52 protein-coding genes and 1 pseudogene (1 of these 53 running past the window's edge) are annotated in these 57,671 nt (G+C 65.7%); 16 read left to right on the forward strand and 37 right to left on the reverse strand.

What is annotated here, in order from left to right; all coding sequences use genetic code 11:
* Nucleotides 1-4 precede the first annotated feature (4 nt).
* From WDA27_07105 to WDA27_07135, 7 genes are all read right to left on the reverse strand, one after another.
* A complete protein-coding gene (locus tag WDA27_07105; GenBank protein MFA5890703.1) occupies nt 5-2,590 on the reverse strand; it encodes a DUF6531 domain-containing protein in 2,586 nt (861 codons plus the stop codon).
* Between the two features lie 386 nt (nt 2,591-2,976).
* Nucleotides 2,977-3,927 carry a hypothetical protein gene (locus WDA27_07110; GenBank protein MFA5890704.1) on the reverse strand — a complete coding sequence of 317 codons (951 nt, stop codon included), beginning with the start codon at nt 3,925-3,927 and terminating at the stop codon, nt 2,977-2,979.
* Complete coding sequence (locus WDA27_07115; protein MFA5890705.1) at nt 3,924-4,739, reverse strand: alpha/beta hydrolase; 816 nt, start codon at nt 4,737-4,739, stop codon at nt 3,924-3,926. The genes WDA27_07110 and WDA27_07115 overlap by 4 nt, the downstream gene beginning before the upstream one ends.
* A 2-nt stretch (nt 4,740-4,741) precedes the next feature.
* A complete protein-coding gene (locus WDA27_07120) occupies nt 4,742-5,752 on the reverse strand; it encodes a 3-oxoacyl-ACP synthase (GenBank protein MFA5890706.1) in 1,011 nt (336 codons plus the stop codon).
* A complete protein-coding gene (locus tag WDA27_07125; protein MFA5890707.1) occupies nt 5,752-7,272 on the reverse strand; it encodes a long-chain fatty acid--CoA ligase in 1,521 nt (506 codons plus the stop codon). Before WDA27_07125 ends, WDA27_07120 begins: the two co-directional genes overlap by 1 nt.
* On the reverse strand, nt 7,269-8,297 hold the full coding sequence (locus WDA27_07130; protein ID MFA5890708.1) for an alpha/beta fold hydrolase: 1,029 nt from the start codon (nt 8,295-8,297) through the stop codon (nt 7,269-7,271). Before WDA27_07130 ends, WDA27_07125 begins: the two co-directional genes overlap by 4 nt.
* Nucleotides 8,298-8,305: 8 nt before the next feature.
* Nucleotides 8,306-9,718 carry an ABC transporter substrate-binding protein gene (locus tag WDA27_07135; protein MFA5890709.1) on the reverse strand — a complete coding sequence of 471 codons (1,413 nt, stop codon included), beginning with the start codon at nt 9,716-9,718 and terminating at the stop codon, nt 8,306-8,308.
* A gap of 115 nt (nt 9,719-9,833) precedes the next feature.
* Between WDA27_07135 and WDA27_07140 the strand changes: the two genes are divergently transcribed.
* Genes WDA27_07140 through WDA27_07155 form a run of 4 tightly spaced genes read left to right on the forward strand, consistent with a single transcriptional unit; the run spans nt 9,834 to nt 13,967 of the window.
* Nucleotides 9,834-10,514 (forward strand): TetR/AcrR family transcriptional regulator, encoded by a 681-nt coding sequence (locus WDA27_07140; GenBank protein MFA5890710.1) that lies wholly within the window; start codon nt 9,834-9,836, stop codon nt 10,512-10,514.
* Nucleotides 10,511-11,374, forward strand: coding sequence for a branched-chain amino acid ABC transporter permease (locus tag WDA27_07145; GenBank protein ID MFA5890711.1), 864 nt, complete (start codon nt 10,511-10,513; stop codon nt 11,372-11,374). The genes WDA27_07140 and WDA27_07145 overlap by 4 nt, the downstream gene beginning before the upstream one ends.
* Nucleotides 11,371-13,191 carry a branched-chain amino acid ABC transporter ATP-binding protein/permease gene (locus WDA27_07150; protein ID MFA5890712.1) on the forward strand — a complete coding sequence of 607 codons (1,821 nt, stop codon included), beginning with the start codon at nt 11,371-11,373 and terminating at the stop codon, nt 13,189-13,191. The genes WDA27_07145 and WDA27_07150 overlap by 4 nt, the downstream gene beginning before the upstream one ends.
* Nucleotides 13,188-13,967, forward strand: coding sequence for an ABC transporter ATP-binding protein (locus WDA27_07155; protein ID MFA5890713.1), 780 nt, complete (start codon nt 13,188-13,190; stop codon nt 13,965-13,967). Before WDA27_07150 ends, WDA27_07155 begins: the two co-directional genes overlap by 4 nt.
* A gap of 42 nt (nt 13,968-14,009) precedes the next feature.
* On the opposite strand, the gene WDA27_07160 is transcribed toward WDA27_07155, so the two are convergent.
* The 7 genes and pseudogenes from WDA27_07160 to purN form a co-directional block, all read right to left on the reverse strand.
* Nucleotides 14,010-14,603 (reverse strand): BsuPI-related putative proteinase inhibitor, encoded by a 594-nt coding sequence (locus WDA27_07160; GenBank protein MFA5890714.1) that lies wholly within the window; start codon nt 14,601-14,603, stop codon nt 14,010-14,012.
* A gap of 242 nt (nt 14,604-14,845) precedes the next feature.
* A complete protein-coding gene (locus WDA27_07165) occupies nt 14,846-16,099 on the reverse strand; it encodes a hypothetical protein (GenBank protein ID MFA5890715.1) in 1,254 nt (417 codons plus the stop codon).
* Between the two features lie 184 nt (nt 16,100-16,283).
* A pseudogene (locus WDA27_07170) lies at nt 16,284-16,415 on the reverse strand (bifunctional 5,10-methylene-tetrahydrofolate dehydrogenase/5,10-methylene-tetrahydrofolate cyclohydrolase).
* Nucleotides 16,409-16,645 (reverse strand): hypothetical protein, encoded by a 237-nt coding sequence (locus WDA27_07175; protein MFA5890716.1) that lies wholly within the window; start codon nt 16,643-16,645, stop codon nt 16,409-16,411. Before WDA27_07175 ends, WDA27_07170 begins: the two are co-directional and overlap by 7 nt.
* A 472-nt stretch (nt 16,646-17,117) precedes the next feature.
* Nucleotides 17,118-17,969 (reverse strand): bifunctional 5,10-methylenetetrahydrofolate dehydrogenase/5,10-methenyltetrahydrofolate cyclohydrolase, encoded by an 852-nt coding sequence (locus WDA27_07180; GenBank protein MFA5890717.1) that lies wholly within the window; start codon nt 17,967-17,969, stop codon nt 17,118-17,120.
* Nucleotides 17,969-19,510, reverse strand: coding sequence for a bifunctional phosphoribosylaminoimidazolecarboxamide formyltransferase/IMP cyclohydrolase (gene purH / locus WDA27_07185; GenBank protein MFA5890718.1), 1,542 nt, complete (start codon nt 19,508-19,510; stop codon nt 17,969-17,971). Before purH ends, WDA27_07180 begins: the two co-directional genes overlap by 1 nt.
* Before the next feature lie 31 nt (nt 19,511-19,541).
* Nucleotides 19,542-20,141 (reverse strand): phosphoribosylglycinamide formyltransferase, encoded by a 600-nt coding sequence (gene purN, locus WDA27_07190; GenBank protein MFA5890719.1) that lies wholly within the window; start codon nt 20,139-20,141, stop codon nt 19,542-19,544.
* 58 nt (nt 20,142-20,199) lie between these two features.
* Here purN and WDA27_07195 point away from each other — a divergent pair, with 58 nt between their 5' ends.
* Nucleotides 20,200-20,610: a hypothetical protein gene (locus WDA27_07195; GenBank protein ID MFA5890720.1), complete on the forward strand. Its 411-nt coding sequence runs from the start codon at nt 20,200-20,202 to the stop codon at nt 20,608-20,610.
* Nucleotide 20,611: 1 nt separating this feature from the next.
* Here WDA27_07195 and WDA27_07200 read toward each other — a convergent pair whose 3' ends face one another.
* Together WDA27_07200 and WDA27_07205 are read right to left on the reverse strand one after the other, a co-directional pair.
* The gene (locus WDA27_07200; protein MFA5890721.1) at nt 20,612-20,839 is read right to left on the reverse strand and encodes a CopG family transcriptional regulator; all 228 of its coding nucleotides are present in this window, start codon (nt 20,837-20,839) and stop codon (nt 20,612-20,614) included.
* Nucleotides 20,814-21,104 (reverse strand): BrnT family toxin, encoded by a 291-nt coding sequence (locus WDA27_07205; protein ID MFA5890722.1) that lies wholly within the window; start codon nt 21,102-21,104, stop codon nt 20,814-20,816. Before WDA27_07205 ends, WDA27_07200 begins: the two co-directional genes overlap by 26 nt.
* A gap of 163 nt (nt 21,105-21,267) precedes the next feature.
* Between WDA27_07205 and WDA27_07210 the strand changes: the two genes are divergently transcribed.
* Nucleotides 21,268-22,449: an ATP-binding protein gene (locus tag WDA27_07210; protein MFA5890723.1), complete on the forward strand. Its 1,182-nt coding sequence runs from the start codon at nt 21,268-21,270 to the stop codon at nt 22,447-22,449.
* A gap of 31 nt (nt 22,450-22,480) precedes the next feature.
* Here WDA27_07210 and WDA27_07215 read toward each other — a convergent pair whose 3' ends face one another.
* The 3 genes from WDA27_07215 to WDA27_07225 all read right to left on the reverse strand — a co-directional run bounded on the left by WDA27_07215 (nt 22,481) and on the right by WDA27_07225 (nt 25,993).
* Nucleotides 22,481-23,578 (reverse strand): carboxypeptidase-like regulatory domain-containing protein, encoded by a 1,098-nt coding sequence (locus WDA27_07215; protein MFA5890724.1) that lies wholly within the window; start codon nt 23,576-23,578, stop codon nt 22,481-22,483.
* Between the two features lie 350 nt (nt 23,579-23,928).
* Nucleotides 23,929-24,579, reverse strand: a complete 651-nt coding sequence (locus tag WDA27_07220) for a hypothetical protein (GenBank protein ID MFA5890725.1) — start codon at nt 24,577-24,579, stop codon at nt 23,929-23,931.
* 190 nt (nt 24,580-24,769) lie between these two features.
* Nucleotides 24,770-25,993, reverse strand: a complete 1,224-nt coding sequence (locus WDA27_07225) for a hypothetical protein (protein ID MFA5890726.1) — start codon at nt 25,991-25,993, stop codon at nt 24,770-24,772.
* 174 nt (nt 25,994-26,167) lie between these two features.
* On the opposite strand from WDA27_07225, the gene WDA27_07230 reads away from it, so the two are divergent.
* The 5 genes from WDA27_07230 to WDA27_07250 all read left to right on the forward strand — a co-directional run bounded on the left by WDA27_07230 (nt 26,168) and on the right by WDA27_07250 (nt 32,559).
* Nucleotides 26,168-26,956 (forward strand): ABC transporter ATP-binding protein, encoded by a 789-nt coding sequence (locus tag WDA27_07230; GenBank protein ID MFA5890727.1) that lies wholly within the window; start codon nt 26,168-26,170, stop codon nt 26,954-26,956.
* The gene (locus WDA27_07235; GenBank protein MFA5890728.1) at nt 26,953-27,711 is read left to right on the forward strand and encodes an ABC transporter permease; all 759 of its coding nucleotides are present in this window, start codon (nt 26,953-26,955) and stop codon (nt 27,709-27,711) included. The genes WDA27_07230 and WDA27_07235 overlap by 4 nt, the downstream gene beginning before the upstream one ends.
* Nucleotides 27,711-28,541, forward strand: coding sequence for an ABC transporter permease (locus WDA27_07240; GenBank protein ID MFA5890729.1), 831 nt, complete (start codon nt 27,711-27,713; stop codon nt 28,539-28,541). Before WDA27_07235 ends, WDA27_07240 begins: the two co-directional genes overlap by 1 nt.
* Before the next feature lie 117 nt (nt 28,542-28,658).
* A complete protein-coding gene (locus WDA27_07245; protein MFA5890730.1) occupies nt 28,659-29,912 on the forward strand; it encodes a GAF domain-containing sensor histidine kinase in 1,254 nt (417 codons plus the stop codon).
* A gap of 175 nt (nt 29,913-30,087) precedes the next feature.
* Entirely contained in the window at nt 30,088-32,559 is a 2,472-nt protein-coding gene (locus tag WDA27_07250) for a S8 family serine peptidase (protein ID MFA5890731.1), read from the forward strand.
* 50 nt (nt 32,560-32,609) lie between these two features.
* Here the strand turns inward: WDA27_07250 and WDA27_07255 are convergent, their stop codons facing one another.
* The gene (locus tag WDA27_07255) at nt 32,610-35,183 is read right to left on the reverse strand and encodes an EAL domain-containing protein (protein ID MFA5890732.1); all 2,574 of its coding nucleotides are present in this window, start codon (nt 35,181-35,183) and stop codon (nt 32,610-32,612) included.
* Nucleotides 35,184-35,186: 3 nt separating this feature from the next.
* The gene (locus WDA27_07260) at nt 35,187-36,935 is read right to left on the reverse strand and encodes a S8 family serine peptidase (GenBank protein MFA5890733.1); all 1,749 of its coding nucleotides are present in this window, start codon (nt 36,933-36,935) and stop codon (nt 35,187-35,189) included.
* A gap of 230 nt (nt 36,936-37,165) precedes the next feature.
* Here WDA27_07260 and WDA27_07265 point away from each other — a divergent pair, with 230 nt between their 5' ends.
* On the forward strand, nt 37,166-37,849 hold the full coding sequence (locus WDA27_07265; protein ID MFA5890734.1) for a response regulator: 684 nt from the start codon (nt 37,166-37,168) through the stop codon (nt 37,847-37,849).
* Between the two features lie 64 nt (nt 37,850-37,913).
* Here the strand turns inward: WDA27_07265 and WDA27_07270 are convergent, their stop codons facing one another.
* The 6 genes from WDA27_07270 to WDA27_07295 all read right to left on the reverse strand — a co-directional run bounded on the left by WDA27_07270 (nt 37,914) and on the right by WDA27_07295 (nt 41,779).
* A complete protein-coding gene (locus WDA27_07270; GenBank protein MFA5890735.1) occupies nt 37,914-38,300 on the reverse strand; it encodes a hypothetical protein in 387 nt (128 codons plus the stop codon).
* Nucleotides 38,301-38,546 (reverse strand): type II toxin-antitoxin system CcdA family antitoxin, encoded by a 246-nt coding sequence (locus WDA27_07275; GenBank protein MFA5890736.1) that lies wholly within the window; start codon nt 38,544-38,546, stop codon nt 38,301-38,303.
* Between the two features lie 53 nt (nt 38,547-38,599).
* Complete coding sequence (locus WDA27_07280; GenBank protein MFA5890737.1) at nt 38,600-39,253, reverse strand: hypothetical protein; 654 nt, start codon at nt 39,251-39,253, stop codon at nt 38,600-38,602.
* Between the two features lie 89 nt (nt 39,254-39,342).
* Entirely contained in the window at nt 39,343-40,218 is an 876-nt protein-coding gene (sucD, locus tag WDA27_07285) for a succinate--CoA ligase subunit alpha (GenBank protein ID MFA5890738.1), read from the reverse strand.
* On the reverse strand, nt 40,215-41,375 hold the full coding sequence (gene sucC, locus WDA27_07290; protein MFA5890739.1) for an ADP-forming succinate--CoA ligase subunit beta: 1,161 nt from the start codon (nt 41,373-41,375) through the stop codon (nt 40,215-40,217). Before sucC ends, sucD begins: the two co-directional genes overlap by 4 nt.
* A complete protein-coding gene (locus WDA27_07295) occupies nt 41,375-41,779 on the reverse strand; it encodes a cobalamin B12-binding domain-containing protein (GenBank protein MFA5890740.1) in 405 nt (134 codons plus the stop codon). The genes sucC and WDA27_07295 overlap by 1 nt, the downstream gene beginning before the upstream one ends.
* Before the next feature lie 79 nt (nt 41,780-41,858).
* On the opposite strand from WDA27_07295, the gene WDA27_07300 reads away from it, so the two are divergent.
* Nucleotides 41,859-43,364 carry a carboxyl transferase domain-containing protein gene (locus tag WDA27_07300; GenBank protein ID MFA5890741.1) on the forward strand — a complete coding sequence of 502 codons (1,506 nt, stop codon included), beginning with the start codon at nt 41,859-41,861 and terminating at the stop codon, nt 43,362-43,364.
* Between the two features lie 227 nt (nt 43,365-43,591).
* A complete protein-coding gene (locus tag WDA27_07305; GenBank protein ID MFA5890742.1) occupies nt 43,592-44,476 on the forward strand; it encodes an alpha/beta fold hydrolase in 885 nt (294 codons plus the stop codon).
* Between the two features lie 2 nt (nt 44,477-44,478).
* On the opposite strand, the gene WDA27_07310 is transcribed toward WDA27_07305, so the two are convergent.
* From WDA27_07310 to groES, 10 genes are all read right to left on the reverse strand, one after another.
* Entirely contained in the window at nt 44,479-44,937 is a 459-nt protein-coding gene (locus WDA27_07310; protein ID MFA5890743.1) for an MgtC/SapB family protein, read from the reverse strand.
* Entirely contained in the window at nt 44,934-45,557 is a 624-nt protein-coding gene (locus tag WDA27_07315) for a hypothetical protein (protein MFA5890744.1), read from the reverse strand. Before WDA27_07315 ends, WDA27_07310 begins: the two co-directional genes overlap by 4 nt.
* Nucleotides 45,558-45,759: 202 nt before the next feature.
* Nucleotides 45,760-48,012: a DNA helicase PcrA gene (pcrA, locus tag WDA27_07320; protein ID MFA5890745.1), complete on the reverse strand. Its 2,253-nt coding sequence runs from the start codon at nt 48,010-48,012 to the stop codon at nt 45,760-45,762.
* A 73-nt stretch (nt 48,013-48,085) separates the two neighbouring features.
* Complete coding sequence (gene guaA, locus WDA27_07325) at nt 48,086-49,630, reverse strand: glutamine-hydrolyzing GMP synthase (GenBank protein MFA5890746.1); 1,545 nt, start codon at nt 49,628-49,630, stop codon at nt 48,086-48,088.
* Nucleotides 49,631-49,674: 44 nt separating this feature from the next.
* Nucleotides 49,675-51,573, reverse strand: a complete 1,899-nt coding sequence (locus WDA27_07330) for an ATP-binding protein (GenBank protein ID MFA5890747.1) — start codon at nt 51,571-51,573, stop codon at nt 49,675-49,677.
* Between the two features lie 9 nt (nt 51,574-51,582).
* On the reverse strand, nt 51,583-53,259 hold the full coding sequence (locus WDA27_07335) for a S8 family serine peptidase (GenBank protein MFA5890748.1): 1,677 nt from the start codon (nt 53,257-53,259) through the stop codon (nt 51,583-51,585).
* Nucleotides 53,256-53,636 (reverse strand): response regulator, encoded by a 381-nt coding sequence (locus WDA27_07340; protein ID MFA5890749.1) that lies wholly within the window; start codon nt 53,634-53,636, stop codon nt 53,256-53,258. The genes WDA27_07335 and WDA27_07340 overlap by 4 nt, the downstream gene beginning before the upstream one ends.
* 169 nt (nt 53,637-53,805) lie before the next feature.
* A complete protein-coding gene (locus WDA27_07345) occupies nt 53,806-54,705 on the reverse strand; it encodes a hypothetical protein (protein ID MFA5890750.1) in 900 nt (299 codons plus the stop codon).
* Complete coding sequence (locus WDA27_07350) at nt 54,702-55,862, reverse strand: GuaB3 family IMP dehydrogenase-related protein (GenBank protein MFA5890751.1); 1,161 nt, start codon at nt 55,860-55,862, stop codon at nt 54,702-54,704. Before WDA27_07350 ends, WDA27_07345 begins: the two co-directional genes overlap by 4 nt.
* A 144-nt stretch (nt 55,863-56,006) precedes the next feature.
* The gene (groES, locus tag WDA27_07355; protein ID MFA5890752.1) at nt 56,007-56,303 is read right to left on the reverse strand and encodes a co-chaperone GroES; all 297 of its coding nucleotides are present in this window, start codon (nt 56,301-56,303) and stop codon (nt 56,007-56,009) included.
* 235 nt (nt 56,304-56,538) lie between these two features.
* On the opposite strand from groES, the gene WDA27_07360 reads away from it, so the two are divergent.
* Entirely contained in the window at nt 56,539-57,570 is a 1,032-nt protein-coding gene (locus WDA27_07360; protein MFA5890753.1) for an iron ABC transporter substrate-binding protein, read from the forward strand.
* A gap of 3 nt (nt 57,571-57,573) precedes the next feature.
* A protein-coding gene (locus WDA27_07365) for an iron ABC transporter permease (GenBank protein MFA5890754.1) crosses the window boundary here: on the forward strand, nt 57,574-57,671 show its beginning. Its footprint extends 1,537 nt past the window's final position; the window shows 98 of its 1,635 coding nt (coding positions 1-98); its start codon is at nt 57,574-57,576; the stop codon falls past the right edge of the window.

A 57,671-nucleotide genomic window follows, 5' to 3' on the forward strand; every position in this document is an offset into this window, starting at 1 on the left:
CGCGTCAGGCTGCACTCGTCGCTGGGGTACATGTCGCCGGAGAGCTACGAAGCAAGGAGGAGGCGACTGGACGCAACGGGAACGGAAGCGGCATAGTCAATGTGTTCGTCGAATCGGGGGAACGCCACAGACGTCCGGCAGGGTTGAAGAGATAACGCACCTGATCTCGGCGCAACAACTCAAACCCGTCAGCAGTCTGAGTGAGGGTTGACCGCGCACCCGCGGCCGGAACGTATGATCCATCGCTCTGGCGAGAATAATTCACCAGTTGTTCGTCCTCGCCTTGAAGCGTCATGTCGCCATCTGCTCCAGCGATCAGCCGCACCTCGTAGCTGTGCGTCCAACCGGGACCAAGCGAACCAGCGGACCCCCCATCGGAGCGATAGGTTCGGACGAACTCAAAAGGGATCCCGATACCCGGAAGCGCAACGTCTGTCTGGCGATGCTCGTAAGCGCCGGTGGCCGTGTTGACCGGGTCACTCATGCAGGTAGAGGGGTTCACTGCATGCGCCCCACCAGCGCAACCCCGTGTCTGCCCGGATGGGATGACGGGCCGGTCGGTCGCCCAGAGTAGGTCGCTCTTCCCAGCTCCCTGGTCAACCGAGACCCACACGTCTACCGGAGCGTGCTGCACCCCATCGTGCCGCTGCGTAGTCCAGAAGACTCCATTTCCCGAGGACGCGGGATGCACGAGGAACGCAGTTGGGACCGACCAACCCACCGAGGACGAAAGGGCGTGACGTGACTCAACCGCAACCGCCAGACCTCCGGCAAACGACATGCCATAGACGTGCAACCGATCATCGGTGCCGATCGTAAACCCCCGTGGGTCCGATAGCGCCGCAGGAAAGGCCTCGCCTTGCACGATCGGAGTCCAGGTCTCCCCGCTGTCTGTGGAACGCGCAACCCACAAGCCTCCGCCCGAGGAGCCCGAGGCGATCCATAGTTCGCTCGTCGAGCCGGAACGGGTGAAGATGCTGGGAACGCGCGGAGAATACGGAGGTTGAGGAAGAGACGGCGGCTGCGCAACAGGTGCGAGCGAACGCGTTGTCGAGTCCCACCGAGCGTACTCCCCGGACGCCTTCAGGAAATGGATCATGCCTCCCGCAACGATCGTCTTCCACGGCTGGGTGAGTGCTGGAACCGTCCCAGCGTTCGTCCACGACGACCCCTCGTCCGACGAGTAGGACACATGGCCGTCCTCTTCCACGATGACGAGCAAGGAACCCACCAACACGAGTTCTGACGGCGTCGCCCATTGTGAAGTGTGCCCGGGATTGAACGCGATAGGGCCGTACCAGCCACCTGACACGTAGGAATAGACCTCGATCTCCCTCTTCTCAGCCGGAGGGGAGCCTCGAGCGGCGGCAAAGACCCGCCCGCCCTCCGAGATCGCAATCACCGGAGCCGTCACCCAACCCCGGCCGCCGATGTTCTCCCATTCGACCCCATTGTTGGAGCGAACTACTACCCACGCGCCTCCCGTCTTGGCAACGACAGCGCGCCAGCCGCCATTTGGACTCACAACTACATTGCGGACCACAGTCGAGGACGCGCCCGCTAGCACCAGTCCCCGCGTCGCGGTTGTCCAGGTTGCACCCGGCTCAGACGGAATCCCGTCACCTTGAATGTGGTAGATATCACTGCCCGTGCCGCGCGGTACAGAGACCCAAACGTCGACAGGCTCGGCCGGGTACACCCCCTGGACCCGGTACGGGGTCGCAACTCCCGTATTCTCCCCCGCGGTCGAATCGCAGCCTGTATTCAAGGTTGCGAGCGTGGCGACCTTCGACCAGTCAAACGCCGTGGAGAGCGCGTGGCTGGACTCCTTTAGCGTCAGCGTTCCCTCGGCACAAGAGACGCCGTATGCATGCAGACGAGCATCGCTGCCCATAACCAGCCAGTCCGCGGGTTCGGCCACGTTGTGAGTGCTCATTGGGGGCAGCGCCGCGGGCATCGGCGCCGCTGATAGGACGGAAACCCACGTCAATCCATAATCGCCCGAAACCGACAGGTAAAGACCCTTGCCGCGGTCGGTCGCCGCCGCCCACATCTGGCCGGGGATGCCCGGTCGCGGAAACACGGCAACGGACTCGATCCAACTCGGCATCGCGAACTCCGGGTCCGCCGAGTGGGCAATCGTGCGCGTGGGAATGTGCCAGCGATCCAGGCCTCTGCCTCGTACCGCATACAGAAACTCCCCGTATACGAATGCCCGGTGGGGAAGGGCAGCTTTCGTGAGCGCGAGCCCACCACCGTCGCTCCAAGTGTCCCCATCGTCCTCTGAGTAATAGAGCGTGCCCGACCGTTGCACTGCGAAGATCATGGAACCGTCCGTTACAAGATCCGTAGTACTTGCCCCGACATCAGCCGTGAACTGATCGAACGTCACCGGTCCCAACCACTGGCCGGAGACGTACTTGAAGAACTGCGACGGCGGATAGTAGGGGTGCTCAGGCTCGGGTCGAACAACATAGACTTCCCCCGTGTCTGACACCGCCAACGGTTTGCATCCGGCACTCCCGCCGGAAGGAAGTTCGATTTCGATGTTGCTCCAGCCGCCTCCGTTTGAGCGCAGGATCCGCGTCACTCCCCCGGGTCTCGCACATAGGGCCGTCCAGCTGCCGGATGGACTCGTTGCAACGCCGTAGGCAATGTTCCAGTGCGAATCAGCTTGAACGAGTTCCGCTGACGAAGCGACAGCAATGCCATCCATCCGGACGACACCGATGAGGGCGAGAATGAGGAGAATCACCAACCCGCGGGACCCCAAACGTCCGCCGTCTCGCGCCGTCCCATTCCAGACAAGGCACCCGCTGTTCACCATGACAGCCCCCCACGGTCCGATGGCACCACACAGCTTCAGCGATTCTCCCATTGCTTCATAGGCTCGTCAAAGACACAGAGGATGCGCGCATGGTTCAGAGTCCTTGTGGTGCGCGATCATCGACGCGCTCCCGATGCCGACACGCGGCCTTACACACCCTCACCCGTCACCGCGCACTCGCCCCGCTCGGCTTGCTCCAGGGCACCGCGATACACCGCGATGATCGCCGGGGAGAGCCGCAAGTCGTTGTGGTAGGTGTACGGGAACGTCAGGTTGTCGGCACCGGCGAGCGCGGGGCTCTGCGCGTAGAGCGGACCGGCATACGCAGGGTCACCGACGCCGGTCCCGTCGTAGATCGTCGTCCAGCAGGCCGGTGCATAGGTCTCGTCGGAACCGTCGGGGCCGTTTAGATCCTGGAGCCACGCGGTGCCGGCGGCGATCTCGTCGCAGGACATAACCTGCCCCTCGGATCCGGGCGGACAGAACGTCGTGCCGTGGTTGCCGCCGGCGATGCCGACGAAGGCCACAAGATCTGCTCTCAACTCAGGGTGGACCTTCAGCGTTCGGCGCGCGAGCGTCACGCCTAGCGAATGCGCAACGATCGAGAACCCGTCGGAACCCGTGTACGCGCGCACGGCCATGATGAACTCGTACATGTCCGGGACGTTGACCTCGTTCGCGGTGACCCAGGTCGATCCATCCCAGCCCATCTCCTTGTGCTCGGCGTCGCGCTGGGGGTTCGCCGTGAACAGCGCGGTGCCGTTGTTTCCGCCGAGACCGTTGTAGGACGGCGCGTACATCTCTTGGTCGGTCCAGCCGGCTGCGCGGAACTCATCGCGGACCGGATACCAGTCGGCGGCGTCCACGTTGTTGCCGTGCACGAAGATCACCGGAACGTGCGCGCGCGCCCCGCCCTTCCCGACGCCGCCCCAGCCGCCGAGTCGGAAGCCCCACTCGGAGTCGTTCAGCGCGGGGAAATCATCCGCGAATGCCACCTTCGCCGGGCCCTGCGGGCGGGTGTGGCCGACCTGGTCGGCGCGCGCGCCCGACATCGCCGCCAGCGACAACAGCGCGATTCCCAGCGTCAGTATCCGTTTCATCGTTCTCCGCCTTTCGTCACCGCGTTGACGAATCCCTCGACCAGCGCGTTGAAGCGTTCGGGGTACTCGACGAAGAACAGATGTCCACCGGACATCTCGACGAGGGAAGCGCCGGGGACGGCGCCGGCGAGCAACTTGGAGTTGCGCGGATCGACCACGACGTCCTCGGTTCCAGTCACAACAAGCGCTTGAGCCTTCACTCCACCGAGGCGCTCCGAGGAGTCGAATGCCGCCCCGGCCGCGGCCTGCGCCTGCCACGCCGCAAGCGGCTGCGCGGTCGTCACGCGGTACTGCATGATCCGCTCGACCACATCGGGACGCGACGCAACGAACGATGGCGACAGCGCGTTCTCGACGAACGCGCGCAGGCGTTCGTCGGCGGACATCTCCGCCGCGCGCTGAATGAGCGACACGGTTTGCTCCGGCATCGGGAAGCACTGCGGCCCCCCGAACGTCGTGCAGGCAAGCACTAGGCGCGCCACGCGCTCGGGCCGGCCGATTGCGATTTCCTGAGCGATGAGGCCACCGAGAGACGCGCCGACGACGTGCGCGCGCTCGACCCCGAGCGCGTCCAGCAGGCCGACGGCGTCACCGGCCATCTGCTCGACGGTGTACGGTCCCGGCGGCGCGTCGGACCCGCCGACGCCGCGGTTGTCGAAGGTGATAACGCGGAAGGCGCGCGCCAGATCCTCGACCTGCCAGGCCCACCCCCAGCGCGCGTACCCGAGGCCTTGCACCAGCAGCAGCCAATCCCCCGAGTCCCCGTGCACTTCGTACTCGATCGAAACGTCGCCGGTCTGCGCGCGCGCCACGACTATCCCCTCCCCCAGCGGATCACGCTCGCCGCCCAGGTGTAGCCGGTCCCAGCGGCAAGCAGCATCACAACATCGCCGTCTGCGAGCATCCCCCGGTCGCGCGCCACCGCGAGTCCGTACAGCGGATCCACCGCGCTCATGTGCCCGTTGTGATCCAGGTACACCGCGCGCTCTGGCGAGAGGCCGAGTTCCAGCAGGATCGCTTCGTGGATCGAGCGCTTCATGTGGATCGGCAACACCAGGCTTACGTCCGACAGATCCAAGCCGCTGCGCTCGGCCGCCTCGCGCGCGACGCGCACGAAGTTCTTGGTAGACACGGGGTCCAGGCGGCGCTTCATCTCTGCGGGATCCGATACGTCCAGGAAATGCATGCGCGCGTCCACCGTCTCGTGGCTCGCCGGGTGCGCGCTGCCGCCGCCGGGCACGCGCACGAACTCGGCGAAAGACCCATCGGTGTACAGGCTCGATCCGAGCACATGATTGCGGTCGTGGCCGCGGCGCATCAGCACGGCAACAGCGCCGTCGCCGAAGGTGAACATGAAGCGCGCGCGCGGGTTGTCGAAGTCGATGAGGTGCGACTCCTTCGCGGCCCCGACGAGCAAGACCGATCGAAGGTTCTCGTCGGCCGCGAGCATGTCCGAGACGACCTTCACGGCAACCGGCGCGCCGGCCGAGACGTTCACCATCTCGAGCGCGAAGCCGTCGAGCCCTAGAGCGTGCTGAATCCGCGGAGCTGCCTGCCAGACCGCGTAATCCTTCCAGTGCGAGCCGAAGTAGACAACGGCGTCGATCTCGGCGGGGTCGTTGCGCGCGAGCACCGGGCGCGCGGCCGAGATGCACATGTCCGAGCAATGCTCATCGGGCCCTGCGATGTGCTTTCCCACGAGTCCGAACCGCTCGATGATCACGTCCTCGGGAATGCCGCTTGGAGCCGACATCTCGGCGGCGGTCATGAAATCCGGTGGCGCATACGCTTCGACATCGACGATTCCCACGGGCGTTCGCGTCATCAGGATCCTCCATAAAGCGCGCGCAATTCGGGTTTGAGGATCTTGCCGGTCGGGTTCCTCGGCAAGGTCTGGGCAAACACGGCGCGCGCGGGAACTTTGAACTTCGCGAGTCTTGCCGCACAGAACGCGCGGAGATCTTCCTCGGACGGGCGCGCGCCGGCGCGCGCCACCACGATCGCAAGCCCGACCTCGCCCCACCGTTCGTCGGACACTCCGATCACCGCGGCGTCGGCTACATCCGGGTGCTCGCCGAGCACCTTCTCCACCTCGGCGGGATAGACGTTCTCGCCGCCCGAGATGAACATGTCCTTCACTCGGTCGACGACGAACACATAGCCCTCATCGTCGATACGCCCGACGTCGCCCGTGTGCAGCCATCCGCCGCGGAGGGTCTCGGCGGTTTCGTCGGGGCGGCGCCAGTAGCCCTTCATGACCGACGGCCCGCGAACCAAGATCTCGCCGGTCTCCCCTGCGGCAACGGGTTCGCCGTCGAAACCGGCGACGCGTACGTCGGCGAAGAAGTACGGACGCCCGGCGGCGCCGGCCTTGCGTTCGGCGTCCTCGGAAGGAACGATCAAGCAATTGGGCGCTGCTTCGGTGAGGCCGTAGCCCTGAACGAAATGCAGCCCGCGCTCCTGGTAGCGGCGAATCAGCGGCACGGCGAGCGGCGCTCCGCCGCACACGCACACGCGCAACGACGAAAGATCCGCTGCGCCGAACCCCGGCTGGTCGGCGAGCATCTGGTAGACGGTCGGCACGCCCATCATGCTCGTGATCCGCCGCGTCGCGATCAGATCGAGCGCGCGCGCGGCGTCGAACGCGGGTTCCAGCACGACGGTCCCGCCCCTCCACCACACCGCGAGCGTGTTGACGTTCCACCCGCCGACGTGGAACAGGGGCAGCACGACAAGCGAACGTTCGTCTCCGGTGAGGTCGAGCGCGAGCGCCATGTTGAGGTTGGTCCAGAAGAAGTTCCCGTGCGTGAGCATCGCGCCCTTCGGGCGGCCGGTCGTGCCCGAGGTGTAGAAGATCGCGAGCACGTCGTCGCTCGCGCAGTCCTCGGGCGCGCGCACCGGCGCGGCCGCAGCGAGGGCAGCTTCGTACGAGGGATCGTCGGCCTCTCCCACCGCAAGAACCGCGTGCAGCGCGACTTGTGGACGGAAGGACTTGACCACGTCGGCGCGCGCCGCGTCGTACACCAGAACCGATGCCCCGGAGTCGTCCAGCATGAACTGCAACTCGGCCGCCGCAAGCCGCGTGGAAAGCGGGACCAGAATCGCTCCCAGGCGCGCGCACGCGAAGAACACCTCGACGTACTCGCGACCGGCCTCCAGATAAGCGGCGACGCGATCGCCCGGACCGACCCCCGCCGCGGCCAGGGCGTTCGCGCACCGCGCCGCGCGCGCGTCCAACTCGGCGTAGGTGATGCGCGCATCGCCGGTCTCCAGAGCGACCCGAGCCGGCGTCATCTCCGCGCGGCGCGGAAGCCAGAATCCGATGCTTCGAAACGCGAAGGTCACCTCTTGAGCCTCCAGGCCTTTCCAAGGAGCATGCCCGCAACGATGAGGCCGGCAGCCCCCAGCAAGACCCACCCAACGGAAGCGGCTCTCAGTCCCGTCGCTGGAAGCGTTGCGCCCGGGATCCGGCTCGCATGAAAGCCGAGGACCTCGCTACGCCGCGCCTTGCGCCGCACGAGAGGCAGGAACCGCGAGAAGGCGTCGGGCCCACGTGCGGTCATGAAGTGCAGCGATCCGGGAATCTCGAGGTTCTCGGCTCCATCGAGCTGAGGGCTACGGGCATCGACCGCGAGAAAGAAGTGATCCGCAACACCCGTGCAGTCGCAGATCGTCACGAAGCGGATCGCGCCGGGCGTCTCGTCGGCGTTCAACTCGGCCAGCCATGCGCTGCCCGGCTCCATCTCGTCGCACCCCTTGATGCTGCCCGAGCCCCGGCAGGTCGTCGTGCCGTGGTTCGCGCCCGACGCGAAGATCGCGTCCTCGACGTGCGCGACCAGATCGGGCTGCTCGTACAGCGCGCGACGGACGACGGTCACGCCGAGGGAATGCGCGACGACGTCCACCGTGCGCGCGCCCGTGTAATCCAGCACCACGCGCATGAAGGCAGCGAAATCGGCAACGTTGATCTGGTTGTAGGTTTGGCACAGATTCGATCCGCACCTCTGCCCGTTGTAGGACAGCGCCCACAGCTCCTGATCGGAATACCCTGCAGCCCGGAATCGCGCACGCACGTTGACCGCCACCGAGGTCTCGTTGTCCAGGTCCCAGAAGCTCGCGTCCTCGCCGTTGCCGTGGACGAAGATCACCGGGGTGCGGGCAAGGGGCGCGCGCCTGCGGATCCCACCCCACCCGCCGATCGGATACCCCCAGTCGGCGTCAAGGAGCACCGGGAAGTCCTTGGGGAACTCCGCAATCGCCGCGCAGCACGACCAGTCCGGGTGACCGGCACCCGCGGGCTCGGCCACGGCCGGAGCGGCGGGAACGGCCGCGCACGCCGCGAGCAGCGTGACCAAAAGGCGCCGGCCCACACCCGCTCCTAGAACCCGGCAACGCAGGTTGAGATCTGCTTCCAGGCTTGCGTGTCTCCGCGATCGAAGGTCTGCCACAAGTTCGTCAGATACCCACCGACTCGGTGCTTGGGATCTCGCGAGAAGTCGAGGGTACAGTTGGGCGGCTCGGCTCCCTTGTAGCCGGACAACATCATCCCGGCGATCTTGTTTCGGTTGCAGTCCTTGCCGCAGTCGAGCAGCATCCTGTGGAAGGCTTTCATCGCAATCCACTGGATCCAGTCGATGTCGTTCGGATCACTCTTGTTCCAGTACTTCTTGTAGTAGGACTGCATCCGCGTGTACTCGGCCGACCATGAGTACTTCGTCTGCGGGTCATACACCGGCGACGCCGATAGTCCCAGAGACGGGGGGAAGCTCTGCATCACCTGGCCGACCGTCTCGGTGAGCAGGTTGAACCCCCAGCCGACCATCATCGGGTGCCACTGCTGGCCGTCGGCCTCGGTGACGAAACGCGACCACGCGACCACGTTCGTGTTGATGAAGGCAACCTCCACCCCGGCGTCCTTGAGACCGACGACGTGCTGGGTGAGAACCTGGTTGTTGTCGGCAATCTCGTAACGTGGAATGGCTGCCGAATAGCCGAGCTTGCGAAGTTCCGAAGTGAAACTATCGGCGCCGCCCTTCCATCCGTCGCTGGAAACGGTCAGGATGCCGATCTTCTTGCCCTTGGCCTTCTTCAGAACCATCTGCGCGAACAACTTGCCCATGTGCTCGACGCTGGGCGCGGCACCGAAGGAGTACTTGAGATTCGAGGTGCCCTTCTCGGTGGCAAAACCGTGGATGTACAACTCTTTGTTCTGCTCGGCGAGCGAGCGGAACGTCGGAGTCTGGTCGAACCCGATGCCGCCGATCATGATCGCCGGCTTGCGGTCCTGGCATGCGGTGAAAGCTTTCGGCGTGTTGTTGGGGTTGTACCCGTCGTCCTCGTAGTGGAACTCGACGGAGCGGCCGTAGACGCCACCCATCTCTTCATTCACCATTCGCCAGTAGGTTTGCTCGAGTTGCGCGGGATCGTTGCCGAACACCGAAGCGAGCGTCAGTCCCGCGTGGGCGCACAGCATGATCTTGTTCTTGGTGATCCCTTGAGTGATCGCCGCGCCGGTGAACAGATTCGCCTCGGGAACTCCGCTCTTCGACGTCGGCGGCGTGACCACGATCTTCGGATCCCCTGAGCGCGTGGCGCGCCCGACCGGAGTGGCCGCCACGGCACTCGGCGTGATGGTCGCGCCCGTCGAGGGATCTATCGACGGGGAAGGCGCGTCAGACGCTGCCGTGTTCCCCGGCGTGGGATCTCCTCCGGAAGCCTTGGGCTGACCCGAGCAAGCCGTCGCCGTCAGCGCCAGCACAACCGCCGCCACGAACATCCGATCGCGGTACATGCGATCACCCCCTGTACACGGCTTTTTCGCCGCAGACCCTTGCACTTCCTGCCCGGACCCGATACAAAGCCATCACATGAATCACCTGTCATGTTGAGACTTGGAGCATTTGTATATGCCGCGCCCCTCGCTCGTCAAGAGCCCCGCACTCGATGCGCCGAGTTCGCCCCCAACCTCGCGCGGACGCAAGACGCGCGCGCGCGTTCTGGAAGCGGCCGAGATCGTCTTTGCCGAGCGCGGTTTCGACGAAGCATCGATCGTCCAGATCACCCAGCACGCCGGCGTCGCGATGGGCACCTTCTACTTGTACTTCCCCAGCAAACAAGCGGTGTTTGCCGAGTTGGTGCGCGATCTCAGCCACCGCCTTCGGGTCGAGATCGCGCGCGCGGTCGACGGCGCCACGACCCGAGCAGAGATCGAGCGCGAAGGCTTCCGCGCCTTCTTCGAGTTCACCAGGCGTCACCCGGGCCTGTATCGCATCATCCGCTCGGCCGAATTCGTCGATCGCGAGGTCTTCGAAGAGCACTACAACCGCCTGGCCGAGGGGTACGTCCACGGGCTGCAACGCGCGATCGACGCCGGCGAGTTCCGTGAGCAGAACCCGCTCGCGCTCGCCTACATGCTGATGGGAATCGCCGAGATGATCGGCATGCGCTGGATCCTGTGGCGTCCCGAGGGGCAGGTCCCCGAGGAGTTGCTCGACCAGGTGTCGGAGTTCCTGTTGCACGGCGCTGCCGCACCCCCGGCAAAGCGCGCCCCAAAGACACCCGCGAGGAAAGGGGCCCGGCGGGGATGACGCGCGCGCTGGTCATCGGCGTTTCCGTCGGCGCGATCTACGGAATGCTGGCGCTCGGCATCACGCTCGTCTACAAGACCACCCGCGTCCTTAACTTCGGCCTCGCCGAGATGGGAACCTTCGCCACCTACCTCACGTGGCAAGCAGTCGTACGCTGGCACTGGCCCTGGGTCGCGGGAGCGCCGCTCGCCGTCCTGATCGTGACGTTGATCGGACTGGCGTTTGAACGCTTCGTCGTGCGTCCCAACATCGACGCTTCGCGCGTGTCCCTGCTGATCGCAACGGTCGGTCTGAGTTTCTTGCTGTTCGGCCTCGAACTCGGTTTCTGGGGACCGAGCCCGCAGTTGCTGCCCTCCCCCTTCCGAGGGAGCGGGCCTGAAATCCTCGGCGTGTTCGTCCAACCGCTGCGGTTGTTCGCGCTCGGAACGACCGCGGTCGTCGGTATCGGTCTCATGCTGTTACTAAAGAGAACGACGTTCGGACTCGGCGTGCTGGCGGCCGCGCACGACCCGATCACCATCCGCCTGATGGGCGTGCGCTTGTCGCGGATCTCTATGTTCGCGTGGGGAACGTCGGCCGCGCTCGCAGCCGTGACCGGCATCGTGCTCTCTCCGGCGGTCGGAACCTTCTTCCCCTTCTCGCTCACGTTCTTCTTCCCACGCGCGCTCGCGGCCGCGCTCCTGGGCGGCCTCACCAGTCTGCCGGGCGCGTTCGTCGGAGGCGTCGCCATCGGCGTTCTGGAAGCATCCTTGCAGCAGGCGTTTCCGTCGACTTCGGGGATCGTCGAAGCGGGGCTCTTCGCGGTGGTGCTCTCGGTGCTGCTGCTGCGGCCGCAGGGACTGCTGGGGAAGGCCGCATGAAGTTGCGACGGTCGGCGCTGGTAGCGCTTGCGCTCATCGTGGCGCCGGTCCTGCTCGGCCGTGTCGCGCCGGGAGTCCTCAACAACGAACGATCCACCATCCTTGCGCTCGCGCTGGTCATGGCGATCGGCGCGCTCAGCCTGAACGTCTTGATGGGTTACACCGGGCAGATCTCTCTCGGACATGCGGCATTCATGGGTGTGGGAGCCTTCGCTACCGGATTGATCACCGGCAAGGCAGGACTCTCGTTCGCTCTCGGGCTCGCCGTCTCGGCAATCGCCGGTGCCGCCTTCGCGTTCTTGGTCGGCCTTCCGGCGCTGCGGATCCGCGGCCTGTCACTTGCGATCTCGACCATCGCGTTCGCCGAGATGATGGCGAGGCTGGTCTTCCCCGCGCGCGCCATCAGCGGCGGCCACGTCGGCCTCACGGTTCCGCGGCCGCGCTTCGGCTCCTTCGTCGTCGCCCGCAACTCCGACTACCTCGCGCTCGTCATCGCACTCGTGATCGTGGTGTGGATCATCGACCGCAATGTCACCGGAACGCGGCTCGGGCGCGCGCTTCACGGGATCCGCGAGGACGAGAACGTCGCGGCCTCCTTCGGCGTGGACGTTCCGCGCTTCAAGCTCACCGCGTTCGTGCTTGCCGGGACACTCGCCGGTGTCGCCGGCGCGCTGCACGCTCCCCTGCTCTCGCTCGCACAGTCCGAGGCGTACACGCTGCAGTTGTCGCTGCAGTTCGTGATCATCGTCGTGGTCGGCGGCCTCGGATCGCGCGTCGGAGTGATGGTCGCCGCGATCTTCTTCGGCGTCCTGCCGGAGGTCTTCGGTTTCTTGCAGGCATGGCAGTTCGCCGTGGGCGCCGGACTACTCGTCTACACGCTCGCGCGCCATCCCGGCGGCATCGCGCAAGCGTTGCGCGAATCGGCCGAGCGCAAGCGTCGTCCCGACGAGGAGGACGACACCGACCGCGGCCTGCCCGATCTGCCGCACGTAAGCGTCGGGCGCGCGCGCCCCGAGTCTCCCGCCGACGGCGTGCTGCTGCGCGCGCGCGACGTCTCGGTTCGCTTCGGAGGGCTGCAGGCACTCGACGGCGCCGAGATCGCAGTCCGCGAGAACTCCATCGCCGGCTTGATCGGACCTAATGGGGCAGGAAAGACCACGTTTTTCAACGTGCTTTCGGGCTTCCAGCCGCACGAGCGCGGACGCGTTGAGTTCCTCGGGCGCGATGTCACCGCACTCGGTCCGCACCGGCGCGCCGCAATGGGCGTCGGACGCACCTTCCAACTCGCCGGGCTCGCGCGCAACCTCTCGGTCGAAGAGAACTTCCTTTTGGCGCAGCACTCTCTGGCCGGCTACGGCGCGATCGAAGCAATCGTTCGCTCGCCGCGCGCGCGCCGCGAGGAGGCCGCGATGCGTCGGCGCGCGCGCGAGGCGCTGGTCGCACTCGGCTTCGAGCGCTACGCCGAGCGCGCGGTGAGCACACTCTCGGGCGGCCAGCAGCGCCTGGTTGAACTCGGATGCGCGCTGGTCACCGGACCCTCGCTCCTGCTGCTCGACGAACCGTCGGCGGGCCTTAGCCCCGCCGCAACCGAGAGCCTCGCGGAGCGACTTCGCACCGTGCGCGACGAACACGGTGTGACCATCTTGTTGATCGAGCACCACATCCCGCTCGTCGCCGCCGTGTGCGACGAAGTCACCGTGTTCAACCTCGGAACCCTGCTCGCCTCGGGCCCCACCGCCGACGTGATCGGCAATCCCGCCGTCATCGCAGCCTACTTGGGTGAGGACGCGGCGGCGGACGAGGAGGCGGTGAAATGACCGTCGAAAACCCGATGCTGGAAGTGCGCGGTCTGGTCTCCGGATTCGGCCACAACACCGTTCTGCACGGCGTGAACCTCACCGTCGGGCGTGGTGAGTTCGCCGCGCTGCTCGGACTCAACGGCGCCGGCAAGTCGGTCACGCTCAAGAACATCTCGGGTTTGCTCACCCCCTGGAAGGGCTCGGTCATCCTCGACGGGCGCGACATCACCAAGCTCGACCCGGAAGACCGCGTGCTCGCCGGACTTGGTCACGTCCCCCAGGGACGCCAGGTATTCCCGCACCTGTCGGTGGCCGAGAACCTGCGCCTCGGCGGCGCGACCGTTCGCGACCGCGCGCGCTACAACGACGCGCTGGCGCGCGTATACGAGTCGTTCCCGCGCTTGGGCGAGCGCCGCGCGCAACTCGCCGGAACGCTCTCCGGCGGAGAGCAAGCCATGCTCGCGGTCGGGCGCGCGCTCATGCCCTCGCCGCGCCTGGTGCTGATCGACGAGCCGTCGGCCGGCCTGTCCCCCATCGCGCTCGCGGAGTTGCTGGGAATCATCCGCGAGGTCAACCGCACCGGGGTGACCGTGCTGATGGTCGAGCAAAACACAACGTTTACCTTGCGGATCGCAGACACCATCCATGTGATGCAGAAAGGAAGCATCGTGCTGTCATCGGCCGTGTCTGAGTTGTCGGACCCGAACGAACTGCTCGCGCACCTCGGCGTCGGCGCGCTCATGCGCGACCGCATCGCGCGCGAAGTTGCCGCGCGCCGCGGCGCGTCTTCCTGAGTCCCTACGCGCGCGCCGTCGACGGTATCGGCATGCCGCACCTCAAGGGACCACCACGCCGACCGAATTGGATCTCCAGCCGTCACCCCGGAATGCGGCTGCGCGCGACGGCCCGACGGCAACCCACGAACCGCTGACCAGATAACGTCCGGACGGCAAGGAGCCGCCGCCACAGACCGATCCGTCCCACGCGACCTCAGCGGAGCCCTCCTCCCCCGCGCGTAGCACCGCCACCCATGCCGGATGATCGAACTCGCGTCCGAAGGCCCACCGCCACACGACGCCGGAGGCATCCTCCACCCAGAAATCGAACTCCTGCTCGCCCTGTTGGTAGGCCAAGTCTGTAGTCCCGCGGTTTCGCGCCGTGAGTCGAAATACCCAGTTGCCGGAATCCCCTTGGACATCCAACCGCACCTCGACATCCTTGGGAGCCTTGCCGGCGCGTCCGGGCGATCCACAATCGATGGTCCGGCCAACCGAAGACAGGAGCCCGCGCGACGCATCCACCCTCGGCTCCTCAGTACCACGACCTCCGGATGAGCAGCCGGAGCCGACGAGAAGAACCAGAGCCAAGCCTGCGGCACCAAGTCGCCCGAGAGACGCACCGAACAGCCAAGAACTCACAGAATCGTCCACGTTCCACCCCGTTCGCGAGATCAGACTTAGGGCCACGCGCGGCAGTTCCCGGGGCGAGGCATGAGCCCGTCCGCTTCAGGACGCGGTCTACTCCAGGACTCACACCGACCACACGCGACGTTCTCCCAGCGCGGGTATCCCGCCGCCCCGTGCCATCCACGCAAACCCCCGGCGAGCCCCAGACCACTGGACACAAGGCATCCGACCCGAGCGCGCAGGTCACGAGTCCGCGCTCCGAACGCTCAGCAGCTTCCAGCTGCGCATGTGTTCAACGGTCCGAGTTCTGTCGATAGCTGGATGTTGCCGATCGCCGAGAAATACGAAGTATTCCAGTCGTTCTTGGGGCCGCCCCAGAGAATCCCTTTCAGGTTGACGTCTCCGACCGGCAGTCCCTCCCGCGCGATCATCGCGCTCCCGCTATCGCCATTGTAGGAAAACGCATTCGTCACGTACTGACAGAGCAGCGTGATGTTCGTCTCGTCAACATTGATGTCAAGGCATGTGCCCGTGACTGTTCCACTCGAGTAGCCGCTACTCGCACCGACTTTGGCAATTCCGCGTCCCGAGATCGGAGCAGTCTCACCCTTAACCGTGTACTTGCTCGTCCCGTTCCACGCGGGGACCGGGGGCGGGTCACCGGTTGTCGAAGACGCGGATGCGATCTTGCCTTGCTCAACGGTGGCCGTGGGTTGCAGGCTGAAGAAGGCCGAGTCGCTGTATCGACACACTCGCCCTGTTGGGCATCCCATGATCCCTGCGGCGAATTCCGGATCGCGCTCCTCAGTCCCGACCCACACAGCCACAACTGGTTGCCCCATAACCGTGCCCTCTTCGCCACCCCACGTGTCTGTACAGTGGGAGTTGGTCACGAAACCCTGCATGGTGCCCATCTTCGCGTTAAACCCTAGGGTGCACCACCCCCACAGGGTCTCAATCTTCAAACCCCCCACCATTGGCCGATGATAATCCTGAAGATTGCTGCGAAACTGAGGTCGCCTGCCCCGAGCCAGTTTGATCGCGCCTGTCGGAATCCCGACCTCAGCAAGCCTGGCCTCAATCGCAGCCACCTGCTCTGGGGTGCCGTCCACTTCGATGCGGACGACATTGTCGCGCTCTGCCACATCAGTCGATACCGCCCCCGGCATCGACAGGACTTCCTGGGTCGCGCGGGCTTGCCATGTCTTCAACTCCTCAAAGCGGTATGTGCTGGCGACCCCAATGACGGAAAACGTACGTAGGTCCCCGACGACATCGAACAGCGCGTCCGCTGCCTGGATGGCAAGGGCTCGATCCCCGCCGACAACGCCGACATATACCCTGTGTAACGCCTCATCTACAAAGGCGCCTGCAAACTCGGGCACCTGGTGCGAAACCTCGAGGAACACGCCATCGCCAACTGCGGTCACCGATGTTGTTGGGGTGTCCGGTGACGATTCGCTCACCGCGGGAAGAATAAGAAGAAGCACTGTCATCGCGGAGACAAGGATTCGGCTCATCACGCGTCCCCCTTGGGATCGGCAACAGACAGGCAGGCGTTCCGTCCCGGTCGACGCTTTCGGATGCCGAGGATGGATGAGTGGGCCGACGCCAGGACAAAAGAGTAAATAACACACACACACACACTGTCAAGGGCCCGACGAGGGGCTCGCGAACAACGCGATTCGCTGCTCGTAGGGAGGCCTACGCGCGCGCCGCGCGCGCGACGTTGTCGATCAGCATGGCCACGGTCATTGGGCCGACTCCGCCGGGGACAGGAGTGATCGCGCTCGCGATCTCGGACACCGGCCCGAAGTCCACGTCGCCGATCAAGCCGGCGCGCGTCGGCGAACGAAGAACAGCCAAACCCAGTACATCGTTACGCCGAAGCCCGGCGCCAGCAGAATGAGGACGACCCACACCCAAACCCGCGCGCGCGCGGCGTGAACGAGCGACGCGATCGTCACCGACAGCAGGATCAGCGGCAGGACTACGGCCAGGCCACCTCGCCACGGATCCGACGAGGGGGCCCGCGTGACCTGCGCCCACAGAACTAGCGCGACCACCGATCCGCAAACCCCGGGTTGAATACCCGAACTCCAGAGGTTCTCATGGGCAGACTTCCTACGACACGGCTTCCGCTCGGGCTCGCATAGATCGGAATCGACGCTGCGTCCCTTCCCGGGCCAAGGGGATCGGCATTCAGGTCATTCTTGTCGACATAGCCGATCGTCTCGCCGTTGGGACCCACCACGCCGATACGGGCCGGCATCTTCGAGAAATCACCCCGCCCGTCGGCGTCCACCCAAGAGGGCCTTGGTGGGGCGGACCCCGTATCCGTCACAGATGACACAGCGAAGATGCCGCTGAGCACAACGACGATCCCGAGAACGGTCCCGCGCCTGGATGAGGCTCGCATCTCCATCCCCTCCTTGGCTCCGTCATGTCGACGGTGTCAACCGCCGCGTCACCGCCCGACTCCCGCGAGAATATTGATGCGGTGAATATCAATCAAGGGAGCCGCAACCCATGGCCCCGTTACGCGCGCGCCGCGCGCGCGACGTTGTCGATCAGCATGGCCACAGTCATTGGGCCGACTCCGCCGGGGACCGGAGTGATCGCGCTCGCAATCTCGGACACCGGCCCGAAGTCCACGTCGCCGATCAGGCCGCCTTCGGGGCCTTTGTTGGTTCCGACGTCGATCACGACGGCGCCGGGCTTCACCATGTCCGCGGTGAGGGCCTTCGCGTGGCCCGCAGCGACAACGATGATGTCGGCCTCGCGCGTGTGGGAGCCGATGTCGCGCGTGCCGGTGTGGCACAACGTGACGGTCGCGTTCAGGCCCGGGCCCTTCTGTGACAACAGGATCGACAGCGGACGTCCCACCAAGTTCGAGCGCCCCACCACGACCACGTGACGGCCTTCGACATCGACTTCGCCGCGGTGCAACAACTCGACCACACCTGCCGGGGTTGCGGGAACGAAACGCGGCCGCCCCATGGCGAGCAGTCCCTGGTTCTCGGGGTGCAATCCGTCCACGTCCTTGGACGGCAGGATCGCGCACTGGATCTCGAAGGGGTCCGCGTCACACACCTTCGGAAGCGGCAGTTGCACGATGATGCCGTGCACGTTCGGGTCGGCGTTCAGTTCATCGACCGCGCGCAGGATCTCGTCTCGCTTGGCGTCTGCCGGAAGAACGCGGTCGAACGCGACCATACCGGCGGCAACCGCAGCCTTGTTCTTCATGCGCACATAGGTGGCGGATGCCGGATCCTCGCCGATGAGCAAGTCCACGAAACCCGGAGTCACACCGGCGCGCGCCACGCGTTCGGCGACCTCGGCGCGCACCTGCGCGGCGATCGCCTTTCCGTCGATTATTCGCGCTGCCATCAGCCGTGCCGGAAGTGACGGGTGCCGGTGAAGACCATCGGGATGCCGTGCTCGTTCGCCGCGGCGATGACCTCGTCGTCGCGAACCGAGCCGCCCGGCTGGATCACCGCGGCGGCGCCCGCGGCGGCTCCGACATCGAGTCCGTCGCGGAAGGGGAAGAACGCGTCGGAGGCCATGACCGAGCCGCGCGCGCGATCCCCTGCCTTGCGCGCGGCGATCTCGGCCGCGTCCACTCGGCTCACTTGGCCGGCGCCGATCCCAACCGTCGCGCCGTCGGACGCAAGCACGATCGCGTTGGAGCGAACGTGTTTGCACGCGCGCCAGGCGAACAACAGGTCGCGCCACTGATCTTCGGTGGGCTCGGCGCGCGTCACCACGGTCATGTCGGCGCGGTCGTCGGCTGCGGTGTCGGGATCCTGAACCAAGAACCCACCCGAGATCCGGCGGAACGCGCGCTCGACCGGCGGCGTCGCGTCCAGCACCAACAAACGAAGGTTCTTTCGCTCCTGAAGCACCGCGATGGCACCCGCCTCGAATCCCGGCGCGACGATGCACTCGGTGAAGATCTCGGCGAGCATGCGCGCGGCGTCCTCGGTGACGGCGCGGTTGAAGGCGACCACGCTGCCGAAGGCCGACAGGCGATCGCAGTCCAGCGCGCGCGCGTATGCCTGCGCAACGTCGGCGCCGATCGCCAAGCCGCACGGAACCGCGTGCTTGATGATCGCGCACGCCGGCTCGGCGAAATCGAAGGCGGCGCCGAGGGCGGAGTCCAGGTCGAGGTAGTTGTTGAAGGAGAGTTCCTTGCCGTGGAGCTGGCGCGCGCGCGCCAGCGTCCCCGCTGCGGCGTCCTGCTCGACGTACAACGCGCCGCGCTGGTGGGGGTTCTCGCCGTAGCGCAGCAACTCGCCTGAGCGCTCAAGCGCAACGCTGATGCGCTCGGGGAACTCGATGTCTTGCTGCATCCAGGACGAGATCGCGGCGTCGTAGGACGCCGTCAAGGTGAAGGCCTCGGCCGCAAGCGCGCGCCGCGTAGTCGCAGTCAAACCGCCGAGACGGCGGATCTCGTCGGCGACGACCGCGTAGCGCCGCGGGTCCACCACGATGCCGACGCCGGAGTTGTTCTTCGCCGTCGCGCGCACCATCGCGGGACCGCCGATGTCGATCTGCTCGATCACCTCCGGCCACTCCTTGCCGGCCGCGACGGCCTCGCGGAACGGATACAAGTTCACCACCACGAGGTCGATCGGATCGATCCCGGCTTCGGCCAACTGACGCATGTGTTCAGGGTCGGCGCGGTTCGCGAGGATCCCGCCGTGGATGCGCGGGTGAAGGGTCTTAACTCGGCCGCCGAGCATCTCGGGGAATCCGGTGACTTCGGCAACCGGCGTGGTGGTCACGCCGTTCTCAGCGAGGTGCCGGGCGGTGGAGTCGGTGGCGATGATTTTGATCCCAAGGTCGGCGAGATCGCGACAGAACTCGGCGAGGCCGGTGCGGTCAGAAACGGAGACCAGGGCGGTTTTCACAGGCACGGTATCGGGCATGTCGCCACTCTACCGGATGGGCGAAGAGCCCCTACAGGCGCCGCACGCGCCTTCCTTCGACCTCGAGGCGACCTTCGGCAAACAGCCGTATCGCCTCGGGATACAGACGCTGTTCGACCGCCTTTATGCGCTCGTGAAGCATCTCTTCGGTGTCGCTCTCTTCGACGACCACGGCCTCCTGAAGAATGATCGGGCCGTGGTCCACTTCCTCGTCAACGAAGTGGATGGTCGTGCCGGTGATCTTGACTCCCCACTCCATCGCCTCGCGCACGCCGTGCGCGCCGGGGAAGGACGGAAGCAACGCCGGGTGGCTGTTCATCGAGGGGACGCCGAGAGTTCGGAAGTAGATCGGTGAGAGGATCCGCATGAAGCCCGCCTGGATCGCGAGGTCGATGCCGCGCTCGCCCTCGGCGCGCGCGATCGCTTCGGAGAACTCCTCGCGCGAAGCGAAGTCCTTGAAGTCGAACACGAGCACCTCGACGCCTGCGGCCTGCGCGCGCTCGATCGCCTTGACGCCGGGCCTGTCGGTCACCACGAGCGCAACCTCGTAGTGGTCGTCCTGGCCGTCCAGGATCGCCTGAAGCAGCGACCCGGTTCCCGAGGCAAGTACCGCGACACGCAATCTCTTCACGCGCGCAATGCTACCCGGTCGGCGCAGCACGGCCCGGCGGAGGTCTACCATGACGGCGATGGCACGCCCGATCGACTTCTCGGCACTCACGCGCGCGGAACGGCTCGTGCTCGCCTCGGGCGCACTCGGCCTCGTCAACGGGATGATCCCTTGGTGGTACCGAGCCACGACCTCGCAGGGCACCTTCACCTACAACTCCGGATTGCGCGGATGGGGAGTCGTGGCGGTCCTTGCCGGGGCCGCTGCGGTCCTCGGTGCGCTGGCGCGCGGCTGGATCTGGCCGCGCTCCGCCCCCCGCCACGACGGCACCGCGTACCTCGTGCTTGCAGCCGTCGCGCTCGCGGCGCTGTCGGGAGAAGTGGGCGCGCGCGGAGCGTGGATCGGCGTCTGGGTCGCCCTCGCCCTCGCGTTCGCCCTGGGCGCCGCCGCCCTAGCCCGCCGCGCCGAACGCCGCCGCGGCTGGAGCTGAACTAAGAAACCCGGCGCTCGAGGCGCTCGGCGATCCAGACCTTGATCACCGACTGTCGAGTTACTCCAAGACGCTTCGCCTCACGGTCGAGCGACTCGATCATCCAGGACGGGAAGTCCACGTTCACGCGTCGCTGCTCCTCCCCCGGCCTGCGAGCCTTGGACAGGTCGAGGTCGGCGGTGACGTCCTCGCCTTTGTCGAACTTACGGTCGAGGTTCTTCGCCTTCATAGATCGCCACCTCCTCAGCGCGCGCCCTGCGGACCGAAATCAACCTCACCCTTTGGTCGCGGTCAGTGCAGATCGCCGACCAATGCTGTCCGGCAATCTGCCCAATGACGACGTACCGGGGTTCGTCTTCCGTACGAGCCGGGATCTCGACGCGCATCTCGTCAGTCCAGATCGCCTGCGCATCGACGAAGTCGATGCCGTGCTTAGCCTTGTTCGTCTCGCTCTTGCGCCGATCGAACTCGAACTCCACACCCTTGAACTCCACGCCCAGCCCCTGGTCTCCTCAGTATAGAAACTATACCGTTCCGACGTCTAGATGACCAGAGACAGCTCGGATCCGGGTCGCCGCGCACCGGTTCCCGCTCCGACCCCGCAGGGACCCTGAAAATCCCACACTCAATGTTCGTTTTTCATGGTACACTGTGACCATGATCGAGCGGTCGCAGTGGCTGGCGGAGTTGAAGGCCGCTCTGCGGCGAAGCCGAGTTGTTGCCCTCATCGGCCCACGTCAGTCCGGCAAGACCACCCTTGCGCGCGCCCTCGTATCACCCGACTCTCCGAACTACTTCGATTTGGAGGATCCCCGCAGTCTCGCGCGTCTCAACGAACCGATGACCGCCCTCGCACCGCTCAAGGGAACAGTCGTCATCGACGAGATCCAGCGACGGCCGGAGTTGTTCCCCGTACTGCGCGTACTTGCCGACCGACACCCACTCCCTGCGCGGGTTCTCATTCTCGGCAGCGCAAGTCCTCCGCTGCTTCGCCAGTCCTCGGAAACGCTCGCCGGACGCCTCGAGACACTGACGCTCGCGGGGTTCGCGCTGGAGGAACTCGGCGCGGGGGTCCTTCGCAAACACTGGAGGCGAGGAGCATTTCCCCCCGCATACCTCGCTCGTTCCGAAAAGGCGAGCCTGATCTGGCGCGAGCAGTTCATCCACACCTTCCTCGAGCGCGACGTCCCGCAACTCGGCATCACCATCCCCTCGGCCACGCTTCATCGGTTCTGGACGATGCTGGCGCACTACCACGGAGGGGTCTGGAACGCAGCAGCCTTTGCTCGCTCCCTCGGAGTCGCCGAGCCCACAGCGCGACGCTACCTGGATCTCCTCTCCGGGCTGTTCATGGTGCGGCAACTTCAGCCCTGGCACGAGAACTTGAAGAAGCGCCAGGTCAAGTCGCCGAAGGTGTACGTGCGCGATAGCGGTCTGCTTCACGCTCTCCTCGGTCTGACGACCGAGCATGACGTCATGATGCATCCGAAGGTCGGTGCCTCATGGGAAGGCTACGCCCTCGAAGAGACGCTGAAAGCCGTGCGACCGGAGGCCGCCCACTTCTGGGCCACACACACAGGCGCCGAACTCGATCTTCTGCTGGTCAAGAACGGAAGGCGCTACGGCGTGGAGTTCAAGCTCCAGGATGCCCCCCGCGTGACGCCCTCGATGCGGATCGCGATCAGCGATCTTCAGCTGACTCGGCTGACGGTGCTGTACCCGGGAGACCAGTCCTACGAGCTCGATTCTCGCATCGCCGTTGTCCCTCTTGCGCATCTGGCAACGGCCGGAGCCGCCGCGGTGACGAAGAAACCGACACCGCGCAAAGCGGCGACCTGACCCCACCGGACCCCTGGCAACAGGGTGGTTTCTAGCAGCTGCCTTCGTAGTGGAGATTGTGCTGTTGCTGAACGCCGATCCCCACCCCGACTCCCCCAACCCCGACGAAGTAGGGAACACGGCTCTCGTTGTTGGCTCGGTTGGGGTCGCTGCCCGAGAAGACTGACGCGTGAACCCAGACGTCTCCAACGACCCCAACGGCGTTCCAGACGAAATCGCATCGCCGGGCACCACCTGGATCCAACGCAACGGACACCTCGGCAAGGTCAACGCGGTAGTCCGAATCCGGCTGCGTGACCCACACCCTTAGTCGCGCCTCATCCGGTCCCGTCCCACGATTTGAAACGTCCACGTGGATTCGCCGACTCAACCCTGTTCCAACCGGCAGAGACATCACCCCGGTTCGGAGAACCTCCTCCTTCACAACCACGCGATCCACTCCGAAATCCGGCCACGGGACGGCAATCATGACAATGTCGATGTTGCCCGTCTCTTCCCCGAGGGCTACGTGTACGGGTGTCGCTCGAACAGCGGACGTCTCCCCCTCGTACCACTGGTCGTAGTGGGCGTAGTCGTAGCAGTCATAGAAGTAGACCGTGTATTCGCCGGCAGGAAGACCCCCGATCTCGTATCCGCCGCCGGTGTCGGTAAACGTGACGCCGCCCATGGGCTTCCCGTCCATTGAGAAGACGTGCACGCAGATGGCTTGCAGGGCAGAACCGATCTGATCGACGACCTCGCCCGATATCGATCCGCCGAACACCATTTGGGCATCGACACGGACTCCACCACCGGCGGGCACCGAGACGGGATCGGCAAAACCGCGGCTGGGCTTGCCCGAACCCCATTCCTCCAGATAGCGCGTGTAGTACCGACAGTCCGTGAACTGGACCTTGTATGTCCCCGGATCGACGTCCTTGAGCACATACCAGCCCCTATCGTCTGTCCAGGCCTGATAGGTCGGAACTGTCGCATCGTCGGCCCACGCCGACACGCAAATGTCCTTCAGCGCACCGACTTTGCCGGTGACGCCGCCATAGATGTTCCCAACGTCCTGCGCGCGCGCAGGGAGAGCGACGGTCAGCGCAAGCAGTGCGACGGTCGCTCCAATACGGAATCCCTTGGTCATGCTCTCTTTCTTCGCCGATCGAACCCCGAAACCCTGCTATCTCCCATGCGACGTCCCATCAAACCCGCGGGGAACTCTACGGGCTCTCGACCCGCGGGCGCCGGCCTAATTGGCAGACAAGAAACTCGTCCTGTTCGTCGCGCGATTGGAGCTCAAACCGCAACTGGACGCAATGACGGTGACGAGCGCGCCACCGACCATTACGCCGATCCGATTCCGGAGACCCCCCACGGCCGACAGTTTAGATCTTCCCATCACGTACGCCGCAGACCTGCTTTGTTCTTACCTTGCGGCGAGCCGAATGCTGTTGCCCCCGCCCGCCGAAGCGCTGATACCGGCCGCAATGGCGCTCAAGCCCCGTTCTTGGCTGGTCTGGTCCGGTGCGCGCGCCCGCGGCCTCGAGGGCTACTAACGAGCACCGCCGGACCCTCTTCGTGGCCCACATAGGGAACGGCGCTTTCCTGAACGATGCGCGCGACCTCGACCCGCTCCCGATCGCGCTCCAGGCGCGCGGCCATGCGACGCACTTCGAGAGCTCCGTTGACGGCCGCCAGGAAATCGGCTCCTTTGCCGGCCGGGAGTCCCTCACCGAGCGACGCGGCGAACCAACGAGTCACGTCGGACCACCGCCAAATGCGCCCTCGGGACTTGAGGTGCGATATCGGGGACGGGAACCCACCCGGGCCGCGCTCGCCGGCTATCAGAAGTCGTACGCTCTCGCGGGTCCGGCCGGTTCGCTCGGCGATGTCCGCAGCCGTCACGAGATCCTCAGGCTCCACCCGGATCACTCGCAGACCGGGAACGGCCGACTCGACTGCCCGCTTCGCCGATCCGACGGCTTCGGCCAACGAGCGAGACCGCCGCGTGAAATCGGCGTACTGGCATCCGTCCACTTCCCCGAACGTTGCGTCACCGCAACCGGCATCAAAGAGAGCGTCAACCGCCGCGTCACTGAGCGCGTCCGCGCCCTCCAAAACCAAGGTGAACTCGTAGGTGGCCATCTCGCTATCTCCTGCCCGCCGCGACGCATCGTGCTTCACCCCAGCGATGTCCCGAAGCGCGCGGACTCACCCACCAGCCGCGCGACTCCGCAAACCGCAAAGCCGCCTCAACCTCCTTCTTGGGATGGCGCGCGCGCACCCGATCATCGCTCGCCCGTTGGCACTTGTCAACGGCTCGGCGCGGGCCCGTCTAACGCGTCGACAGGAAGTACGACCTCTGCACCCAAGGAAGCGAGAGGCTCTTCCTGGTGCCGGTCGTCAGATCAACTCGGAAAACGGGCCCGATGGCGGCCCACGGAGTCTCCCAGCAATCATCGACATTGCATGGACGGGTCTTCGTCAGCACCAGTTCGTCGTTCGACACCCACATCGCATCAACCGCATCATCGGCGACCTTCCGCTCGGTTCCGACCGCAAGATCGAAAACGTACGCTGCGGGGTGCTTGCCGGACGTGTCGTACGCCAAACGAGTCCCGTCGGGTGAGACCGAGGGCCGCATGGCGTCGTGACGGACCGCCAGAGTCTGCCTCGACCCAGTCACCGGATCGAACGAATACCACACGCGGCGGGAGTCCAGCTCGGGGGTGGCAAGCTTGTACGAGTCGCGATAGGTGCTTCGGTAGTAGATCCGGGATCCGTCTGGCGACCACGTGGCAAACGTGCCCTCCCCGGGCGGAGCAACATCGCTGCCGTCCGGTCGAACGACGAACATCGTGACCCCGGTGAGCCCGTCGTCGGAGTAGAGAATCTCCTGGACGAGAAGCATCCGCCCATCCGGCGACCAAGATGCTTCCGCATCCTCGTCCTCTGCCGACTCGCGCAGGGCAGCGTCTCCGAGAGCACCTAGCCGGTGCACCTTGCCGGTCGCACGGCAGTAGTGCATCGCCGTCAGCGCTACCGAGGACACGTCAACTTCCTGAGACTGAGACCGCGTGAGACTCAGTGCCGACCCGGTGGGATCCCACGCGCCGGGGGTGAAATCCCCTTCGAGCAGGACACGGCTCTTCCCGGTCCGCAGATCAATCTCTATAACCCGGGATTCGTCATAATCGCCCAGCCCGTAGCTGATCGTTTCCGGACCGGAGAAGTCGGCACCATTGACAGCGTGCTTCCCACCTCGCACCAGGCGCCGAGACTTGTCGGTCTTCATGTCGTAGATCCAGAGGTCGTTCGCATAGCCCACGCCGGTGGGCCGCGCAAAGAGGATCCGCTCGACGCCGCCGGGCGGACGGTCGATGGCAGCGCCGGGGACGACCGGACAGGGACCCACCGACGCTGCCGCGGATGGCGCAGGACTCGAAGACCCGATGGCGCTGTTCGTCGCGCGATTGAAACTCAAACCGCAACCGGATGCAATGACGGCGACGAGCGCGCCACCGACCATTACGCCGATCCGATTCCGGAGACCCCCCACGGTCGGAAGTATAGGGCGGCTCCCGGGGGCGCTCATCATCGGCGTGCACTGAGGACGGACGACGCATTGAAGTTCCACACTCGTCGGCACCGTGCCTCTATTTCTGGAGATGCTCCGCAGCGACAGAGGTAGGCTCTGCTCGGCCGTACGCAAGTCGAAGCGCTGGGATCAGCAATGATCGCGTGTGAGAGTGTCTCAAAGACGTACCGGATCCGAGACCGCCTCGGGTGGTTCCGGCGCGGTCCAGCGCGCGCCATCCCGGCGCTGCACGAGGTCTCGCTCAGCATCGAGCAAGGTGAGATCGTCGGGCTGCTCGGCCCGAACGGCGCCGGCAAGACCACCTTGCTGAAGATCTTGTGCACGCTGGTGCTTCCAGACGCCGGGCGCGCGCACGTCGGCGGCTTCGATGTCGCATGCGACGCGCGCGCGGCGCGCATGGCGATCGGGTTCGTTCCGGCGAGCGATCGCAGTCTGCACTGGAAGCTCACGGCCCGCGAGAACCTCGCGCTCTACGGCGGGCTCTACAACCTGTCCCGCTCCACCGTGCGCTCACGTTCGCATGGGACCCTAGCGAACGTCGGCCTCGCGGACTTCGTCGACGTCCCTGTCGAGAAGTTCTCAACCGGGATGCGCAAGCGCCTCATGCTCGCGCGCGCCTTGCTGCACAACCCGGCTGTGCTCCTTCTGGACGAACCGGGAAGCGGCCTGGACGTGCTCGGTAAGCGCGAGATGTGGACATCGCTGCGGCAAGCGGCCGCCGAGCACGGCGTCACCACGCTCATTGCGACGCACGACATGGAAGAGGCCGAAGTACTTCCCGAGCGACTGCTGCTCATCGATCGCGGAACTTTGCGCGCGGACGGGACGGCCACCGATCTGCGCCGGCGCGCAGGGCGGGAAGATCAAAGCCTCGGCGACGCATTCCTCGCTCTCACCGGAAGCTCACTTGAGGACTCCGAATGAGAGCTGTGCTTGCCCTGCTGCGCGCCGAGATGCTGCGCCGGCGCGCGTATCCGCTTCAGATCCTCGGCCTGACGCTCAGCCCCTTTCTTGTCGTCGGCCCGTTCGTGTTCGTCGGGACGATGTTCCCGGACCCGAAGGTGCGAACATCGGTCGCCGTGGGCACGATCCTTTGGTACTGGCTCTCGATGTTGTTCTGGGGAGTCGGTTTCGGAATCCGCGAAGAGATGGAAGAGGGCGTATTCGAGAGCATCGCGGCAACACCGGCGCGCCTCCAGTCGCTGCTGGCCGCCAAGGCGCTGGACGTCCTCGCCGGCAACATCTACTTGACTGTGTGCACCTTTGCGCTCCTTCGCTGGACGGCGAACGTGACGGTGGCCGTCCCGTGGAGCCGCATCGTGCCGGTAGTGATGGCGGCCGCGTTCGCGCTTTCGGCGCTCGCCGTGGCTTACGCGGCACTCGTTCTGGCTACCCGGCAGGCTTCTGGGATTGGATCCATGACGCAGCAAGCTCTCGGAGCGCTCTCCGGCATGACGGCGCCCGTCTCGACGCTCCCGCGCGCCGCCCGATGGGCAAGCGCAGCCGTGCCGCTCACGTACGCAATCCAGGGCGCGCGCGCGGCCCTGGAAGGACGATGGCCGTGGAGCGAAATAGCCGTCTTGGCGGCCTTCGGAACCGGGATGCTGGTAGTCGGTCTGGCGGTCTTTGCGCACGCCGAGCGGCGCGCGCGCACTACGGGAACGCTCGGGGAGTATTGATGGCGGCTTTTGAAGCGACGTTGCGAGGGTCGGCAGCCCTGGCTGCAGCATCGCTTCGCGGACGTTCTCGCTACCGGCTGGACTACATCACGTCCACCGTCGGTCCACTGCTGTGGGTTATCCCCGCGCTCCTCACGCTTCGCTTTGCTGAAAGCTTGGGAATGGGTGATGCGTTCAAGGATGCAACCGGGATCGCGCGTTCGCGCGCGCCGCTTTACTTCCTCGCCGGTGCCGTCTACTGGAACTACGTGGAGGGCGTCTGGAGCCTCGCCATGAACGTGCGCGGAGCGATGCGCAGCGGAACGCTCGAACCGCTTTGGTGCACGCCGGTCCCGCGCCTCGCGCTGGTTGCCGGCTGGTCGGCGGGAACCCTGGCCTCAATCACCCTGCAGTCGGCAATCGCGTTCGCCCTCCTCGCGATCGTGGGTGGAACGCCGCCGGTCGTTTCCTGGGTGGGGGTCGCTGCGCTGTTGGCGGGATCGGTGCTGGCCGCATACGGCTTCGCGTTCGTGTTGATCGGCCTCACTCTTCGTTTCCGAGATGCCGAATCGATCGTGAGCATGCTCGGGAACGCCGCTCCGCTTCTCGGGGGCGTCATCTTCCCCGTGGCGCTTCTGCCACTCCCCCTGCGCCTTCTCAGCTATCTCTTCCCATTCACCTACGGCGCAGACTTGCTCCGTTCGCTCTTGGCCGGAAGCCGCACACTGCTGCCCGCACACGTCGAGGTGCTGGTCCTGGCCGCCATGGCAGTCGTGCTCCCGGTGCTCGGCTGGTGGGGTCTGGTCCGGCTCGAGCGCGGTGCGCGCGCCCGCGGCCTCGAAGGCTACTAGCCGATTGCTCGACCGGTCATCGTTACGCAATGCGCGCGAACGACCGGAAAAGCAAGGACCTAACAAATAGCCTTTTCGGGGCATGGAATCGGCTTCGCACCGTGAAGAGAATGAGGCATGACCCAAGGACATAAGGCCTCACTCGAGCAGGAGATGAGCCTGCTGCTCGAACTCAGTCGCGACGTTTCGAGCACACTTGACCTACAGGCCGTCCTCGACAAGAGCCTTGCGTCGCTGCGGCGTCTGATCGTGTTCGACGGTGGGTCAATTCAGTTGGTTGTCGACGGCGCCTTGCAGTTGGCCGCCACCGACCCCCCCGCGCCCCCCGAGGCGTACGCAGTTCGGCTACCGCTCGGCCGCGGACTCGGCGGCCGAATCGCCGTCACTTGCGAACCGCTCTACTGTCCCGACGCGACCGCCGACGCGCGCGCCGACCCCGAAGGACTCGCCAAGGCGGCGACGGCCGGAATCCGCAGCTACTTCGGTGCACCCCTCATCGAGCACGGAGCAGCGATCGGCCTCGTTCAACTCGATTCGGGCACCGTCGATGCGTTCCCGGCAAACGCGCGCGCATTCGTACTGGCGTTCCTCCCCACGATCACCGCCGCCGTGCAAAACGCTCGACTGTTCAATCGCGAGGTCGAAACGCTCAACCTCCTTCGCGAAGCGGAGAACATCAAGAGCGACTTCCTCGCACTCGTGTCGCACGAATTGCGGACCCCGCTCACCGTGGTGATCGGGATAGCCGACACCCTCGCCGGGCACACGGCGGAGTTCGACGCCGACACGATCAAGGACCTCGCCCGACGGATCGGCCGAAACGGCCAGGTACTGATGCGCCTGATCGAGGATCTGCTCGACCTGTCCACGATCGAACGTGACGTGATGAACATTGAAGTAACCTCATTGGACGCAGAAGAGTTGATCCGTGAGGTCGCCGACGGCATCCACGCCGAACGCCCACTGCGCATCCGGATCGCGCCGGGATTGCCGCCGGTCCTGGCGGATGCCGACCGACTGACACAGGTGTTGCGAAACCTCCTCAGCAACGCGGTGAAGTTCTCACCGCCGGGCACGCCAATCGAGGTACACGCCGAGATGGAAGGCGATCGAGTCGCAGTGAGCGTTACGGATCATGGCCTCGGCATCCCCAAGGAGTTCCAGGAGCAAGTCTTCCAACGGTTCTTCCAGGTTGAGCGAACGACGACGCGCTCAGTCGGCGGAATAGGCATCGGGTTGTACCTCGTGCAACATCTATGCAAGCTCATGGGCGCTTCCGTGCGCATCGACAGCTCGCCGGGGCACGGCAGCACCTTCACCGTCGTGCTCGCGGCGGCTGCCAGCGGGGCCAACGCTCTGCTCGATGCATGAGCAGCCCTATCGAACCGGCCCGGGCGCCGGGACACCTCGGACGTTTCGCCTACTCCTTCGGCTGCGCGTCAACCCGATCCGATCATTCGATGACCATCCTGCCCGGAATCACTTCAGCCACGCGCTACGGCGCTCGATGCCTACGAGCGAGATGGGGTAATAGGGGAGGACTACCGTGCGTCGATTCATTTGCTTGTCCGCGCTTCTCACGTGCGCGCTGGTGTCGTTCGTTACCATTCCCGCGCGCGCATTGTCGCTGACGACTGTCGTCGTCACTTTCGACACCCGGCCGACCGCCGACATGCTCGCCGAGGTCTCCGGTGTCGCCGTTGCCGTCCACGGGTTCAAGCATCTGCCGGCCGCGGTCGCCGTCGTGGCGCCGGGCGACGCAGGCCTGCTGGCGAACCTGCCGAGCGTGCGCCGCGTGTATCCGAACCGGGCCTTCACGTACCTGCTGCGGCAATCGACGCGCACGGTCCGAGCAGACCAGGCATGGGACCTCGGGTACAACGGCGCGGGAATCGGGGTGGCGGTAATCGACGCCGGCGTCGATGGGTCGCGTCCCGATCTTTGCGCCGCGCCGCAATTCTGCACCGGCACGGCCGTCAAGACCGTGCAGAACGTGAAGTTCGTCGGACGCCAGGACCTCGGCGTGGATCCGGTGTTGGTCCTTGAGGACCAGATAAACACCGACACGTCTTCCGGACACGGTTCCCACGTTGCCGGGATCGTCGGCTCCTGGGGCGTCTCCAGCGCCTACGAAGACGGCAAGTACCGCGGCGTCGCGTGGGGCGCGGACATCATCGGGCTCGGAACCGGTGAAGTCGCCACCGTCGACAACGTTCTCGCAGCCTACGACTGGGTCATCGCACACAGAGACGAGTACAACATCCGGGTCATCAACAACTCGTGGGGCCCGGGCGCCGGCGCACCCTTCGACCCCGAGGATCCGGTCCAGCGCGCAACGACGGCCGCGCACGACGCGGGGATCGCCGTCGTTTTCGCGGCCGGCAACGAAGGCCCCACCACCGACACTCTCAATGCGTTCTCGGCGAACCCGGATGCGATTTCAGTCGCGGCCGGGATGAAGGGCGGCCAGATCGCGTTCTTCTCCTCGCGCGGCGTGCCCGGCAGTTCCTTCTGGCACCCGACGGTCACCGCACCCGGGTACTTCATCGCCTCGGTCCGTGCCTCGACGGGCTTCTACGGCGACGTCGCCGACGCAACTGCGGGACCCAACCCGGATCTCGTGACCCCGCCGGACGACGTCTACTACGCGACATCCAGCGGCACGTCCATGGCGGCACCCCACGTCGCCGGCATCGTCGCGCTGATGCAGCAGGCTTCGTTCCAGAGTCGCGGCGCCTACCTCACTCCCGACCAAATCAAGAACATCCTGCAGAACACCGCGGTTTCGAACGACCCGGCGCGCGGTTCCGGCGGTCTTCCCAACTACCAGCGGTACACCATGGGAGCCGGCTACGCGGATGCGCTTGCCGCCACGACCGCGGCAGCTGCGGGCACGATGACTTCGGCATACAACCCACACACCGTCTACGACGTCCGGACCTTCTCCGGCGACATCGGACCGTCGACGGTGTTCGGGGTGTCGCAATCCGTCACCTCGACCTTCCAGGTCAACGCCGGCGCGATCTCACTGGACGCGATGATCGACTGGTCGCAGAAGGCGAACGGCCTCGATTTGGAGCTATACAACCCGTCGGGTGCGCTCGCGCACTCCACGTTCCTTCAGTGCAACCCCGACGCAGAGCCGAACGGCTTCTCGTGGTTCTGCACCCAAACCGCGAACCAGCGCATCGTGATCACGGCACCGGCTCCCGGCACGTGGACGGCCGTCGCACGCGGAACGATCTCGGCCGTAGACACGGTCAGGGGCACGTGGTCCGCGGTCTACCCCGACACCACCACACTCCCACCCGCCCCGGCGCCGGCGTCGATCACAGTCGCTGCCTCGTCACCACCGGCGAGCACGACCGGTCAGAGCGCCGCGGGTCAAAGCGTCGCGTTCGTGGCCACCGTGCACGACGCGGCCGGCAATGCGCTGCCGAACGCACCGGTCGCATGGACGAGTTCGGGTGTGGGCCGAATCGAGTTTGGGGAGACCACGACGCACATCGACGGGACTGCCGACGCGTCTGCGCGAAGCGACGTTGCCGGTAGCCAGACGATCACGGCATCCTCCGGGGAAGCAAGGGACTCGGCGAACCTCACGTGGATCGGCGTGACGTTGCCCGGCACCACGAGCACGCCCGGCCGAGCGTCGGGCGGCGGTTGGATCCCCGGCGCCTCGTCACCCAAGAACACGTTTGGGTTCTGGTCCGAATACCGCGCCGAATGGACCGGCCCCCAAGGGGAAGTCTCGTTTAACGACCACGCCGATACAAAGGTGAAGGCGGCCGGCGTGAACCGACTCGAAATCACGGGGAGCACGGCAACGGTAACCGGCACGGCGACCGTCAACGGCAGTTCGGGTTATCGCTTCCAGCTCACCATCGCCGACGACGGGACACCCGGTCACGGCAGCGACACATTCGACCTCCGGCTGACCGCCGACCTGGACCCGCTGTGGACGTACCGGGCCACGGGAACGCTCCGGGGAGGCAATATCGTCGTGACGCGCGACTAGCCCTACAACTACGCCGGCACTCCGGCTCGTCGCATCCCCGCCACTCGCCGTCATCTCGCGGCGGGACCGGCGAGCGCGAGGTGCGGGGCGTATGTCCGGTCCAAACGGGCGTCACTGTGCACACGCGCCGGCCAGGTCTGGTCCAGAACCGCAGCGATGTGCTCGGCGGCGAGCGGCTTGCTCAGCAAGTAGCCCTGCGCGACGTCGCATCCCAGGGCGCTCAGTCGGTTCCACGCAAGCTCGGTCTCGACTCCCTCCGCAACGACGCGAAGACCGAGCGTCCGTCCAAGGTCGATGATCGAACGCACGATAACGGCGTCGTCCTCGTCGGCCGTCATGCCCATGACGAACGAGCGATCGATCTTGATCTCGTCTACAGGCAGTCGCTGCAGATACGACAGAGAGGAATACCCGGTGCCGAAGTCGTCGATCGAGATCGCAATCCCCATCGAACTCAACCGGGACAGGGTGCCGATCGATCGCGCCGGGTCGGTCATGATGTTCGTCTCGGTGACCTCGAGAGTGAGCGACGACGGATGAACTCCGGCGTCACGCAGGCGTCGCGCGATCTGATCCGGGAGCCCTTGATCCAGCAGCGTTCGTGCGGAGAGGTTGACGGCCACACTCAGGTGGCGCCCGGCCGCCGACCACTTGGCGGATTGGCGAAGCGCGGCATCGAGCACCCAGTAGGTCAACGGACCGATCAAGCCGGTCTGCTCGGCGAGCGGAATGAAGTCGTCCGGCGAGACGAGGCCGCGACGGGGATGATTCCAGCGCACGAGCGCTTCGACGCCGGTGACCACGCCGCTGTCGATATCGGCCTTCGGCTGGAAGAACAGCATCAGCTCGTCCGATTCGATCGCATGCCGCAACTCGCCGACCAGGGCCAGCCGCGCGGGACTGTAGGGGTCGCGCTCGGGCGCGTAGATCTGCGCGCCGGCCTGCTCGCCCTTCGCGAAGTACATGGCGACGTCGGCGCGCTGCATCAAGGTGTCGGAGTCCTCACCGTGTTCGGGATACAGCGCGATGCCGATGCTCGCGCCGACGGTGATCGTAACCTCCTGCAGAACGATGGGCTGCTCGAGTGTGGCGCGCACGGCCTCGGCGACGCGCAGAGCGTCGACGGTGTCGGAAAGCCTCGGCAGGACGACGGCGAACTCGTCGCCTCCCAGCCTGGCAACGGTGTCACCTTCTCGCAACGAACCACGCAACCGGCGCGCCATCTCCTGCAACAGCAGATCTCCGTTGTGATGGCCGAGTGTGTCGTTGACTTCCTTGAAACGATCCAGATCGATCATCATGATGGCGACTTGGTCTCCGGCGCGCGCGGCGGCCAGGACCGCTTGCCGCGTGCGATCACGGAGCAGCGTTCGATTAGGCAGGCCGGTCAGCGCGTCGTGAAGGGCTTGATGCTGGTTCTGCTCTGCCTGGATCTTGAGCCGATCCACGAGTTCGCCGTTGTGAACCATCGCGCTCGCGTGATTGGCAAACGTTTCGAAGAGCTTCAGGTCCTCGTGGTCGAAAGTGCCGACGTCCCCGAGGCGGTTGCGGACCATGATCGTTCCGGCAACCTTGTTCGCGACGTACAGCGGCGCCACCATCGCGTCGCGGATCCCCTGCGACTCGAAATGCTCACGGAGGCGCTCGTTCTTGATCGGGCGAGGTATCAGCACCGCCTGCGCTTCCGACGCAACACGCGCCCACACGCCCTCGCCGGGATCAGGCCGCGCGGGCTCGGTAACGACATCGCCACCGTCGGCCCGGACGTACGTGCTCGTCGCTTCATGCTCCTCGTTCGCAAAGGCGACAACCTCCGCCGATTCCGCATTGAACATCGCGCAGAGTTGCCGCAGTATCTCGGGGATGATGGAGCCCTCTTCGAGGGGCTTCTCGACGATGCGCGTCGAGTCGTAGAGAAGCTCGAGACTTCCGTACCGCTGCCGGGTCGTGACGTACGCGCGGTAGGTGACGATCATGACGGCGGCCGCGATCGTCAGCAGCCATGCCGCGCGCGAGTCGTGCCAGATCACCGTTGCAGCCAGAAGCGCAAGGCCGGTATTGGTCGCGGTGGCAACCAGCCCGAGTCCCGGGAGACCGCGAAGGGCATGCCACACCAATCGTCCTTCGAGCAGCGAAACCGCGAGAGTGATCATCAATGCCGACGCGAGATCGATCGTGAGCGTGGCGCCGAGCGCGGCCGCCCACCACCGGGGCCCGAGGGGCTCGGAGGCACTCGCGAAGCACTGGAAGACGACGACGGCCAGCGTGGTACCGATCGCGTACTGGCTCAGGTTGAAGACGAACTTGACCAGCGGTTGCCTGCGGTGGATCGCGAGCGCCACCGCTGATCCGGTGACGAGGGCCAAGATCAGCTCCGACGGCGGAGCGAAGAGCAATCCCAGGACGATCGGCAATTCGCTGATCGAGAACGAGTGCGTGTCCCTGCGGACGTGCACATGCACGGCGAAGATCTCAGCCAGGCAGAACATCGCCGCAAGGAGCGTCCAGTGGATCCGGACGGGGGCACCGACCGGCGCCAACCCGCGGGTAACCCACACGTAGCCGGCCGCGGCAAGACAAGCCAAGAGTACGTTCAGGATCCAGACCCGGCGCGAACCGCACATAACCTAATCCCAGCTCCTCGCGGACCAGCCCTCGTCGGACCACGACCGGCCCGACCAGGATCTGCCCGACCAGGATCTGCCCGACCAGGACCTGCCGGACCAGGTTCGGCCGTCCCAGGTGTTGTCCGACCACGTGCGGCCCGACCACGTGCGGCCGGCGAAATCGTTCGCCGTCCAAGTCGCTCCCGCCCAGTCGACGGTGCGCCAGACGCCACCCACCCACGTGACGCCTCGCAGGAACTGGTCGGTCCACGCCACGGCATCCCAGCCGACGCCGAAGAGGTCCTGCTCCCCGGTCAGTGCGACCGTGCCGTCCACGATGCGCAGTGAGCCGCGCGCCGCCTCAAGCGACCCAAGTCCCGTCGCGGGAACAAAGAGCTGCTTGGTCAGCAGCGCCGAAGGCGTCGTCTTGCCGAGCGCGACCTTGAGGTCGAGTGCACCCGCGCCTTGCGCCGCAACGGTTGCGCTCGGGATCTTCGTCGCCGATTGCCTCAATAGGGCCTTGATTTGATCCGGCGAGATGGTGGGCCGCTGTTGGAGGATCAAGGCTGCGGCGCCGGAAACGACGGCGGTCGCTTGTGAAGATCCGCTGCCTCGGAAGAACCGCCCACCGACGCGCGCAGATGGGAAGAGCTGGTCGATGTCCGATGCCGGGACGCGCAGTGACGCGACCGAAGTCCCCGGAGCAACGACGTCGGGGTTGCGCACACCGTCTCCCCGGCTGGACCACGACGGGATCGTCGCGTCGCTCGTGCCGTACAGCCCGCCCGGATCGGTGTACCCACCCACCGCGATGACGTAAGGATCAATGGCCGGGTTCGTCATCCCGATGCTCTCGCCGCCGCGATTGCCGGCAGACACCACGACGACCAGACCCTTGCGCCAGGCAACTTCGGCCGCATAGGACAGCGGGTCAAGAAGGTAGCTCTGCAGACCGTAGCTTCCGAACGAAAGGTTCAAGACTCGGATGTTCAGACCGTCGCTCCTTGTGTGGTTGACGACCCAGTCGATGCCGGCGATCACTTGAGAAACGTCCGTCCACCCTTGCGCGTCGGCCACCTTCACGCTCACAACGCGCGCGTCGGGAGCGATGCCGAGGAAGCGACTGGTGTTGCCGGCCTTCACCGCCGTGGCCGAATCGCGTCCGGCGATGATGCCCGCCATGTGCGTGCCGTGACCGAACGCATCTTTGTTGCGTAGGTTCGGCGCCTGCGACTCCACGGAGAAGTCCGGACCGTAGACAACCTTTCCGGCGTCGTTGAGGCCTTGCACGTTCGCAACGCCGGAGTCGATCAACGCAACGTCGACTCCTTTGCCCGTGAAACCCTTGGCCCAGTAGCTGCTCGCGCCGGTGACTTTCTGCGCGATCGTGTAAAGGGAATATGGATCGGTGCCGGCGTCGTACCCGTTGGTCGCGGCGGCAAGCTGCACACGCCCGTTGCGGGTGACCGCCAAGATCCCGGACTCGGCGCTGAGACGATCCAACGACGCGCGCGGCACCTCGGCGACGAGGCCGCCGATAATGCCGATGCGGCGGACGGTGATGCCGCCTTCGCGCTCAACCGCGCGCTCGGCAGCCTGGGGCGATCCCGGAAGCGTACGCACGATCACCGAGACCATGTCCACGGTCGACGACGATCCGGACCGCGTGTCGCCCCAGGAACTGATCGCCAAGACGGCGACAATCAGTGAGGCTGCAACCGCGGACCTGCGACTCAGGCGCCTCTTCCCCATCCGTGCGTTCGCGTCCATAGCAATGCCTCCGCGTCGTTCTCGTACGTCTATGTACGGAGCCCACCAATCCCGGAAACATGGCCTCCCGCCGTCATTCCACGCGCGCGCAGCCACTACGCGAGCTATCGATCTCTCTAACTACGCCGGCGTGATCGCTCCATGCTTCATGAGGCGGCTGCCTCATGAGGCAGGGGCCTCCGCAGGCCGACTCTGATCATTGAGGGCTTTGTATTGACGAGGTGGTCCGTGTGCGCATCCTGCTGATCGACGAAGACGCATCCACGATCGAGTTGTGCCGACTCGCCTTCGAGTCGGAACGGCATGACCTAAGGGCCGCGCCCGCGGATCGCGATGCCATTCGTGCGGCGGTCGCTCCTCACGTCGATGCGATCATCCTCGACAGTGCGTCCACCGGCATCCGAGACGGAGAAGACCTGATCGAGATGCTGCGATCCATCGAGGGCGCGCGCGCGACGCCGTTCGTCGTACTGACGGCGCGCGCGCGTCTGGAAGACGAGATCCGAGCGTGGGAAAGAGGTTCGGATGCGTTTGTGCGCAAGCCGTTCTCACCCGTCGGCCTGATCGACGTGGTAGTCGCGGTCGCCGACATGACGCCGAAGGAGCGGTGCGTGAGGAGAAACGCGATGCTCCGCCGAGTCCGAGCCGTGCACGATCGAGTCGCATGGGCCCGTGAGGAGCGAAGGATGCACGCGGGGCTGGGATCCCTTACTCCGGTCGAGCGTCGCGTCGCGAATCTGGTCGTGGAAGGCGTGCGCCTCAAGCCGGCTTGCGCGCGCCTCGGCGTCGCGGAAGGCACGTACTGGGCCCACAAAGGCGCCATCCGCCGGAAGCTCTCCGTCCCGCGCAACGAACCACTCGAGTCATTCCTGCGTCGCCTGGGATCGCCTTCAGAGTGTCAACGCGTCGGCTGACCGGATCCGGCCGGTGCCTCCTGTCAGAAACCCTCGCGCGCGGCGCGGTGGCAGACACTCCGCGTCAGATCTGCTGGACGGCCACGCCGTCCGCGCGCGCGGCGAGCGCACGCAGGTCCGTCAGATCTTGAGTGAGGACGATCCCATCGGACTCGGCCATGGCAACAACGATGGCATCGACGGCTGAGCCGCGTCGCGCGCGCGCGCGAAGAGCTGCCGCGCGTCGTGCGATCGCCACGGAAACCTGCTCTTCGACGAGACACATCTTCAGGAATCGATTGGCGTTCGCATCACAGCCCGCATGACCCGCGAGTGACTCGACGAGCACCGGTGAGGGAACCACGGGAGGCCACATCCCAACTTCCCGAAGGGCGGTGATGCGCGCAACCGCCATCGTCGATCGCTCCGCCAGGCGCGAGACCGCACCGGAATCCAACACGACTCCGCTCAATCAGCCGGCCTTCGATCTCCGACTGGTCGCGCGCTTTGCGAGCGACCGCGCCGCGCGCCACTCGGCCGGCGAGGGTTCCCCCACCTCGGCCACGAGATCTGCCAGGTAGTGCTCGGTGTGCAACTCCGCAGCCCGTCGCCTGACCTCCGCGCGCACAGCGTCCTGGAGCAACTGCGAGGCGGGAAGGCCGTGCTCCTTGAGTTCCCGGTAGAGATCGGCCGGCAAGTACACCTGAACCCGTGGCATACGCCTAACTATACACCCTAGAGACGACCAGCGTCTGCAGGGCATTCAAGACTTCATCCGGTCGGCACTCGATCATCGGGTTGGAAGAAGACGAATCGCTCCCACGCCTCCGGATAGCATCCGCGGACCCCTTCAGGAAGCTCGGTCACTTCCTCGGTCCGCAACATATCCACCGTGAGGGCCGACGACTGCTGACCAAGGCGACGCCCATCAAGCTCATAGGTAATGTCGACTCCCCGGACAACGTGATGCCCGGGCTGCTTTGCCCGCAAGAAGAACGCGACCGCGAACTTGTCTCCGACGTCCACCCGGAGGTTTCGGATGTTGTACGTCGGCCCAAACCCGGCGGGTGGCCAATGCGTACAGATGTATCCCGGGGACAGGCCTCCCGTTGTCACGTACCGATCGCTACGCAGGAAGTCGATGCGGGCCGCGAGCAGTTCCACCGAGTCCGGCATCTCATGAGGGCGCGCGCCAAGGAGCGTGACCAAACGCTGCACGGTGAAGACCTCGGCCTGAACGAATTCCACCACATCCAGGGTGTTCGGAGACTCGACGAGGACGCGTGCGCTGCGGGACACCAGAGCATCGCCTTCCGCGGCCTGCTCGACCGCACCACCCCCGCTGCACGCCACAAGCGCTACGAGGGCAATGATGAGGACGCGTTCGCTGCGGAACACCACTCCGCCTCCCGAAGACCCTCCCATGGCTCGCACGCTAACACGCGGCGGAATGTCGCGGATCTTACGCAATGAGGGCCGCGCGAAGCGCGGCCCTCATTGCAGCGTTGCGCGCGTTAGCTCAGAGACTTCACTGCCAACTCGGCGGCCTCGGTGGGGTTGGTGCCCACCTTGATGCCGAAGGACTCGAAGGTTTCCTTCTTCGCCTTCGCCGTGCCCTTGGATCCGCTGACGATCGCGCCGGCGTGGCCCATCCTCTTGCCTTCAGGCGCGGTGAACCCTGCGATGTACGCAGTTACCGGCTTGGTGACGTTCTCGGAGATGAACTTCGCAGCCTTCTCTTCTTCGTCGCCGCCGATCTCGCCGATCAGCACGATGGCCTCGGTCTCGGGGTCGGCCTGGAACAACTTCAATGTGTCGATGAAGTTCGTCCCGACGATCGGGTCTCCCCCGATGCCGACGCAGGTGGACTGCCCGACGCCGGCCGAGAACATCTCGTACATGACCTGATAGGTCAGCGTCCCAGAGCGCGACACCAAACCGATGGGACCCTGTCCGGTGATCTCGCCGGGGATGATGCCGAGGTTCGCCTTGCCGGGAGAGATGAGACCCGGGCAGTTCGGACCGATGAGCGTCACGCCCTGCGCGCGCACGTACGGGTAGACCTCGGCCATGTCGCGGGCCGGGATTCCCTCGGTGATGCACACCACGAGCTGACATCCCGCAGCCACGGACTCCACGATCGCGTCGGCCGCGAAACGAGCCGGCACGAAGATGAGCGATGCATTCGCGCCTTCCTTGGCGACGGCGTCGGCGACGGTGTCGAACACCGGAACCTTGCCGTCGATCGCGGTCTGGCCGCCCTTGCCCGGCGTCACGCCCGCGACGATGTTGGTGCCGTACTCAATGTTGCGCCGAGTGTGGAACGTTCCTTCCGAGCCCGTGATGCCCTGCACCACAACGCGCGTGTTCTGATCGAGCAGGATGCTCACGATGCCCTCCGCTTCTTGGCAAGTGCGACCGCCTTGGCGGCGGCTTCCAGCATGGTCGCGGCCGGCACGACCATGTCGTGGTTGCGCTCGGCCAGGATCGCGCGACCGGCTTCGGCATTGGTGCCGTCCAGTCGCACGACGATCGGAACCTTCACGCCGCCGAGCAAGTCAATGGCCGCGAGGATTCCCTTGGCAACTTCATCGCAGCGAGTGATGCCGCCGAAGATGTTGACCATGAGCGACTTCACTTTGCGGTCGGACAAGATCACGCCGATCGAGTTGGCCATGACCTCCGCGTTCGCGCCTCCACCGATGTCGAGGAAGTTCGCGGGCTTCCCGCCGGCTTGGGCGACGACATCGAGCGTGGACATCGTCAGTCCCGCGCCGTTGCCGATCACGCCGACGAATCCGTCCAGGCTCACCCAGTTGCCGAGCCCCTTCTCCTTCGCCGCGCGCTCCTGCTTGGAAAGGCCGCTGCTGTCCTCGTACTTCTCAAAGTCCGCGTGACGGTAAAACGCGTTCTCGTCGAGCGAGACCTTCGCGTCGAGCGCGATCGCCTCACCGGTTGACGTGAGCACCAGCGGGTTGACTTCGACCAGCGAAGCGTCCGACTCCACGAACGCGGTGTAGAGCTTGGCAAGCAGCGCGCCGACGGCCTTGTGCGCCGAGGTGGGGATCTTGCCTCCGTAGAGCATCGCGCGGATGTGCGACGGCTTCAGCCCGACGAGTGGATCGATGTGCACCTTCGCCAGGAACTCGGGCTCCTCGGCCGCGACCTGCTCGATGTCCATGCCACCCTTGACGCTGCACATCCCAAGGTAGGCCTTCGCGCCACGGTCGAGCATGAACGACGCGTAGAACTCGGAGGCGATATCGCCCGCGCGCTCGATCAGGACTTCGCGGACCTTGTGGCCCTTGATGTCCATCCCGAGGATCTCGCCGGCGTACTGCGCGGCTTCCGCCGGGGTCTTGGCAAGCTTGACGCCGCCGGCCTTGCCGCGACCGCCGACCTTCACCTGTGCCTTGACGACGACCGGACCGCCGAACTTCTCGGCGATCTGACGCGCCTTCTCCGCACCGCGGGCCGGCTTGCCCTCTGGTACAGGAATCCCGAACTTCTTGAACACTTGTTTACCTTGGTACTCCGTTAGGTCCACTAGGCAGCGCTCCCTATTGTCTTGCGTAGCCACTCGACGATCTCGGACGTCGCCGCCCCTGGAGTGAAGATCGCAGCGATCCCCTTCTCTTGAAGCACGGCAATGTCTTCCTTGGGAATGATGCCGCCGCCGAAGACGATGACGTCGTTGACGCCGCGTTCGCGGAGCAGATCCAGCACCTTGGGAAACAGCGTCATGTGCGCGCCCGAGTGAATCGACAGGCCGACGGCGTCGGCGTCCTCTTGAATAGCGGTCTCCACGATCTGCTCGGGAGTCTGGTGAAGGCCGGTGTAGATGACCTCCATCCCGGCGTCGCGCAACGCGCGCGCGACGACCTTGGCTCCTCGATCGTGCCCGTCGAGTCCCGGCTTGGCGACGACGACGCGGATCTTTCCTGCAGGCACGGCGGCCTCCGTTTGTCCTGTCGGGTTCTGCCGGTGATGATACGGGCGCTTGTGAAAGCGCCGCAAAATAGGGGAATCCATGAATCCGACGACCGCGCGCGACTGGCTCGATTTGGTACTGGACCCCGGCTGGGTCGAAATCGACGGCGACGTCGTCTCGGCGGACCCGCTGGGGTTCCCCGGATACAGCGCGCAACTCGCGCGCGCCCGCGCAGCCACAGGCACGACCGACTCGGTCCTCACCGCCTCCGGCGCCGTAGACGGCAAGCCGATCCTCGCCATCTCCTTCGAGTTCGCCTTCCTCGGCGGCTCGATGGGCGTGGCGACCGGGGAGCGCGTTGCCAGGGTCTTCGAGCGCGCGGCGGATGAGCGCACCCCGGTACTCGCGCTGACGGCGAGCGGCGGCGCGCGCATGCAAGAAGGCATGTTGGCGCTGGCGACCATGCCGGGAACGCTTGCGGCGCGCGAACTCCTCGCCGCCGCGCACATTCCGTTCATCGCGTACCTGCGCAACCCGACGACCGGCGGGGTATTCGCGTCTTTCGCCTCAAGCGCCGACCTCGTGTGGGCGCAGCCTGGGGCGACCATCGGCTTCGCCGGTCCGCGCGTTTCCGAGACCGTCACCGGAGAGCCTTTGCCGGAAGGATCCCACACCGCGGAGTCGGCGCTCGACGCTGGGTTGGTGGACGCCCTGGTCGAACCGGCCGAGGTGCGCGCGCGCCTAGCGCGCGCCCTTTCGGCCCTAGCCCCCGCCTCCACCCGAAAGGCACGCCTGCTGGGGGACCTCGCACCTCTGAATAACTCCCCCACCGGGGGCTCTGGACACCCCGAGCCCCCCGCGGCGACGGCGATCGGTGCGTGGGAGCACGTGGTGCGCGCGCGTCGCGCTGATCGCCCCACCGGAACCGACTACGCCGGGATCTTCGAGCCGCTTCGCCGCGGCGGCATCGACCCCACCATCGTCACCGGGCTCGCGACCGTCGGGAGCGAATGCGTCGTCGCGATCGCACAGAACCGGTTTGCGGAGCACGGGCGCCCCACACCGGCGGGGTACCGGCGCGCGCGCGAGGCAATCGCGACCGCGGAGCGACTTGGGCTGCCAATCGTGACCTTCGTCGATACCCCGGGCGCCGATCCGGGAGCGGCCTGCGAGCGCGACGGGATCGCACGCGAGATCTCGCTCACGTTCTCGGCACTGCTGCGCGCGACGGTTCCCACGGTGGCGTGCGTCGTAGGCGAGGGTGGCAGCGGCGGAGCGCTCGCGCTCGCGACCTGCGATCGCATCCTCATCCAGGAGAATGCGATCTTCTCGGTCATCGCCCCGGAGGGCGCCGCAAGCATCTTGCGGCGTGACGACATCGAGGCCGTCGCACGTGAGCTTCGCCTGACGGCCGACGATCTCGCCGGCCTCGGGCTGGCCGACGCCGTGGTTCCGGAACCGGCGGGCGGAGCACACATGGACCCGGCAGGCGCGCGCGCGCAAGTCCAAAACGCAATCCTTTGGGCCTGCATTGCAGCGGCCGAGGGGCCGCATCCGGACCCGGTACGAAGGACGCGGTGGCGCGCGGCGGGGAGTCCGAAGTGACATCCCCCACGAAGCGTCACAACAAGAGAGTCCGGCCACCCAGGAAGATCGTTCGCCCAGGTCGAATGGGGCCACAGTGGATCATCGGCTCCATCGCCCTGGCGGCGGTCATCCTGGTCACAGGGATCCTGCTACTGGTGGTTCAGCCTCGATAACCGCGCTTCGGGTCAGCGCCCAAGTTGCCGATAGACTCCGCAGGTAGCAACGGGTATGCGGAGGACGCAACGATGATGAAGCCCGACCTCGACCGGGTTCGCGACGACGCCGTCGCGGCGAGCCGAGTCCTGAAGCGTGCAGCGCTACGTCCGCGCACGTATCCGGGATTCGCTCGCGAAATCGCTCGGGTCGGCATGCACCTTGCCATGTATCCCGCCGGCGTGGTGTCCGACGCGCTCAAGATCGACAACGTCGTGCGCCTCGGCGATGGCTACAACTCGCGAACTCCGCTGCGCTACCTCGAACCTGAAGCAGCGTCCATGCCGATCATTCTGGTCCACGGCGCAATGCACAATCAAAGTGCTTTCACGGCCATCAAGCGCGCACTGCGGCGCTACGGCTTCCGCAACGTCTACACGATGAACTACAACATGATCGGCCGCGATGTCGAGCAACTGGCCGCGCAGTTGTCCAAACACGTTCAAGAGATCATGCACCGCACGCAAGCGTTGGGCGTGCATCTAGTCTGCCACTCGCTCGGCGGCGTCGTCGCGCGCTACTACATCCAGGAACTCGGCGGCGACGAGTTCGTACACACGTGCGTGACTATCGGCTCGCCGCACAAGGGAACCCACGCAGCGCTTGTCGGACGAGGGGCGATGCGCCAACTCCGGCCGCACTCACCCCTGTACGACCAACTTGCTCGCTCGACACGCGAGATGCCGGTGAAGTGGGTGTGCTTCTACTCGAACCTGGATTCGCTTGTCTTGCCGTCCTCAAACGCCAAGCTCGAAGAGCCCGAACTACACGCGACAAACATCCTGGTCAAAGACCATGGGCACTTGAGTCTGCTGTCGTCGCGGGCCGTCATTCGCCGGATCGCCGACGCACTGGCACGCATGGGGGATGAGAAGCCGGTCGACCAAGCACCTGAAACGGTGACGCACCGCGCCTGAGACTACTCGTCCCCGCTGCTGCGACGACCCGGACGCTGCAAACGCCGCTCGACCGGCTTGAGCGCAAGCGAAACCAACACGATGCCGACGGCGGTCCCGGCTCCCACGTAGAAGCCGAAGCCCACAGCAAGTCCCACCGCGGCCGTCACCCACAGGCTCGTCGCGGTGGTCAGCCCTCGAACGGACCCCCCGTGACGCAGGATCGCACCTCCGCCGATGAACCCGATGCCGACCACGACCTGTGCGGCGATGCGAGTGGGGTCGATCCCGGCCACCGAAGTTCCCGCAGGGCCGAGAAACCCGTAGACCGACACCAAGGTGAACAAACACGCGCCGACAGAAACCAGCGTGTGGGTTCGAAGCCCCGCGGGGTGATCACGTAACTCGCGCTCCAGCCCTACCAGGGCGCCGAGCACACCGGCCACCAAGAGCCGGAAGACAACGTCGAAGTCGCCGATCATCTCTCGGGAAGCACGAGGTCCCAGCCGGGTCGGATCACATCGGGGTTGAGAAACCGAGAGCCGGCCTCAAGCGAGCGGCCTCGGTTACGTTCCCAGATATCCGGCCAGCGCGTGGGATCGCCAAGTTCCCGCCCGGCGATCCTCCACAACGAGTCCCCCGGGGCCACGGCGACTGAGGGCACCGCTGAAGCAGCAATCGGAGCGACAACCGTCGAAGGCGCGACCACACGAGAAACCGTCACCGAACGGCCCGGCACGGGCTGCACGGTCGCGGTGCCCCGAGCCGCCGCAGTCACAAGCGTCATCGCCAGCAGGACGACAAGCGCGGCCGCGGTTCCAAGGCGGCCTCCAAGTCTGCGTCGACTACGGCGCGCCGGAATCGGGGCGGGGAACACCCCCACAGCGGCCTTCGCCGGAGCAGGAGCAGGAGCCCGCGCCTCGGCCGCAAGCCGGGGAGCCGGAGTGAAATCGACCCGAGAATCGGCCTCCCAGGCTTCCAGCGCACGCGAAACCGCGTCCGAGGACAAGGGCACGCCGACGACGTGTCGATCGGCCTTGAGCAAATGCAGTGCGGGTGCGTGCCGGACGTCAACGCCAACAAGGAGCGCCTCGCCGTTCATGGTTTCCCCTTCTTCTTTGGGGTTGGTCCACCGACGGTTCGCTCCGCTTCGCTATGTCCGAAACCGTGCCTGCGGGGAACCCCCGACAGAACGCCCAGTCACGGACAGGCTCCACTTTAGGAACACGAGTTAACAAGTCAAGCATCCTGGAACTTCACTCACACCACGATGCGTGAGCGTTCAACCACGGACAGTGGCCGGGCTACGCCTTCTTCAGAGGGGCGTAGGCGAGCAAGAGGCGCTTGGCGCCTTCTCCGGGGAAGTTCACCGTCGCCTCAGCGTTTGTTCCCGAGCCGCCGACCGACACGACGATCCCTCGTCCGAACCGGTCGTGGAAGACCTCTTCTCCAACCGTGACGTGAAGCGCCGTGCCGGGTCCGGTCGAGGCGCGCGCCGGAGCCACGTGGGCGCGCGCGGGCACGGACGGCGCGCGCGCCGCGGGAACCGACGATCGCCCCCCAAATGAACTCGGGGCGACGGACACGGGCTCGTCCTCTTCGCCAATGTCCTCGAGCAAGCCCTCGGGGATCTCGGCGAGAAATCTCGACGGGGGGTTGTAGTTGGTGCCGCCCCACAGGGTCCGGCACCACGCGTGGGTCAGCACGAGGCGCTCGCGCGCGCGCGTGATCCCGACGTAGCACAGGCGCCGCTCCTCCTCGAGCTGATCCGGGTCCGTCATCGAGCGGATGTGAGGGAAGATCCCCTCCTCCAATCCAGTCACGAAGACCACGGGGAACTCCAGCCCCTTGGCGTTGTGCAGGGTCATCATGGTGACCCTTCCCTCGTCGGCGACGACCTCGTCGGCGTCGCTCACCAGTGACACCTGCTCAAGGAACCCGCGCGCGCCGCCTTCGGGGTTCTCCGCGGCGTACGTCGCCGCCGTTCCGACCAACTCCTGCAAGTTCTCGATTCGGCCCTGGGACTCGATGGTGTTCTCGGCTTCGAGTTCGGCGAGATACCCGCTGGCCTCGATCGCGCGCTGGAGCATCTCGGACGGCCCGGCGTCGGCCTCGGCCATTTCGCGCAGCGAGCGTGCGAGGGAGCCGAACTCGGTAACGGCGCCGCGTGCGCGCGCCGACAACCCCGACTCGTCCACGCGGTCGACCGCGTCGCTCACGGTGACGCCCTGGGCGCGCGCGAACTGCACGAGGGTTGCGACCGTCTGATCCCCAATCCCGCGCTTGGGAACGTTGACGATCCGGCGCAGCGACACCTCGTCGGCAGGGTTGACCGCCAGGCGCAAATACGCGAGCGCGTCCTTGACCTCCTTGCGCTCGTAGAACTTCAGCGACCCGATGATTCGGTAAGAGATCCCGAAGCGAGTGAAGGCTTCTTCCAGAGCGCGCGACTGCGCGTTGGTCCGGTAGAACACCGCGACATCGCCGAACGCGCGATCTTCCTCGTCACGAAGTCGATCGATCTCGCGGCCGACGAAGGTCGCCTCGTCTCGCTCGTCGTCGGCATGAAAGCGGACGATCGGCTGCCCCTCCCCCGCGTCGGTCCACAGGTTCTTGGGCTTGCGCTGGCGATTGTGCTCGATCACCGCGTTCGCAGCCGAAAGGATCGTCTGCGTCGAGCGGTAGTTCTGCTCGAGCACCACCACGCGCGCGTCGGGAAACACGTCTTCGAAACGCAGCACGTTGCGGAAGTCGGCGCCGCGGAAGGCGTACACACTTTGGTCGGCGTCGCCGACGACGCAGATGTTGCGGTCCCTCCCGGCGAGCATTCGCACCAGTTCGAACTGCGCAGCGTTGGTGTCCTGGAATTCGTCGATGAGCACGTGCCGGAAGCGATCCTGGTACTGCTCCAACACATCGGGGAACAAGCGGAACAGATGCACGACGTTCAGGATCATGTCATCGAAGTCCATCGCATTCGCCTTGCGCAACCGCTCCTGATACATGCGATAGACGTCTGCGATCTGACGCTCCAGGAAGTTCGACGCGCGCTCGGCGAACGCGTCCTCGTCGAGCATCTCGTCCTTGGCGCGGCCGATGGCATTCGCGAACGAGCGCACCGGGAAGCGCTTGAGGTCGACCTCCAACTCGCGCATGCAGTACGCCAGCAGACGCTCCGAGTCGCCCGAGTCGTAGATCGTGAAGTTGGACGTGTAGCCCAGGCGCACGCCCTCGCGACGAAGGATGCGGCCACACGCCGCGTGGAAAGTCATGACCCACATCGCCGTCCCCAGCCGGTCCCCGACCAGACGTCCGACGCGCTCGCGCATCTCTTGCGCGGCCTTGTTGGTGAAGGTGATCGCCAGCACCGAGAACGGCGAGGCGCCGCGCGCGCGGATCAGGTGCGCAATCCGATGAGTAAGCACCCGGGTCTTCCCCGAGCCCGCTCCGGCAACAATGAGCAGCGGGCCGTCGCCATACTCGACGGCCTCTCGCTGACCGGGATTCAGTCCACCGAGCAATGCATCGCCCGCGGAGAACAAGGGGGTGGGTTCCACTGTCGCCATTATCGCCGACCCGCTCGGGGCGCGCGCCGCCTCGGAATCAACTCGGCGGCCCCACTTGCGGGCGCTACTCCCACTCGATGGTCGCCGGAGGCTTCGACGTGATGTCGTACGCCACGCGGTTGACGCCCGGAACTTCGGCGATGATCCTCGACGCCATTCGCTCCAACAGGTCGTAGGGCAGACGAGCCCAGTCGGCCGTCATCGCGTCTTCGCTCGTGACCGCCCGGATGACGATCGGGTGCGCGTACGAGCGTTCGTCACCCATGACGCCGACGGTACGCACATCGGGCAAGATCGCAAAAGACTGCCACAACTCGCGCATCAGTCCCGCTTTGCGAACCTCGTCGAGCACGACCGCGTCTGCTCCGCGCAAGATCTCCAGCTTCTCCGCGTCCACATCACCAATCACGCGAATCGCAAGGCCCGGCCCCGGAAACGGTTGCCGCCAGACGATCTCGTCGGGAAGCCCCATCTCCTCACCGATCGCCCGAACTTCGTCCTTGAACAAATTGCGCAAAGGCTCGACGAGTTCGAAGTCCATGTCCTCGGGGAGACCGCCGACGTTGTGGTGGCTCTTGATCTTGGCTGCGTCGCGCGTGCCGGACTCGATGATGTCGGGGTACAGCGTCCCTTGGACCAAGAAGCGCGCGCCGGCGAGATCGGTGCGAGCGACTTCCTCGAACACCCGGATGAACTCCTCGCCGATCGCCTTACGTTTGCGCTCGGGGTCACTGACGCCGGCCAGCCGCCCGAGGAAACGATCCTGCGCCTTCACGTGGATCAAGTTGATTCGGAAGAGGCGCCGGAAGGTCTCCTCCACCTGTTCGGCCTCACCAGCCCGCAGGAGTCCGTGGTCGACGAAGATGCACGTGAGGTTGTCGCCGACGGCCTTGTGCACCAGCACCGCGGCCACCGAAGAATCCACGCCGCCGGAGAGCCCGCATACGATGCGCTCACTCCCCACGCGTTCGCGAACCTCGCGCACGGCTTCTTCGATGATCGAGACGCGAGTCCACACCGGCCGCGCGTCGCAGGCTTCGTAGAGGAAGTTCTTGAGCAGATCGAGTCCGCGCGGCGTGTGCGCAACCTCAGGGTGGAACTGAACTCCGTACAACCCCCGCGCGCGATCTTCGAACCCCGCCACGGGCGAGGACTCAGACGAAGCCGTCACCTGGAAGCCCTCGGGCGCGCGCACGACGACATCGCCGTGACTCATCCAAACCGTCTGCTGCTCCGGCAACCCCTTGAACAGCGAAGGCGTACCGAGCACCTGCAGGTCGGTCTTGCCGTACTCACGGGTACCGGTCTTGGCGACCTCGCCACCGAGGGCCTTGGCCATGGCCTGCTGCCCGTAGCAGATACCAAGCACAGGAATGCCCAGCTCAAAGAACTCGGGGTTCACGGCCGGAGCACCCGCCGAATAGACGCTCGCCGGACCGCCCGACAAGATCAGCCCGCGCGGCGCGCGGCGGCGGATCTCATCGACGGGAACGTCGTGAGGAAGGATCTCGGAGTAAACCTTGCACTCGCGAACGCGGCGCGCGATCAGTTGTGCGTACTGCGCGCCGTAATCGATCACGAGAACGGAATCAAAGGAGGATGCGTCCACGGTGCGCGCAGTATAACGCTCGCGTGCCCGGGCCGAATCGGCCGCTAGCCGGCGGGGTCGGACTCCGCCCGCTCCGGCGGCACGGCCGGCCGAGGCGGCTGAGCCGGCAAGGCTTCAGCCGGGTCTCCCGGCGCGCGCGGGATCTGGGGGAGGTCGGAACGCCGGCGCTGCGGAAGCGCCGGCGCAGCGGCCGAAACCGGCAGCAACACGGTGAACGTGCTCCCACTGCCCAACTCACTTTCCAACTGGACCGACCCGCCCATCGCCAGCGCAAGTTGTCGCACGATGAACAGCCCGAGGCCTGCTCCGCCGGTCTCCATGCGCAAAGGGTCCTCGAGACGCTTGAATTTCTCGAAGATCTCTTCAGTGCGGTCCGGCGGAATGCCCCGACCCTCGTCGCGCACTCTGATCTGTATCCACTTCCCCGTCTGCTCAGCCTCGACGTCGACCGGAGCCCCATCGTCGGAGAACTTCACGGCGTTAGAGACCAGGTTGGCAACGACCTGCTCGATTCGAATCGCATCACCCAGGACCGTGAGGTCCTCCGCCGCCTGAAAGCGGAACTCCCGCGAGGGGTGCGAGACGCGGAACGACCGCAGCGCGCGCTCGACCACCGGAACGACCGCAACCGGTTGCCGATTGACCTCCGGCATCCGCCGCTCGTCGGTGTTCGCGATCCGCGACGCCAGCAGCATGTCCTCAACCAGCCGCGCCATGTGATCGGTCCGCTCCAGAATGGACTGCACGGCTTCGCGGCGACGCTCGCTCGGCAAATCGTCCATGCGGCGAAGCAACAACGACGCGTATCCCTTGATCGGCGTGAGCGGAGTCCGCAACTCGTGCGAGACCGTCGAGAAGAAGTCGTCCTTCAACCGATCGACTTCGCGCTGCCGGGTCACGTCGGTGACGACCAAGACATCAAAGGTCAGCTCTCCGCGCTCGTCGAACCCAGGTCCGTGTTGAACGCGCAGCCAACGCGGAGTCCCGTCGGCAGCGATGATCTCGATGTCGACCGGCTCGCCCTCAGCGGAAACGTCGATCGTAAGCCACTGGCCGAAGACACCCTTGCCTCGCAGCAGATAGGACAGCGCTTTGCCGGTCGCTTCCTCGCGCGACACGCCGGTCGCGCGCTCCATCGAAGGGCTCCACAAAAGGACGGCCCCCGACGCATCGGCAAGCACGATCCCTTCGCTCGAATGCTCCAGAATCCGGCCGAGCTTGGTGGACTCCTCCTCCATCTTGCGCGACAGTTCCTTCTCTTTGACCCAGCCTCCAAATGCCAGGTGCAGAGCAAGCGTCGGGGCGAGAACGGCCGGCAACAACTCGGGCCGCGTCAGATACAGGGACACCGCCACCATCCCGACCGCCGAGTTGCCAAGACCGAGGGAGAACGACATCCCCCCCTCCTCCGCGAGAACCTTCCGCAGCGGACGATCGGTCGTCGCGGCGATGATGGCCGAGATCGTCACCAAGTTGCCGGCCGTGAAGATCGCCATCCCGGCCACGATCGCAAGCAACCCGGCCGTCGAATCGAAGTCCCCACCGCCGAAGGTGTGGTACAGCCCGATGGCCGGGACGATCCCGACCGCGTACTGACCCAGGTTGAAGATGAACTTAACTAGTGGCCGGCGCCGAATCACGAGCGCCACGGCGAGCCCGCCGATCGAAACCAACGCCGCCATCGAGGCCGGCAGCAGCACGATGTCGGCAACGACCGCCAGTTCGAACAACGTGAGCATCTCGGCCGACCGGCCGTGGCGATAGCGGATCGCGACGAGTTCCGACACTGCCGTCAAGCCGAGCAGAAGCCCGGCCTGATGCGCCGATGTCCCCGAGAACGACGGCGGATCGGCGAGACACGCGGCCGCCAAGGCAACGGCCCCGCCGATCGACACTGCCCAGATGAGAAGAGTTGTGGCTTGTAGCTGTCTCCCCCGAGTCACGAGTGCAGCCTACCCCCAGCCGTCTGCATCCCAGCGACGGGCGTCCCAGCGGCGTGCGTCCCACTGGCCGGCATCCCAACGCCTGGCGTCCCAGCGGCGTGCATCCCAGCGGCGTGCGTCCCAACGGCGCGCGTCCCAACGGCGCGCGTCCCAGCGGCGTGCGTCCCAACGCCTGGCCGCCCACTGCCTGGCCGCCCACTGGCGCGCGGCCCACTGCCTGGCCGCCCACTGGCGCGCGGCCCACTGCCTGGCCGCCCACTGGCGCGCGTCCCAATCGTTCAAGTCCCAACGACGGGCGTCCCAGCGACGCGCTGCCCACTCCTGCGCCCCGTCGGCTCGGCTTCGGACCCACTCCGCATCGAGCCCGCGCGGCATCCACGGCTTGTCGAGTTCGCCGAGATCGGGAACCGGCGGAAGCTCCGGCATTTCTCCATCGAAGAGGACTGCTTCGTTCGCGTCGACCTCGCCGGCTCCGACCGAGTCGGGGTCGCCGTCGGACACGTCCGCTGCCGTCGCCTGCATTAACGCCTTGACTTCGTCCGGCGACAGTTCAGGCTTTGCTTGCAGGATGAGCGCAGCCGCACCGGCGGCAGCCGCCGAGGACATGCTCGTCCCCGAGCCCCTGAAGTATGCGTCGTCCACGCGTGCCGACGGGTACTCCTCGTCGATCGTCGAGCCCGGGGCGCGAAGTGAGACGAGGTGCTCGCCCGGCGCAGCGATGTCGGGCTTCTCGTCGCCCCATCGCGTCGGACCGCGGCCTGAGTATTCCGAAACCGTGTCGTCGCCCTGGGAACCGGTCGCGTGGTCGTCAACCGAACCGGCCGTCAACAGCACCGGGTCTTCGCCCGGAGAAGCAATCGTCTTCGCGTCGGGACCCTCGTTGCCGGAGGGAACGACAACTACGATCCCGCGCGCCCACAACTCGCGCAACGCGTTGGTCAGCGGATCGAGTTCCGGCGGCAACGGCGACTCGGAGTGCAGCGCGAGCAACACGACGCCCACGTTGAACCGGTTGGCCGAGACGTCTACGAGCTGGATCCCCGCCAGCACCTGTCCGAGACTCGTCATCCCCGAGCGATCCGCGACCTTGACCGACATCAAGTTCGCCTCGGGAGCAACCCCGACGTACTTCCCGTCGGACGATGCCCCGTTCCCGGCGATGATGCCCGCCTGGAACGTGCCGTGTCCGTAGGTGTCTTCGAGACTCCGCTCTTTGGTGAAGTTGGCGCGCGCAACCACGCGGCCACGAAGGTCGGGGACGTCGGCGATGCCTGTATCGATCAGCGCCACCGTGACACCGCGGCCGGTGATCTCCCGACTCCACAGTGCCGGCGCGCCGACGGCTTGCGGGTACGCCGAGACGAGTGCGTCGCCGTACGATGCGCTCTGCAAGTGCAGGGTTCGGTCGGGAACCACAATGGCGCGCGCGGACAGTTCGTCCATGCGAGATTCGGGCACGCGCGCAGAGACGCCGCCGATGATTGGCAGAACGTTGTCGATCTCGCCGCGGGCTCCGAGAGTCAGATCAACCGCGGACGTAGCGTCGCGGCTCATCACGATCACGGGGACGTAGCGGCCAAGAGCCTCCACAGCCGGCGCTCCGCCAAGAACCAGCAGCAACGCCACAACCATCGTCGTCGCCAGACGGCGAACTCGATGCTGCTCCGCAAACACGAGCGTCGTCATGCCGCCACCCCCGACGTCAGATCGTGGACAACGTTGATCAGGTCTTCGGGCTCGAACGGCTTATTCATGTAGTAGTGACAGCCGGCGCTCCAGCCCTTCCATGTGGAGTCGGGATCGTCGAGCGCGGTCAGCATCACGACGGGGAGTTCTCGAGTGCTTTCCTGGGCGCGGATCTTCTCGAGTACAGCGAACCCGTCCATGCCCGGCATCATCACGTCGAGCACAACAAGGCTCGGAGTGCGAACACGGATGCGCTCGAGCGCGGTGGCACCATCGCCCACCGCCTCGACCTCATAACCTTCCATCTCCAGCGTGTGCTGGAGCAGTGTTCGGGTGGCGAGGTTGTCCTCCACGACCAAGATCCTCGGACTACTCATCGTCGTCCCCTGTGTCCGCCAAGACCGGCAAAAGCTGCCTGTCACTGGTGTATATATCGGCGCTCTTCGCGAATCCCTCCAGACCAGGAGCGGTGCTAAATGAGCGACACGAAATGACTAGAAGAGCGGGGACTTCGGTCGGTTTCGGACGAAATCGCGGAAGCGAGGACTACTCCGAGCGAAGCAGCGCAAGGTCCGCGAGGTCGTAGCGATCGAAGTCGTCGGGCGGCCCGCCGGAAAGAAGGGCACCGATCGATATGTCTTCTATCGCCCAGAACATCACCGACGTCTGATATCGCGAGTGGTATCGGTGGTCGGGATCCTCATGCGCGTACTTGCTGGTGTAGCCGAGGTTCACCAGCGCGAGCAAGTGCCCGACCTCGTGCGTGAGCACCGACCGCTCGATCGCCCCCGGCTGCACGAGTGAGGTGGAGGCCGAAGAAATCTGGTCGGCGAAGATCGCCGCTCCCGAGGCTTCGTACGCCACTCCGAGAGTCGAGTCATCCCCCTGCAAGGTTCCGTTCAAGTACACGATCCACATCGTTGCCGTCTGCGCCGACGAGTGGATCGTTCGGTACCGGCGCTCGAGGCGCCCGATCTCTTCAATGGAGTATGCATCCGACGTCGGCGAGAACTCCGGGCCGACGCGAAGCGTGATTCCACCCGGCTTGTCGGCCTCCCGGCGCAAGATCGAAAGGACGTGATCCAACGCGGCCTGCGAAGGGCGGCTGCCGCTGGTGTAGGCGACCTGGATCTCCAATGCGCGCGCCGGCGACGCGCGCAGGTACGACCGCGCCATCTCACCCACCCCGCCGGAGTCCTGGTAGACGCGGCTGGAAGGCGTCGAAGACGCCACTCCGGTGCCAGTGCCGCGCGCCGCAGTGGGAGACGGACCGACGCGCGCCGGCGATGCCGCGGACGACCCGCCGGAGCGACGGGGTGACGGAACACCCGAACCGTAACCAGCCGACGGCCCGGTCGGAGCCGCGCACGCCGTCAGAACCAACGCCGCTACGGCCGCAAGGCCGAGTGTCCGAAAGACCCGGGCGCGCGCCCCGATGACGCTCATCCCATTCCGACGCCCTGGGCCCGCTGGTAGGTCTTGCCCTCAGACATGAACGACGCGCTCACAGCAACCTCCACCCGCTGAAAATCGCGGATGTTCTGGTAGCCGCAGTCGGCCATGCTCGTCTGCAAGGCGCCGAACAGGTTCATGGTCCCGTCGTTGACGGGAGCGGGTCCAAGCAGGATCTCACGAAGCGTTCCGGCAATACGCGTCTTGACGCGGGTGCCGCGAGGAAGTTCGGGGTGGAACGTGGCCATGCCCCAGTGGTAGCCGCGGCCGGGAGCCTCCGAGGCGCGCGTCAACGGCGAGCCGATCATCACAGCGTCGGCTCCGCATGCGATCGCCTTCGAGATGTCGCCGCCGGTGCGCATTCCCCCGTCGGCGATGACGTGCACGTACCGACCGGTTTCCTGCAGATGGCGCGTGCGCGCGCCCGCAGCATCGGCGATCGCCGTCGCCTGCGGAACGCCGATCCCAAGAACGCCGCGAGTCGTGCACGCGGCGCCGGGACCGACGCCTACCAAGACGCCGACGGCGCCGGTGCGCATCAAGTGCAGCGCGGTCTCGTAAGACGCGCAGCCTCCGACGATGACCGGCAGTTCGTACGACGCGATGAACTCCTTCAAGTTCAACGGCTCCGTACGCGTCGAGACGTGCTCGGCCGACACCACCGTTCCCTGGATCACCAGGATGTCCAACTCGGCGTCCAGGGCGATCTTGTGGAACCGCTCGACGCGCTGGGGCGTAAGCGACGCCGCAGCGACGACCCCGGCATCCTTGATCTGGCGAATACGCTTGTGGATCAACTCATCCTTGATCGGTGCGGCGTATATCTCTTGCATGCGGTGAGTCGCCTCGGCATCCGGGAGGGTCGCGATCTCCTCGTAGATCGGATCCGGGTCCTCGTACCGAGACCACAGGCCCTCGAGGTTGAGCACCGCAAGACCACCGAGCTGGCCGATCTCGATCGCGGTCGCGGGAGACACGACCGCATCCATTGCGGACGCAAGCAACGGAAGCGAGAACTTGAAGGCATCGATCTCCCAAGAGGGATCGACGTCGTCCCGGTCGCGCGTCCGCCGTGAGGGAACGATCGAGATCTCGTCGAATCCGTACGCGCGCCGCGCCGTCTTGCCTATCCCAAGTTCAACTTCCGCCATGCCGTCCTCCAAAGATCAAATGCGCGCCGCCGACGGTCCGCTCGCCGGTCCCCAAAGAGTAACGGAGAAGCCGCCACGGCGCAGGGACGCCCCAAAATGCGCGAAGAGCGGCACTCGGCCGCCCTCCGAACATGTATTCAGTTCTTACTTGCTGATCTTGGCGAGCACGTCGCGCGCACTCAGCACCAAGTACTCCTCGCCTTCGACCTTGACCTCGGTGCCGCCGTACTTGGAGTAAATGACGCGGTCGCCGACCTTGACGTCCACGGGGACACGCGTGCCGTCCTCGAAGCGCCCGGGACCGACGGCCACGACTTCGCCCTCTTGCGGCTTCTCCTTCGCGGTGTCCGGGATGATGATCCCGCCGGCAGTCTTCTGGGTCCCCTCGTCGAGCGGCCGGACGACAATCCGGTCCTCAAGAGGCTCGAGGTTGAACGCCATGTATATCCCTCCCTGGTCTATGCCTGTTTCAAAGCCTGATGGTGATGCTTAGCACTCACCCCAAGGGAGTGCTAAGCGGCAACTATAGAGTTCGGCGCGCAGGCCAGTCAACCCGCCGGACGCTCGCTCGCCTCTCGCTTCACCCCTTCCGGGCCCCTGCATGATTTGACGGCGCTAGTATGTTCGGGCAGCCTAACATTCACTACAGGGTTCCCCTTACAGGAGAGGAAACAGAATGGCGCGGCGGATCATCATCATCGGACTTGCGCTGCTGGCGCTCACCGCGGCTTCCTGCTCCACGCCGAATCGGGAGGCCAAGCCGGGCGGCAACAAGACGCCCTCCGGGGCGATCACGGTTTACTCGGGGCGCGAGAAGGACCTCGTCGCACCCCTGTACGAGCGATTCACAGCGGCAACCGGCATCACGGTCAACGCCCGCTACGGGGACACCGCGGAACTCGCGGCACAGATCCTCGAAGAGGGTTCGGGCTCCCCCGCCGACGTGTTCTTCGCGCAAGACGCGGGGGGACTCGGCGCCGTATCGGCGCGAGGGCTCTTCGAGCCACTCGAGGAAGCGATCACAAACAAAGTCGAGTCTCGGTTCCGCGCGAGTGATCGATCTTGGGTGGGCGTCTCGGGGCGCGCGCGCGTCGCCGTCTACAACACCGAGACCTTGAAGAGGGAAGACCTGCCGACTTCAATCCTCGGCTTCACCGATCCGAAGTGGAAGGGCAAGATCGGTTGGGCACCGACGAACGGGTCGTTCCAAGCGTTCGTGACGGGCCTGCGAATCCTCAAGGGCGACGATGCTGCGCGCGCGTGGCTTCGCGGACTCAAGGCCAATGACGCACAGGTCTACCCGAAGAACACGCCGATCGTCGAAGCTGTGAATGCGGGCGAGATTCAGGTCGGATTCGTCAACCACTACTACGTGCTGGAGATGATGAAAGATAACCCCGCGATCAAAGCGGCGAACTACTTCTTCTCCGGCGGAGATCCCGGATCGCTCGTCAACGTCGCCGGAGTCGGAATCGTGAAGACGTCGCACAACGAGGCTGCAGCGCGACGCTTCGTGGAATACCTGCTGGAAACGGAAGCCCAGGAGTTCTTCGCGACCGAGACCTTCGAGTACCCGCTGGTTGCCGGCATCAAGGCCGACCCGCGCCTTCCGGCCTTGACCGCCCTTGAGCCTCCGGCCATCGACCTCTCCCAATTGAAGTCGCTCGAGGCGACCTTGACCATGCTCAAAGACGAGAACATCCTGTAGAGCATGCGCCCCGTCGAAAGGGACCCGGTTCTCGACACCCTCGAGCCGAGTCCCTCTCGCCCCCGGCGCCGCTCCGCGCCACGCTCGCTCATCGCCGGGGC

This window comes from Actinomycetota bacterium, assembly GCA_041658565.1.
GTDB lineage: Bacteria > Actinomycetota > AC-67 > AC-67 > AC-67 > JBAZZY01.

What these genes read in the sequence shown, in the direction of transcription:
- WDA27_07110 (MFA5890704.1), bottom strand. Translation starts at nt 3,927, where the DNA reads ATGAAACGGATACTGACGCTGGGAATCGCGCTGTTGTCGCTGGCGGCG.
- WDA27_07120 (MFA5890706.1), bottom strand. Translation starts at nt 5,752, where the DNA reads ATGACGCGAACGCCCGTGGGAATCGTCGATGTCGAAGCGTATGCGCCA.
- WDA27_07135 (MFA5890709.1), bottom strand. Translation starts at nt 9,718, where the DNA reads ATGTACCGCGATCGGATGTTCGTGGCGGCGGTTGTGCTGGCGCTGACG.
- WDA27_07140 (MFA5890710.1), top strand. Translation starts at nt 9,834, where the DNA reads ATGCCGCGCCCCTCGCTCGTCAAGAGCCCCGCACTCGATGCGCCGAGT.
- WDA27_07145 (MFA5890711.1), top strand. Translation starts at nt 10,511, where the DNA reads ATGACGCGCGCGCTGGTCATCGGCGTTTCCGTCGGCGCGATCTACGGA.
- WDA27_07150 (MFA5890712.1), top strand. Translation starts at nt 11,371, where the DNA reads ATGAAGTTGCGACGGTCGGCGCTGGTAGCGCTTGCGCTCATCGTGGCG.
- WDA27_07155 (MFA5890713.1), top strand. Translation starts at nt 13,188, where the DNA reads ATGACCGTCGAAAACCCGATGCTGGAAGTGCGCGGTCTGGTCTCCGGA.
- WDA27_07165 (MFA5890715.1), bottom strand. Translation starts at nt 16,099, where the DNA reads ATGAGCCGAATCCTTGTCTCCGCGATGACAGTGCTTCTTCTTATTCTT.
- WDA27_07180 (MFA5890717.1), bottom strand. Translation starts at nt 17,969, where the DNA reads ATGGCAGCGCGAATAATCGACGGAAAGGCGATCGCCGCGCAGGTGCGC.
- purH (MFA5890718.1), bottom strand. Translation starts at nt 19,510, where the DNA reads ATGCCCGATACCGTGCCTGTGAAAACCGCCCTGGTCTCCGTTTCTGAC.
- WDA27_07195 (MFA5890720.1), top strand. Translation starts at nt 20,200, where the DNA reads ATGGCACGCCCGATCGACTTCTCGGCACTCACGCGCGCGGAACGGCTC.
- WDA27_07200 (MFA5890721.1), bottom strand. Translation starts at nt 20,839, where the DNA reads ATGAAGGCGAAGAACCTCGACCGTAAGTTCGACAAAGGCGAGGACGTC.
- WDA27_07210 (MFA5890723.1), top strand. Translation starts at nt 21,268, where the DNA reads ATGATCGAGCGGTCGCAGTGGCTGGCGGAGTTGAAGGCCGCTCTGCGG.
- WDA27_07215 (MFA5890724.1), bottom strand. Translation starts at nt 23,578, where the DNA reads ATGACCAAGGGATTCCGTATTGGAGCGACCGTCGCACTGCTTGCGCTG.
- WDA27_07220 (MFA5890725.1), bottom strand. Translation starts at nt 24,579, where the DNA reads ATGGCCACCTACGAGTTCACCTTGGTTTTGGAGGGCGCGGACGCGCTC.
- WDA27_07230 (MFA5890727.1), top strand. Translation starts at nt 26,168, where the DNA reads ATGATCGCGTGTGAGAGTGTCTCAAAGACGTACCGGATCCGAGACCGC.
- WDA27_07235 (MFA5890728.1), top strand. Translation starts at nt 26,953, where the DNA reads ATGAGAGCTGTGCTTGCCCTGCTGCGCGCCGAGATGCTGCGCCGGCGC.
- WDA27_07240 (MFA5890729.1), top strand. Translation starts at nt 27,711, where the DNA reads ATGGCGGCTTTTGAAGCGACGTTGCGAGGGTCGGCAGCCCTGGCTGCA.
- WDA27_07245 (MFA5890730.1), top strand. Translation starts at nt 28,659, where the DNA reads ATGACCCAAGGACATAAGGCCTCACTCGAGCAGGAGATGAGCCTGCTG.
- WDA27_07255 (MFA5890732.1), bottom strand. Translation starts at nt 35,183, where the DNA reads ATGTGCGGTTCGCGCCGGGTCTGGATCCTGAACGTACTCTTGGCTTGT.
- WDA27_07260 (MFA5890733.1), bottom strand. Translation starts at nt 36,935, where the DNA reads ATGGACGCGAACGCACGGATGGGGAAGAGGCGCCTGAGTCGCAGGTCC.
- WDA27_07275 (MFA5890736.1), bottom strand. Translation starts at nt 38,546, where the DNA reads ATGCCACGGGTTCAGGTGTACTTGCCGGCCGATCTCTACCGGGAACTC.
- WDA27_07280 (MFA5890737.1), bottom strand. Translation starts at nt 39,253, where the DNA reads ATGGGAGGGTCTTCGGGAGGCGGAGTGGTGTTCCGCAGCGAACGCGTC.
- WDA27_07300 (MFA5890741.1), top strand. Translation starts at nt 41,859, where the DNA reads ATGAATCCGACGACCGCGCGCGACTGGCTCGATTTGGTACTGGACCCC.
- WDA27_07305 (MFA5890742.1), top strand. Translation starts at nt 43,592, where the DNA reads ATGATGAAGCCCGACCTCGACCGGGTTCGCGACGACGCCGTCGCGGCG.
- WDA27_07310 (MFA5890743.1), bottom strand. Translation starts at nt 44,937, where the DNA reads ATGATCGGCGACTTCGACGTTGTCTTCCGGCTCTTGGTGGCCGGTGTG.
- WDA27_07315 (MFA5890744.1), bottom strand. Translation starts at nt 45,557, where the DNA reads ATGAACGGCGAGGCGCTCCTTGTTGGCGTTGACGTCCGGCACGCACCC.
- WDA27_07335 (MFA5890748.1), bottom strand. Translation starts at nt 53,259, where the DNA reads ATGACGACGCTCGTGTTTGCGGAGCAGCATCGAGTTCGCCGTCTGGCG.
- WDA27_07340 (MFA5890749.1), bottom strand. Translation starts at nt 53,636, where the DNA reads ATGAGTAGTCCGAGGATCTTGGTCGTGGAGGACAACCTCGCCACCCGA.
- WDA27_07345 (MFA5890750.1), bottom strand. Translation starts at nt 54,705, where the DNA reads ATGAGCGTCATCGGGGCGCGCGCCCGGGTCTTTCGGACACTCGGCCTT.
- WDA27_07350 (MFA5890751.1), bottom strand. Translation starts at nt 55,862, where the DNA reads ATGGCGGAAGTTGAACTTGGGATAGGCAAGACGGCGCGGCGCGCGTAC.
- groES (MFA5890752.1), bottom strand. Translation starts at nt 56,303, where the DNA reads ATGGCGTTCAACCTCGAGCCTCTTGAGGACCGGATTGTCGTCCGGCCG.
- WDA27_07360 (MFA5890753.1), top strand. Translation starts at nt 56,539, where the DNA reads ATGGCGCGGCGGATCATCATCATCGGACTTGCGCTGCTGGCGCTCACC.